Annotated in this window: 43 protein-coding genes and 1 pseudogene (1 of these 44 running past the window's edge); 21 read left to right on the top strand and 23 right to left on the bottom strand. The window is 63.2% G+C overall.

Annotated features, from left to right (window positions below):
- On the bottom strand, positions 1 to 191 hold the 5' portion of the coding sequence (locus BG60_RS14270) for a GMC family oxidoreductase (protein WP_008354005.1). 1405 nt of this gene lie to the left of the window's left edge; only the first 191 of its 1596 coding nucleotides appear in the window; the start codon lies at positions 189 to 191; its stop codon lies beyond the left edge, outside the window.
- Between the two features lie 36 nt (positions 192 to 227).
- Positions 228 to 683, bottom strand: coding sequence for a sorbitol dehydrogenase family protein (locus tag BG60_RS14265; RefSeq protein ID WP_235366202.1), 456 nt, complete (start codon positions 681 to 683; stop codon positions 228 to 230).
- A gap of 98 nt (positions 684 to 781) precedes the next feature.
- Here BG60_RS14265 and BG60_RS14260 point away from each other — a divergent pair, with 98 nt between their 5' ends.
- The 9 genes from BG60_RS14260 to treY all read left to right on the top strand — a co-directional run bounded on the left by BG60_RS14260 (position 782) and on the right by treY (position 22274).
- The gene (locus BG60_RS14260) at positions 782 to 1438 is read left to right on the top strand and encodes a DUF1345 domain-containing protein (protein WP_008354009.1); all 657 of its coding nucleotides are present in this window, start codon (positions 782 to 784) and stop codon (positions 1436 to 1438) included.
- A 307-nt stretch (positions 1439 to 1745) separates the two neighbouring features.
- Complete coding sequence (gene glgA / locus BG60_RS14255; RefSeq protein ID WP_033536079.1) at positions 1746 to 3395, top strand: glycogen synthase GlgA; 1650 nt, start codon at positions 1746 to 1748, stop codon at positions 3393 to 3395.
- Between the two features lie 335 nt (positions 3396 to 3730).
- Positions 3731 to 7132, top strand: a complete 3402-nt coding sequence (locus BG60_RS14250; RefSeq protein WP_008354011.1) for a maltotransferase domain-containing protein — start codon at positions 3731 to 3733, stop codon at positions 7130 to 7132.
- A 31-nt stretch (positions 7133 to 7163) separates the two neighbouring features.
- The gene (treS, locus tag BG60_RS14245; protein ID WP_051079077.1) at positions 7164 to 10574 is read left to right on the top strand and encodes a maltose alpha-D-glucosyltransferase; all 3411 of its coding nucleotides are present in this window, start codon (positions 7164 to 7166) and stop codon (positions 10572 to 10574) included.
- On the top strand, positions 10561 to 12786 hold the full coding sequence (gene glgB / locus BG60_RS14240) for a 1,4-alpha-glucan branching protein GlgB (protein WP_008354013.1): 2226 nt from the start codon (positions 10561 to 10563) through the stop codon (positions 12784 to 12786). The genes treS and glgB overlap by 14 nt, the downstream gene beginning before the upstream one ends.
- Before the next feature lie 171 nt (positions 12787 to 12957).
- The gene (gene glgX / locus BG60_RS14235; protein WP_008354015.1) at positions 12958 to 15183 is read left to right on the top strand and encodes a glycogen debranching protein GlgX; all 2226 of its coding nucleotides are present in this window, start codon (positions 12958 to 12960) and stop codon (positions 15181 to 15183) included.
- 46 nt (positions 15184 to 15229) lie between these two features.
- Positions 15230 to 17128 (top strand): malto-oligosyltrehalose trehalohydrolase, encoded by a 1899-nt coding sequence (gene treZ, locus BG60_RS14230; protein ID WP_008354017.1) that lies wholly within the window; start codon positions 15230 to 15232, stop codon positions 17126 to 17128.
- Positions 17125 to 19332, top strand: coding sequence for a 4-alpha-glucanotransferase (malQ, locus tag BG60_RS14225; protein WP_008354018.1), 2208 nt, complete (start codon positions 17125 to 17127; stop codon positions 19330 to 19332). Before treZ ends, malQ begins: the two co-directional genes overlap by 4 nt.
- Positions 19329 to 22274 carry a malto-oligosyltrehalose synthase gene (treY, locus tag BG60_RS14220; protein WP_008354019.1) on the top strand — a complete coding sequence of 982 codons (2946 nt, stop codon included), beginning with the start codon at positions 19329 to 19331 and terminating at the stop codon, positions 22272 to 22274. Before malQ ends, treY begins: the two co-directional genes overlap by 4 nt.
- A 735-nt stretch (positions 22275 to 23009) precedes the next feature.
- On the opposite strand, the gene BG60_RS14215 is transcribed toward treY, so the two are convergent.
- Positions 23010 to 24374, bottom strand: a complete 1365-nt coding sequence (locus tag BG60_RS14215; protein WP_008354020.1) for a hemolysin family protein — start codon at positions 24372 to 24374, stop codon at positions 23010 to 23012.
- 60 nt (positions 24375 to 24434) lie between these two features.
- Positions 24435 to 25556: a sensor histidine kinase gene (locus BG60_RS14210; protein WP_008354021.1), complete on the bottom strand. Its 1122-nt coding sequence runs from the start codon at positions 25554 to 25556 to the stop codon at positions 24435 to 24437.
- 690 nt (positions 25557 to 26246) lie between these two features.
- Between BG60_RS14210 and BG60_RS14205 the strand changes: the two genes are divergently transcribed.
- The 10 genes from BG60_RS14205 to BG60_RS14165 all read left to right on the top strand — a co-directional run bounded on the left by BG60_RS14205 (position 26247) and on the right by BG60_RS14165 (position 37818).
- On the top strand, positions 26247 to 27530 hold the full coding sequence (locus BG60_RS14205) for a flippase (RefSeq protein WP_033536876.1): 1284 nt from the start codon (positions 26247 to 26249) through the stop codon (positions 27528 to 27530).
- Positions 27531 to 27826: 296 nt separating this feature from the next.
- Positions 27827 to 27988: a hypothetical protein gene (locus BG60_RS38725; protein WP_160172891.1), complete on the top strand. Its 162-nt coding sequence runs from the start codon at positions 27827 to 27829 to the stop codon at positions 27986 to 27988.
- 414 nt (positions 27989 to 28402) lie between these two features.
- The gene (locus BG60_RS14200; protein ID WP_008354025.1) at positions 28403 to 29557 is read left to right on the top strand and encodes a glycosyltransferase; all 1155 of its coding nucleotides are present in this window, start codon (positions 28403 to 28405) and stop codon (positions 29555 to 29557) included.
- 10 nt (positions 29558 to 29567) lie between these two features.
- Positions 29568 to 30647 (top strand): glycosyltransferase family 4 protein, encoded by a 1080-nt coding sequence (locus tag BG60_RS14195; protein WP_008354026.1) that lies wholly within the window; start codon positions 29568 to 29570, stop codon positions 30645 to 30647.
- 66 nt (positions 30648 to 30713) lie between these two features.
- Complete coding sequence (locus tag BG60_RS14190; RefSeq protein WP_008354027.1) at positions 30714 to 31817, top strand: glycosyl hydrolase; 1104 nt, start codon at positions 30714 to 30716, stop codon at positions 31815 to 31817.
- A gap of 506 nt (positions 31818 to 32323) precedes the next feature.
- Positions 32324 to 34675 carry a polysaccharide biosynthesis tyrosine autokinase gene (locus tag BG60_RS14185; protein ID WP_008354028.1) on the top strand — a complete coding sequence of 784 codons (2352 nt, stop codon included), beginning with the start codon at positions 32324 to 32326 and terminating at the stop codon, positions 34673 to 34675.
- 139 nt (positions 34676 to 34814) lie between these two features.
- Complete coding sequence (locus tag BG60_RS14180; RefSeq protein WP_144403777.1) at positions 34815 to 35060, top strand: hypothetical protein; 246 nt, start codon at positions 34815 to 34817, stop codon at positions 35058 to 35060.
- Positions 35061 to 35144: 84 nt separating this feature from the next.
- Complete coding sequence (locus BG60_RS14175) at positions 35145 to 36560, top strand: hypothetical protein (protein ID WP_008354030.1); 1416 nt, start codon at positions 35145 to 35147, stop codon at positions 36558 to 36560.
- Positions 36561 to 36667: 107 nt separating this feature from the next.
- Positions 36668 to 37009 (top strand): FKBP-type peptidyl-prolyl cis-trans isomerase, encoded by a 342-nt coding sequence (locus BG60_RS14170; protein WP_008354031.1) that lies wholly within the window; start codon positions 36668 to 36670, stop codon positions 37007 to 37009.
- An 11-nt stretch (positions 37010 to 37020) separates the two neighbouring features.
- Positions 37021 to 37818, top strand: coding sequence for a helix-turn-helix transcriptional regulator (locus tag BG60_RS14165; RefSeq protein ID WP_008354032.1), 798 nt, complete (start codon positions 37021 to 37023; stop codon positions 37816 to 37818).
- 196 nt (positions 37819 to 38014) lie between these two features.
- Here BG60_RS14165 and purF read toward each other — a convergent pair whose 3' ends face one another.
- From purF to leuC, 16 genes are all read right to left on the bottom strand, one after another.
- Positions 38015 to 39562, bottom strand: a complete 1548-nt coding sequence (purF, locus tag BG60_RS14160; RefSeq protein ID WP_008354035.1) for an amidophosphoribosyltransferase — start codon at positions 39560 to 39562, stop codon at positions 38015 to 38017.
- Between the two features lie 143 nt (positions 39563 to 39705).
- A complete protein-coding gene (locus tag BG60_RS14155) occupies positions 39706 to 40239 on the bottom strand; it encodes a CvpA family protein (RefSeq protein ID WP_008354036.1) in 534 nt (177 codons plus the stop codon).
- A 9-nt stretch (positions 40240 to 40248) separates the two neighbouring features.
- On the bottom strand, positions 40249 to 41112 hold the full coding sequence (locus BG60_RS14150; RefSeq protein ID WP_008354037.1) for an SPOR domain-containing protein: 864 nt from the start codon (positions 41110 to 41112) through the stop codon (positions 40249 to 40251).
- 41 nt (positions 41113 to 41153) lie between these two features.
- Complete coding sequence (gene folC / locus BG60_RS14145) at positions 41154 to 42464, bottom strand: bifunctional tetrahydrofolate synthase/dihydrofolate synthase (protein ID WP_008354038.1); 1311 nt, start codon at positions 42462 to 42464, stop codon at positions 41154 to 41156.
- A 78-nt stretch (positions 42465 to 42542) separates the two neighbouring features.
- Positions 42543 to 43415 carry an acetyl-CoA carboxylase, carboxyltransferase subunit beta gene (accD, locus tag BG60_RS14140; protein WP_008354039.1) on the bottom strand — a complete coding sequence of 291 codons (873 nt, stop codon included), beginning with the start codon at positions 43413 to 43415 and terminating at the stop codon, positions 42543 to 42545.
- Positions 43416 to 43485: 70 nt separating this feature from the next.
- Complete coding sequence (trpA, locus tag BG60_RS14135) at positions 43486 to 44289, bottom strand: tryptophan synthase subunit alpha (RefSeq protein ID WP_008354040.1); 804 nt, start codon at positions 44287 to 44289, stop codon at positions 43486 to 43488.
- A 76-nt stretch (positions 44290 to 44365) separates the two neighbouring features.
- Entirely contained in the window at positions 44366 to 45241 is an 876-nt protein-coding gene (locus tag BG60_RS14130; protein WP_008354042.1) for a DNA-methyltransferase, read from the bottom strand.
- Between the two features lie 11 nt (positions 45242 to 45252).
- Positions 45253 to 46446 (bottom strand): tryptophan synthase subunit beta, encoded by a 1194-nt coding sequence (gene trpB / locus BG60_RS14125; RefSeq protein ID WP_008354043.1) that lies wholly within the window; start codon positions 46444 to 46446, stop codon positions 45253 to 45255.
- 48 nt (positions 46447 to 46494) lie between these two features.
- A complete protein-coding gene (locus tag BG60_RS14120) occupies positions 46495 to 47163 on the bottom strand; it encodes a phosphoribosylanthranilate isomerase (RefSeq protein WP_033536877.1) in 669 nt (222 codons plus the stop codon).
- On the bottom strand, positions 47160 to 47963 hold the full coding sequence (gene truA, locus BG60_RS14115) for a tRNA pseudouridine(38-40) synthase TruA (protein ID WP_008354045.1): 804 nt from the start codon (positions 47961 to 47963) through the stop codon (positions 47160 to 47162). The genes BG60_RS14120 and truA overlap by 4 nt, the downstream gene beginning before the upstream one ends.
- Before the next feature lies 1 nt (position 47964).
- On the bottom strand, positions 47965 to 50037 hold the full coding sequence (locus BG60_RS14110; protein WP_008354046.1) for a motility hub landmark protein FimV: 2073 nt from the start codon (positions 50035 to 50037) through the stop codon (positions 47965 to 47967).
- Between the two features lie 149 nt (positions 50038 to 50186).
- A complete protein-coding gene (gene asd, locus BG60_RS14105) occupies positions 50187 to 51308 on the bottom strand; it encodes an aspartate-semialdehyde dehydrogenase (RefSeq protein WP_008354047.1) in 1122 nt (373 codons plus the stop codon).
- Between the two features lie 82 nt (positions 51309 to 51390).
- Entirely contained in the window at positions 51391 to 51591 is a 201-nt protein-coding gene (locus BG60_RS38205; protein WP_152563205.1) for a hypothetical protein, read from the bottom strand.
- Positions 51592 to 51692: 101 nt separating this feature from the next.
- Positions 51693 to 52760 (bottom strand): 3-isopropylmalate dehydrogenase, encoded by a 1068-nt coding sequence (gene leuB / locus BG60_RS14095; RefSeq protein ID WP_008354048.1) that lies wholly within the window; start codon positions 52758 to 52760, stop codon positions 51693 to 51695.
- A 22-nt stretch (positions 52761 to 52782) separates the two neighbouring features.
- Positions 52783 to 53433, bottom strand: a complete 651-nt coding sequence (gene leuD / locus BG60_RS14090; RefSeq protein ID WP_008354049.1) for a 3-isopropylmalate dehydratase small subunit — start codon at positions 53431 to 53433, stop codon at positions 52783 to 52785.
- A gap of 24 nt (positions 53434 to 53457) precedes the next feature.
- Positions 53458 to 54867: a 3-isopropylmalate dehydratase large subunit gene (gene leuC / locus BG60_RS14085; RefSeq protein ID WP_008354050.1), complete on the bottom strand. Its 1410-nt coding sequence runs from the start codon at positions 54865 to 54867 to the stop codon at positions 53458 to 53460.
- Between the two features lie 344 nt (positions 54868 to 55211).
- Between leuC and BG60_RS14080 the strand changes: the two genes are divergently transcribed.
- Positions 55212 to 55460: an AbrB/MazE/SpoVT family DNA-binding domain-containing protein gene (locus BG60_RS14080; protein WP_008354051.1), complete on the top strand. Its 249-nt coding sequence runs from the start codon at positions 55212 to 55214 to the stop codon at positions 55458 to 55460.
- Complete coding sequence (locus BG60_RS14075; protein WP_008354052.1) at positions 55454 to 55774, top strand: type II toxin-antitoxin system PemK/MazF family toxin; 321 nt, start codon at positions 55454 to 55456, stop codon at positions 55772 to 55774. Before BG60_RS14080 ends, BG60_RS14075 begins: the two co-directional genes overlap by 7 nt.
- Before the next feature lie 91 nt (positions 55775 to 55865).
- Here the strand turns inward: BG60_RS14075 and gltA are convergent, their stop codons facing one another.
- From gltA to sdhB, 3 genes and pseudogenes are all read right to left on the bottom strand, one after another.
- Complete coding sequence (gene gltA, locus BG60_RS14070; RefSeq protein ID WP_008354054.1) at positions 55866 to 57167, bottom strand: citrate synthase; 1302 nt, start codon at positions 57165 to 57167, stop codon at positions 55866 to 55868.
- A 136-nt stretch (positions 57168 to 57303) separates the two neighbouring features.
- Positions 57304 to 57573 carry an FAD assembly factor SdhE gene (locus BG60_RS14065; protein WP_008354055.1) on the bottom strand — a complete coding sequence of 90 codons (270 nt, stop codon included), beginning with the start codon at positions 57571 to 57573 and terminating at the stop codon, positions 57304 to 57306.
- A 1-nt stretch (position 57574) separates the two neighbouring features.
- A pseudogene (gene sdhB / locus BG60_RS36860) lies at positions 57575 to 57671 on the bottom strand (succinate dehydrogenase iron-sulfur subunit); the annotation flags it as partial.

Raw genomic sequence — 57671 nt, 5'->3', positions numbered from 1 at the left:
GGATACGGCGCGCAGAGATCGCGCTTGTCGGCGGCGCGGCGAAAGTTCTCGACGATCTGCCAGCGCGCAAGACGCGGCCCGGCTTCGAGCAGAATCACCGACGCGCCCGCTTTCGCCAGCCGGTACGCGACGAGACTGCCCGCCACGCCCGAGCCGACGACCACGACGTCCGCCGAAGTGGAACCCGCCATGCGCGTGCCCTTGTCTTGAATGGCGATGCGCGGCGCTCAGGGCTTCTTCGCCCAGTCGGCCGGCTCGCCGCGGCAGTATGAGGGAACCGTGAGCATGTCGCCGACGGGATCGAACATCAGTGCGCGTTCGTACGCAACGACTTCGACATGCGGCGGCTCGCCGACGACGCCGAGATACCACGCGCGCATCACGCTGCCGACCGTCTTCGCAAGCTCGGGACGCGTGGCTTCGAGCGCGGCGGTGATGATGTCGGTGGGCGTGCCGCCGTGCGTCGCGATCCACTTGTCGAGCGCGGCGATCTTCGCGGCGAAGTCCGCATCGTGCCGGACGAGCGCCGCGTGCACGCGTTCGGCGAGAAGCGGATCGAAGTGCGTGCGGCCGGTGAGTTTCATCGACACGGCGAGAAACGCGCCGATTCCGCTCGCGGGCGGTTCCTGAGCGCGCGCCGGCACGAGCAGCGCACACGCGCCCGCCATGATTCCCCTTCGCATCGCAAACGACGTCATCTCTGGCACTCAGCTTGTTGAAAGGCGATCGGGCAATAATCGCAGCGTCGGGCGATGCCTGCCTCACATGCGGACAAAACGAAATGAAGCCGATCTTCCCGCCCGTACTGCGCAACCGGCCGCGCGCGCTGATCGGCCTGGCTGTTGGTTGCGTCGCCGCCGCTTTGGTTCCGGCGCACGTGCGGCCGACGGCGCGCGCGCTGATCGGCTGGGACTCGGCCGTGTGGCTCTACCTCGCGCTCATCTGGGTGAAGATGGCGTCCGCGCGCCAGAGCGACGTGCAGGAACTCGCCGAGCGCGAAGACGAAAACGCCGCGACCGTGCTGATGGTCGTGAGCGTCGCGGCGATTGCGAGCATCGTGGCGATCGTCGTCGAGCTGTCGACCGCGAAGCACATGGGCGCCGGCGCGGTGCTGCATTACGTGCTCACCGGCGCGACGATGCTCGGCGCATGGTTCCTGATCCCGACGATGTTCACGCTCCACTACGCGCGGCACTACTATCAGTCGCCGGACAACGATACCGCGCTGAGATTTCCCGACCGTCATCTGAAGCCGGGTTACTGGGACTTCCTCTACTTCTCCTTCACGATCGCGGTCGCGTCGCAGACCGCCGATATCGCGCTTGCATCGACGTCGGCGCGCCGCACGGCGCTCGCGCAATCGGTGCTGTCGTTCTTCTTCAATCTCGCGGTGCTCGGGCTTTCGATCAACATCGCCGCGAGCATGGTCGGCGGCTGAAACGACGCTGTCACGCGCGCGCCATAAGCTCGACGAACGGCTCATCGAACGCGCCGTGTAAAAACGCGGCGCGCGCCGCAGTCAGTTTTACACGCGGCACGTTCGTGCCTTTCTTGCTCTGCGGGACGTGGGCGCCGGCGGTCTCGTCGTGCCATAGGCGGAAATGAACGTGCCGCAGCGCACACACGCCCCCGCCCGGTGGCACAGCGATTGCTGCATTGCGCCAGCCCAATCAGAAGAAACCCGGATCAGCACTCGCTCGCGCGGCCTCGCGCTCGTGCGTTCCGCATGCACAGGAGAGCCCATTTTGCCTTTGAACGTTCTGCTGGTCGCCTCCGAAGCCGTCCCGCTCGCCAAGACCGGCGGACTCGGCGATATGGTCAGCGCCTATGCTGCCGCGCTGCGCGAAGCCGGCGTCGATGCCACCATCCTGCTTCCCGCCTATCCGAACGCCATTGCCCAAGCAGAAGGCCTGAGCAAGATCGGCACGCTCACCGGCCTGCCGGGCGGCAACGCGGCGCTGCTGCGCGGCCGCATGCCCGATACCGGCGTGCCGGTTCTGCTGCTGCGCTGCGACACGCTCTACGCGCGCGACGGGCTTTATCAGGACGAACAGGGCCGCGACTATCAGGACAACGCGCTTCGCTTCGCGACGCTTTCCGCCGCCGCGGTGCGGATCGCGCGAGGCGTGCGCGGCGTGAAGAAGCCGGACATCGTTCATGCACACGACTGGCACACGGGCCTGACGCCGCTTCTGATGAAGCACGCGGACGTGCACGCAAAGAGCGTATTCACGATCCACAATCTCGCATTCCAGGGCAACTACGCGCTCTCGCTTGGTGCGTCGCTCGGCGTGCCGGAAAAGTGGCTCGTGCATGCGTTGAGCGACCCGAAGAGCATCGAGTTCTATGGCGCATTGAGTCTGATGAAAGCGGGCATCGTCCACGCCGATCGCGTAACGACCGTCTCCGAAACTTACGCGCGCGAAATTCTCACGCCGCGCTTCGGTCATCTGATGGAAGGCGTGCTGCAAAGCTGCGCCGACAAGCTGTCGGGCGTCGTGAACGGCATCGACGAAGAAACGTGGAATCCCGCCGCCGATCCGCTCATCGAACGCACCTATTCCTTCGACGATATGCGCGGCAAGCACGCGTGCAAGCGCGCGCTGCAACGCATGTTCGGTTTGCCCGTCGATCCGTTCGCGCCGCTGATGGCGATCGGCAGCCGCATGACCGGTCAGAAACTCGCCGATGTCGTGCTCGATGCGCTGCCGCGTCTGCTCGCGCGACATCCGCGTCTGCAGCTCGCCGTGATCGGCAAGGGCGAGGCGCATATCGAAGCCGGTTTCAGGAAGCTCGCGCAGGAATGGCCGGATCGCGTGGGCGTGCATATCGGATACGACGAACGGCGCGCCCATGCCCTGCACGCGGGCGCGGACATCCTTCTGCACGGCAGCCGCTTCGAGCCGTGCGGCCTCACGCAGATGTATGCGATGCGCTACGGCACGCTGCCGGTCGCATCGCGCGTGGGCGGCCTCGCCGACACGATCGTCGATGCGGCGCAAAACGAACTGCACGGCATGCGCGACGTGCTCCGTCCATCGGCGTGGCTGCGCGACGGCACGCATGATCTGCCTGTCGCGCCGGTCCCCGCGCCGCGCTCCTCGCACGCGCCTACCGGCTTTCTCTTCGATGGCGAACGCGCGGACGATATCGTCTACGCCGCGAGCCGCGCGCTCGACGCCTACATGCGTCCGCAAGTGTGGCGCGCGTTGCAGCGCAACGCGATGTCCTGCGATTTCGGATGGAACGAAGCCGTGACGACGATGGTCGCACTGTACGTCGGCCTGAGCGGCGCGCGTCCGAGCCGCACCGCATTGCGTGCGCGCCGCGTGGCCGATGTCATGCCGACGCCCGCACCGGCACAGGACGCGCATTCGATGGCGCGCACCGCGTGAGCGTGCCGGCGGCAGTTGCTCCATAGTAACGACCAGGGTTCGAACCGGGCGCGGCACGCAACGTGCTGTCCCGCCCGTGCATGAGCCCGAAGGAAATCACTTGGGGACCGTGGCGCCCACCGTGATGCAAGAAGGCATTCGATGCACGGTGCATCGCGACAACGCGGCCAGGCAGGCGTCGAAATCCGGCGCCAAGGTGTAATCTGAGTTCCGCCTGAGAGTTCGCGTGATTCGTGACGCGCGGACCAGCTCTTCAGCCAGTTTGGCCCGTGAGCGTGATCGCGATTGATGCCCGCATCCCCGCCACCGCAGGACGACTCTGGAAAAGACGAACGATGGAAAACCATCAAGCTCCTCATGCGTACGCGCCGCGTATCTACTTCATCGATCCCCTGCTCGTCGGCCCGCTCGCGAACTGGCCCGCCCAGTTCGAGCACGCGGCAGGGCTCGGCTTCGATCACGTCCTGATCGGCTCGCCGTTCACGCCGGGCAGCAACGGACATCGCGAGGCGGTCGCCGATCATCATCGGCTGCATTCCGTCTTCGAATCCGATGCGAGCGCATCGGACGGCCTGCGCCAGCTCGCCGACGCCGCGAAAAAGCACAAGCTCACGCTGCTCGTCGATATCGTGATCGACCGCGTGAGCGCCGAAGGCGGGCTTTATCAGGACAACAAGCACTGGTTTCAGCCGTTCGAAAGCGCGGATGCGCGCCTCGATCCGCGCAAGCCGCCGCGTCAGCGCGACGTCGCGTGGGCGAATTTCGCCGATGGCGAGGCCGCGCATCATCTGACCGAATGGTGGGCGCGCGAGCTGAACCTGCTCGCCGATGCGGGCGTGGGCGGGTTTCGCTTCGATGCGCCGGACGCGGTGCCCGCGCATGTGTGGCGCAGGCTCGGCGCGGCGGTGCGCGAAAAGCATCCGGAGACGCGCTGGCTCGCGTGGACCGTCGGCGTCACGCGGCATGATCTGCACGGTCTCGCCGACGCCGGTTTCGACGCCGTGTTCGCATCGACGCGCTGGTGGGACTTCAAGAGCGCGTGGCTCTTCGACGAGCACGCGGCGCTGTCGCGCATCGCACCGCCCATCGCGTTTCCGGAAGATCCGTTCGGCGCGCGGCTCATCAGCGATCTCGCCGATACGAGCGACACCGCGCTCGTCGAACGCGCCTACACGCGCGCGCTCGACACCGCCGCCGCGCTCGGCACCGGCATCATGGTGCCGATGGGCTTCGAATACGGCGTCGCCCTGCCGATGTCGCCGCAATACGGCATCGCGGCGGAATACGAGCGTGCGAAGAGCGAGAAGCGCATCGATCTCACCGCGCGCATCCGGCGTGCGAACGAGTTGCAGCGCAACGTCGGCACGCTCGCGAGCGTCGGCGAACTGCGCGCGCTGACGGGGGCGGGCACGCCCTACGCGGCGCTGATTCGCGCGGATGGCGGCGATCTGCGCCATAGCAGCGACGCCGTGCTCGCCGTCATCAATCCCGATCTCGTCGCGCCCGTGCACGTCGATACGTTGCATCTGCTCGAATCGGTGCCGGGCAACTACACGCGCTTCGCGCTGATCGACGACACGATGGGCAAGCCCGAGCGCCTCGCGCCCTTCACGCTCAAGGCGGGCGAAGTGCGCCTGTATCGCGCGGAAGCCGAGCCGTTCATCCTGCTCGCGCAGCCGCAAGTGAAGCGCGGCGCGAAGGCCGCCGACAAGAAGTCCGTCGCCGAGGCGATCGCCGCGCCGCGCGTGTCGATCGAGAGCGTGACGCCTTCGGTCGATCACGGACGCTTTCCGGCGAAGCGCATCGTCGGCGAGGCGGTGGAGATTCAGGCAGCGATCTTCGCGGAAGGCCACGACAAAATCGCCGCCGCCGTGCAATGGCGCGCCGCCGATGAAACCGAGTGGCACGAAGCGCCGATGACCGCCGTGCAGCCCGCCGGCCTCGATCTGTGGAGCACGCGCGTTCCGCTCGAACGCGTGGGCCGCCATGAATTCGTCGTGATGGCGTGGCGCGACGATTACGCGTCGCTCGTCGATCACATGCAGAAGAAGCTGAAGGCCGGTCAGACGGTGGAGCTCGAAGTCGAGGAAGCGAAGCATCTGTTCGCGCTGATCCTCGCCGAAGTCAAAACCTCCGACGATGCCGACAGCGACAGCGCGCCGCTCGAAGCGATCGTCAAGGAATTCACGAAGGCCGACGACGCGCGCAAGCTCGAACTCGTGCTCGCGAGCGCGACCGCGAAAGCCGTTGCAGCGGCGCGGCATCGTCCGTTCCTGTCGCGCGATCCGGTCGTGTACCGCATCGATTCGGAACGCGCCGCCGCGCGCTTCGCGAGCTGGTACGAGATCTTCCCGCGTTCCATGAGCGACGACGTGAATCGTCACGGCACGTTCATCGACGTGATCGGCAAGCTGCCGCGCATCCGCGAGATGGGCTTCGACGTGCTGTACTTTCCGCCGATCCATCCGATCGGCGTCGCGAACCGCAAGGGCAAGAACAACTCGCTGACCGCGCAGCCGGGCGATGTCGGCAGCCCATATGCGATCGGCGGCAAGGAAGGCGGCCACGACGCGCTGCATCCCGAACTCGGCAATCTCGACGACTTCAAGCGCATGCTCGAAGCCGCGCACGAACACGGGCTCGAGATCGCGCTCGACTTCGCGGTGCAATGCTCGCCGGATCATCCGTGGCTCAAGGAGCATCCGACGTGGTTCGCATGGCGTCCCGACGGCACGCTGCGTTATGCGGAAAATCCGCCGAAGAAGTATCAGGACATCGTGAATCCGGACTTCTACGCGCAGGACGCGAAACCCGATCTGTGGCTCGCGTTGCGCGACGTGTTCCTGCACTGGATCGCGGCGGGCGTGCGAATCTTCCGCGTCGACAATCCGCATACGAAGCCCTTCCCGTTCTGGGAATGGGTGATCGGCGACGTGCGCGCGCGCCATCCCGATGTCATCTTCCTCGCCGAAGCGTTCACGCGGCCGCGCGTGATGAACCGTCTCGCGAAGCTCGGCTTCTCGCAGTCGTACACGTACTTCACCTGGCGCGAGAGCAAGCGCGATTTTCTCGAGTACATGCACGATCTCACGCAGACCGATGCGAAGGAATTCTTCCGCCCGAACTTCTTCGTGAACACGCCGGATATCAATCCGCGCTTCCTGCAAAGCTCCGGACGGCCGGGTTTCGTGATTCGCGCGGCGCTGGCGGCCACGCTATCCGGATTGTGGGGCGTGTATAGCGGCTTCGAGCTGTGCGAATCGGCGGCGCTGCCGAACAGCGAGGAGTATCTCGACTCCGAGAAGTACGAACTGAAGGCGTGGGACTGGAACCGGCCCGGCAACATCGTCACGGAAATCACCGCGCTCAATCGCATCCGCCGCGCGAATCCCGCGTTGCAGACGCATTTGGGCGTCAACTTCCTGCCCGCGCATAACGATCACATCCTGTTCTTCGAAAAGGCGAACGCATCGCGCGACAACGTCGTGCTCGTCGCGATCAACCTCGATCCGTTCAACGAGCAAGGCGCGGATATCGAACTGCCGTGGCAGACGCTCGAACGCTGGGGCGTGCATGAGTGGGACGCGATCGCGGTCGAGGATCAGGTGACGGGCGAGCAATTCGAATGGCGCGGACGGCGCCAGCATGTGCGGCTCAATCCGCATTCGCTGCCATTCGCGATCTGGCGCATATCGCCGACATGGGGTTTGCCGAAGCCGCAGCCTGACGCAGCGTGATTCATCGACGTACGAAAGCACACCAAGAACATTGGAGCGAAACGTGGATACAAGGGTGAAGCGCAACAAGAAGGCGTCGATTCTCAACGACGATCCGCTTTGGTACAAGGACGCGATCATCTATCAGGTTCACATCAAGTCTTTCTTCGATGCGAACAACGACGGCATCGGCGATTTTCCCGGCCTGCTCGCGAAGCTCGACTACATCGCGGAGCTGGGCGTCGATGCGATCTGGCTGCTGCCGTTCTATCCGTCGCCGCGCCGCGACGACGGCTACGACATCGCAGACTATCGAAACGTGCATCCGGACTACGGCACGATCGCGGACGTCAAGCGCTTCATTCAGGAAGCGCACGCGCGCGGCATACGCGTGATCACCGAACTGGTCATCAATCACACGTCGGATCAGCATCCGTGGTTTCAGCGCGCGCGTCATGCGAAGCCGGGATCGAATCATCGCAACTACTACGTGTGGTCCGACACGGACAAGAAGTACGAAGAGACGCGCATCATCTTCATCGACTCGGAACCTTCGAACTGGACGCACGATCCGGTCGCGGGCCAGTATTACTGGCATCGCTTCTACGCGCATCAGCCCGACCTGAACTTCGATAACCCGGCGGTCATCAAGGAAGTGCTCTCCGTGATGCGCTTCTGGCTCGACATGGGCATCGACGGGCTGCGGCTGGACGCGGTGCCGTATCTCGTCGAGCGCGAAGGCACGAACAACGAGAATCTGCCCGAGACGCACCAGATCCTCAAAAAGATTCGCGCCACCATCGACGCGGAGTATCCGAACCGCATGCTGCTCGCGGAAGCGAACCAGTGGCCGGAAGACGTGAAGGAATACTTCGGCGACGAAGACGAATGCCACATGGCGTTTCACTTCCCGCTGATGCCGCGCATCTATATGTCGATCGCGAGCGAGGATCGCTTTCCGATCACGGACATCATGCGGCAGACGCCGGACCTCGCCGAAACCAATCAATGGGCGATCTTCCTGCGCAATCACGATGAACTCACGCTCGAAATGGTCACCGACTCCGAGCGCGACTACTTGTGGAACACATATGCGAGCGATCGCCGCGCGCGCCTGAACCTCGGCATTCGCCGCCGTCTCGCGCCGCTGATGGAACGCGACCGGCGCCGCATCGAGCTCATCAATTCGCTGCTGCTGTCGATGCCCGGCACGCCCGTGATCTATTACGGCGACGAGCTCGGCATGGGCGACAACATCCACTTGGGCGATCGCGACGGCGTGCGCACGCCGATGCAATGGTCGTCCGACCGCAACGGCGGTTTCTCGCGCGCCGATCCCGAGCAACTCGTGCTGCCGCCCGTGATGGGCTCGCTCTACGGCTATGACGCGGTGAACGTCGAATCGCAAAGCCGCGATCCGCATTCGCTGCTGAACTGGACGCGCAAGATGCTCGCGGTGCGCCGCTCGAAGCATGCGTTCGGCCGCGGCACGATCCGCTTCTTGCGGCCCGCGAATCGCAAGATCCTCGCGTATCTGCGCGAACTCGAAGGCGAGCCGCCGATCCTGTGCGTCGCGAATCTTTCGCGTGCGCCGCAAGCGGTGGAGCTGGATCTGTCGGAATTCGACGGCTCCGTGCCGCTCGAAATGACCGCCGATTCGCCGTTCCCGGCTATCGGCAAGCTCACGTATCTGCTCACGTTCCCGCCCTACGGCTTCCTGTGGTTCCAGCTTTGCCCGGGCAACATGCGGCCCGCGTGGGCGCAGGCGCCGTCCGAGCAATTGCCCGAGTTCGTCACGATGGTGATTCGCGCCGGCCAGACCGGCCCGACGCCGGAAAACGTCCGGCTGCTCGAATCGGAAGTGCTGCCGAACTATCTGAGCAAGCGCCGCTGGTTCGCATCGAAGGATCAGAAGCTGCATGCGGTGCGCCTCGCCGCGCTGACCACGATCGAAGGCGCGGGCTTCGCGTTCACCGAGATCGAAGCCGATGTCGGCGATCATTGCGAGCGCTACGTGTTGCCGCTGTCGATCGCGTGGGGCACGGAGACGACGTCGCCGCTCTACATGCAGCTCGCGCTCGCGCGCGTGCGGCGCAACCGCAACATCGGGCATTTGACCGATGCGTTCTCGGTGCCGCAATTCACCTATGGCGTGATCCGCAAGCTCAAGGAGCGCGCGGTCGTGCCGACGGTGCAAAAGAGCGAGATCCGCTTCATTCCGACCGAGCTCTTCGACACGCTCAATCTCTATCCCGCCGATCCGCCCGAGATCCGCTGGCTCGCCGCCGAACAGAGCAACAGCTCGCTCGTGATCGGCGACAAGATCGTGCTCAAGCTCGTGCGTCGCGTCGTGGGCGGCATTCACCCCGAAGCGGAAATGAGCCGCTATCTGACGCAACTCGGCTACGCGAACACCGGCCCGCTCTACGGCGAAGTCGTGCGCGTCGATCCGCAGGGCGTGCCGCATACGCTCATCATCCTGCAGGGTTACATCGACAATCAGGGCGATGCGTGGAACTACGCGCTCGACTATCTGCGCCGCACCGTCGATGAGCTCGCGGTCGCGGTCGAATCCGAAGAGCACGCGCAGGAACGCGACGCGCAGGCGGAAGGTTTAGCGGGCTACGGCAACATCGCGGGCATCATCGGCAAGCGGCTGGGCGAACTGCACGTCGCGCTCGCATCGCCGACGGAAGACGAAGCGTTCTCGCCGCAGCGCGCATCGGCCGAGGACGTCGAGGGCTGGATCGACGGCACGCTGAAGCTGCTCGAATCGGCGCTCGACATCCTCGCGCAGAAGATCGGCGAATTCAACGAGCACGACCGTTTCCTCGCGCAAAGTCTGCTCGACCGGCGTGAACTGCTCGTCGATACGGTCAAGAAGCTCGTCGCGCCCGATGCCGATGCGTTGTGCATCCGCATCCACGGCGATTTCCACCTGGGCCAGGTGCTGATGGCGCAAGGCGATGCGTATCTCATCGACTTCGAAGGCGAGCCCGCGCGACCGCTCGACGAACGCCGCAAAAAGACGAGTCCGCTGCGCGACGTCGCGGGCCTGTTGCGTTCGCTGTCGTATGCGAGCGCGGCAGCGCAATCGACGACGGAAAACGCGCCCGCGCAGACGGCGGATCGCAAGCGGGCGCTCTTCGAACGCCTGCGCGCGTTCGCCGAGGAGAGCTTTTTGCGGGAGTACACCGGGGCGATCGCCACGTCGCCCGAAACGATCGCGGCCGAAGACGTGTTTCAGCCGTTGCTCGATCTTTTCCTGATCGAGAAGGCCGCTTACGAAATCCGCTACGAAGCAGCGAACCGGCCGACCTGGATCGGCCTTCCGTTGCGGGGTCTCGCGTCGCTCGCGAGCCGCCTGCTGGGAGATACGGGCGAGCCGCCCGCTCCGGGCACGCGACCCGTATTCGGAGCCAACAAGGACAATCCGGATGGAACTCACCATGAACACTCGTAGCGATCCGGCGGATACCAGGAACCCCGCGCACGGCCTCAATCCGCTCGATATCGACGCACTCGTCGAGGCCCGGCATCCCGATGCCTTCTCGATGCTCGGCCTGCACGAAACCGATCTGGGGCACGTCGTGCGCGTGTTCCTGCCGGGCGCATCGTCAGTGAGCGTCGCGGATGCGGGCAACGGCGAGCATCTCGGCTCGCTCGCGCGCATCCACGATGCGGGGCTTTACGCGGGCTTCGTCACGAGGCCGGCGGCGTATCGCCTGAAGATCGACTGGCACGGCACGCCGCAGGAAACGCACGACACGTATTCGTTCGGCCCTGTGCTCAGCGACGAATGGCTCGACCGTCTCTCGCAAGCCGATCCGTATGCGGTGCTCGAATGCCTCGGCTCGCGGCCCATCACGCATGGCGGCGTCGCGGGCGTGCGCTTCGCGGTGTGGGCGCCGAATGCGCGGCGCGTCTCGGTGGTCGGCGACTTCAACACATGGGATGGGCGGCGCCATCCGATGCGCCTGCGTCACAACGCAGGCGTGTGGGAGCTGTTCATTCCGGGCATCGGCGCGGGCACGCGTTACAAGTACGAGATCGTCACGCGCGACGGTCATACGCTGCCGCTCAAGGCCGATCCGTGCGCGATGCAGAGCGAGAAGCCGCCGTCGACGGCATCGGTCGTCGCGGATGCCGATGCGATCGATCATTACGCATGGACCGACGCCGAGTGGATGAACACGCGCGGCGACAAGCAGACGCCGCAATCGCCGATCACCATATACGAGGCGCATGCCGAGTCGTGGCTGCGCGTGCCGGAGGAAGACAATCGCGGCATGAACTGGCACGAGCTGGCCGAGCGTCTGATTCCGTATGCGAAGGGCATGGGCTTCACGCACCTCGAATTCATGCCGATCGCGGAGCATCCGTTCGGCGGTTCGTGGGGTTATCAGCCGCTCGGGCAGTTCGCGCCGTCCGCGCGCTTCGGCACGCCGGAGCAGTTCGCGGAGTTCGTGAATCGCGCGCACGAGGCGGGGCTCGGCGTCATCATCGACTGGGTGCCGGCGCATTTTCCGAACGACGCGCACGGTCTCGTGCAGTTCGACGGCACGCCTTTGTACGAGCACGCGGACCCGCGCGAGGGTTATCACCAGGACTGGAACACGATGATCTACAACCTCGGCCGCAACGAGGTGAGCGCGTTCCTGATCGCATCGGGGCTGGCGTGGCTGAAGCGCTATCACGTCGATGGCTTGCGTGTCGATGCGGTTGCGTCGATGCTGTATCGCGACTATTCGCGCAAGGCCGGCGAGTGGGTGCCGAACATTTACGGCGGGCGAGAGAATCTCGAATCGATTGCGTTCCTGAAGCGGCTGAATCATGAAGTGCGGCAGATTCCGGGCGCGATCACGGTTGCGGAGGAATCGACTGCATGGCCGGGCGTGACGGCGAATGTCGAGAGCGGCGGACTCGGCTTCGACTTCAAGTGGAACATGGGCTGGATGCACGACACGCTGCACTACATGCAGGAAGATCCGGTGTATCGGCAGTATCACCATCATCTGTACACGTTCGGGATGGTGTATGCGTATTCCGAGCGCTTCGTCTTGCCTTTGTCGCACGATGAAGTCGTGCATGGCAAGGGGTCTTTGATCAACAAGATGCCGGGCGACCGATGGCAGAAGTTCGCCAATCTGCGCGCTTACTTTGGCTTCATGTGGACGCATCCGGGCAAGAAGCTGTTGTTCATGGGCGGCGAGTTCGGCCAGTTCGCGGAGTTCAATCACGATGAATCGCCGCATTGGCATCTGCTCGATGATTCGATGCATGGCGGGTTGCAGAAGCTCGTGCGCGATCTGAATCATCTCTATACGAGCGAGCCGGCGTTGCACAAGCTGGATAGCGATTCGCGCGGCTTCGAATGGCTCGTCGGGGATGACAACGCGAATAGCGTTTATGCGTATCGGCGTACGGATGCCGAAGGGCGCGATGTCGTCGTGGTGTGCAATATGACGCCGGTGCCTCGTCTGGCTTATCGGATCGGGTTGCCGCGGCGCGGGCGGTGGAGCGAAGTGTTCAACTCCGATGCTTCCATTTATGGCGGGTCGAATATGGGGAATGGCGGGGTGATTCATACGGATGACTATCCGAGTCATGGGAGGGAGCAGTCGGCGGCGTTGACATTACCGCCGTTGGCGACCATCGTGTTGCGGGCCGATTGATGGTCTTTTTTTTCGCCGGATCCCGTAATCGCGTCGGTCTATCAGCGTTGCCCCGCACAGGGCAGTGCTGATAGACCACTAAGAAACCGGGATTCCATAGAAGCGCAAGCAATACGAAGAACAAGAGCAGGAAACAGAAAAGGCAGAAAAACCCCAAAAGGATGCGCCAACATGGCAAATGCACTCCCCGACAAGTTGCTCCCGGGCGCGCCCTACCCGCTCGGAGCCAACTGGGACGGTCTGGGCGTCAACTTCGCGGTGTTCTCATCGAATGCTCATCGCATCGAGGTATGTCTCTTCGACAGCACCGGCCGCAAGGAACTGATGCGCTTCGACCTGCCCGAGTGCACCGACGAAATCTGGCACGGCTATCTCCCCGGCGCGCACCCCGGCACCGTCTACGGCTTTCGCGCGCATGGCCCGTATCAGCCGCAGCAAGGTCATCGCTTCAATCCCCACAAGCTGCTGCTCGATCCCTACGCGAAAAAGCTCGTCGGCCCCTGGCGATGGTCCGACGCCCTCTTCGGCTATCGCGTGCATTCGAATCGCCTCGACATGTCGATGGATCGCCGCGACTCCGCACCCGCGATGCCCAAATGCATCGTCACCGACGACGCCTTCGACTGGTCGCGCGACGTGCGCCCCGACACGCCCTGGGGCGAAACCATCGTCTACGAAACGCACGTGCGCGGTGCATCGATGATGCGCCACGACATCCGCCAGCACGAACGCGGCACCTTCGCCGCGCTATCGTCGCCTTGGTTCATCGAGCACTTGCAGAAGCTCGGCATCACCGCCGTCGAATTTCTTCCGGTGCACGCGTTTCTCAACGACCGCTTTCTCGTCGAACGCAGTCTCAGGAATTACTGGGGCTACAACACCGCCGCGTTCTTCGCGCCAGAGCCTTCCTATCTGTCGACGCATCGGCTCAACGAAATGCGTATCGCCGTACGTCAACTGCACGCGGCGGGCATCGAAGTGATTCTCGACGTCGTCTATAACCACACTTGCGAAGGCAACGAACTCGGCCCGACCGTCTCGTGGCGCGGCCTCGACAACGCAAGCTACTACCGCCTCATTCCCGGCGACGAACGTCACTACATCAACGAAACCGGCTGCGGCAATACGGTGAATCTGTCGCATCCGCGCGTCTTGCAGATGGTGATGGACTCGCTGCGCTACTGGTGCACGGCGTTCAACATCGACGGCTTCCGCTTCGATCTCGGCGTCACGCTCGGCCGCGAAGGCCACGGCTTCGATCCCGGCTCGGGCTTCTTCGATGCCGTGCGCCAGGATCCCGTTCTCTCCACGCGCAAGCTCATCTCCGAGCCGTGGGATATCGGGCCGGACGGCTATCAGGTCGGCAATCATCCGCCGGGCTTCGCGGAATGGAACGACAAGTATCGCGATGGCGTCCGGCGTTTCTGGCGCGGCGATGCCGGCATGCGCCCCGATCTCGCCGCGCGTCTCACCGGCTCGGCGGAACTTTTCAACCGGCGCTTCAGGAAACCATGGGCGTCGGTGAACTTCGTCGCGTCGCACGACGGCTTCACGCTTGCGGACGTCACCGCGTATTCGCACAAGCACAACGAAGCGAATCAGGAAGGCAACAACGACGGCCACAACGAGAATTGCAGCGCGAACTGGGGCATCGAAGGTCCGACCGACGATCCCGCGATTCTCGAAGTGCGCGCGCGTCTCGCCCGCTCGATGATCGCGACGACGCTGCTCTCGCTCGGCACGCCGATGCTTCTCGGCGGCGACGAATTCGGCCGCACGCAGCAGGGCAACAACAATGCCTATTGCCAGGACAACGAGATTTCGTGGATCGACTGGGACGCGGCGCAAAGGCCCGCCGGCGTCGAGATGACGGAGTTCGTCGCGAAAGTTATTGCACTGCGCAAAAACTACCCGGTGTTGCGCGAAACGCGCTTCCTTTACGGCGACCGCGAAGTGCTGCCGGGACTCTACGATGTCAGTTGGTTCGATGAACGCGGCAACGCGCTCGCGATCGAAGCATGGCAGGATCCGGAAGGCCGCGCGCTCACGCTGCGGCGCGCGGGCCCGGGCGTCGACGGTGAAATCGACGTGCTGCTGCTCATGTTCAATGCATCGTCGCAAAGGCTCGTGTTCACACCGCCCGCGCCGCACTTGGAATGGAACGTGCTCCTGGATAGCGCGGAGCCCGATTCGGTGACGCGGCCTCTCGTCGGCAACGAGTTGGAAGTGGCCGCGCACAGCGTCGTGGTGATGCTGGCCGAGCCGACCGGCGATGCCGACTGGCAAGCGGTCTGGATGGCGGGCGCGCATCAGGGGCCGCGTCTTCTGACGGCATTGCCGCCCGATCCGGGCACGATGCCCTCGCATCGCGATTCCGAGATCGATTCGCCTCACTGACGCACAACCCATACGCAGTCCACCGCAGCATTAGAGGCAGGAAATCATGTCCGAACGTCCGATCGATCCGCACAAGCATCAATATGCGTATTGCCTTCCTTTCGGCGCTCATCTAACGGGCGCCGCACGCGACAATCCGCGCACGCGCTTTCGTTTCTGGGCGCCATCGCGCGATGCCGTGCAAGTGGAAATCCTGCGCGCGGGCGGCACGCCCGAACGCGTCGACATGCAGCCGACCGGCGACGGTTGGTTCGAAGCCGAAGCCGATGGCGGCGCGGGCACGCTGTATCGCTATCGGCTCGACGAGGACCTCGCCGTGCCCGATCCCGCCTCGCGCTATCAGCCGCAGGACGTGCATGGACCGAGCGAAGTCATCGACCCGCGCGCGTATCGATGGACGCACACGAACTGGCACGGCCGGCCGTGGGAAGAAACCGTGCTTTACGAACTGCACGTCGGCGCGATGGGCGGTTTCGCGGGCGTCACCGCGCGCCTGCCCGAACTCGCGCAACTCGGCGTGACGGCCATCGAGCTGATGCCGCTCAACGATTTCTCCGGCACGCGCAACTGGGGCTACGACGGCGTGTTGCCCTACGCGCCTGACTCGGCGTATGGCCGTCCCGAAGATCTGAAGAGGCTCGTCGACACCGCGCACGGTCTCGGCCTGATGGTCTTTCTCGATGTCGTCTACAACCACTTCGGACCGGACGGCAATTATCTGCACGCGTATGCGAAAACCTTCTTCCGCGAAGGCGTGAACACGCCGTGGGGCCCGGCGATCGACTTCGAGCGCCCGCAAGTGCGCGACTTTTTCTTCGACAATGCCCTGTACTGGCTCAACGAATATCGTTTCGATGGCCTGCGCCTCGACGCGGTGCACGCGATCAACGATGACGAATGGCTGCGCGAACTGGCGCATCGCATCCGCAGTTCCGTCGAGGCGGGGCGTCATGTGCATCTCGTGCTCGAGAACGAGCACAACACGGCGAATCTGCTGGAAACGCATTTCGACGCGCAATGGAACGACGACGCGCACAACACGCTGCACGTTCTGCTGACCGGCGAGGACGAGAGCTACTACGGCGCGTATTCCGACAAGCCGATCGAAAAGCTCGCGCGCATTCTCAGCGAAGGTTTCGCGTATCAGGGCGATCCGTCGCCGATTCATGACGGCAAGCCGCGCGGCGAACCGAGCGCGCATCTGCCGCCCACGCGCTTCGTCGCGTTCCTGCAGAACCACGATCAGATCGGCAATCGCGCGATGGGCGATCGCCTGCGCGCATTGACCGACGACGAATCGCTCTTCGCCGCAACCGGCCTTCTGCTGCTTTCGCCGCAGATTCCGCTGCTTTTCATGGAAGAGCAATACGGATCGAGGCAGCCGTTCCTCTTCTTCACCGACTATCACGATCAACTCGCCGATGCGGTGCGCGAAGGCCGTCGCAAGGAATTCGCGAAGTTCTCCGCATTCACCGACGAAAAGCGCCGCGCGCAGATTCCCGATCCGAACGACGAGAAAACGCTCGACATGTCCTCGCCGAAGATCAGCGACAAGCAGGACGAAGAAGACCGGCTCGAATGGCTGCACTTCTATCGATCGGCGTTGACGGTGCGCGCGAAGCTCATCACGCCGCGTCTGAAGGGCGCCAAAGCGCTCGGCGCGGACGTGCTCGGCGACAAGGCGCTCGTCGCGCGCTGGAAGCTCGGCGACGGCGAAACGCTCTCCATCGCGCTCAATCTCGGCGACGCGGCTGTCGCGCTCGACAAGCAGCCGCCGGGCAAGATCATCTTCGAGACCCCGGCGCGCGCGCAGGATCGCGTGCGTAACGGCGAACTCGGCGCCCGCACGTTCATCGCGTGGATCACCGGCGAAGTGAACGAATATGCGATTGCGCACGACGCGCGCCGCTTCGAACCGGCATCCGCGGAAGGAAAAGTCTCGTGAACGCCGCCGCGACGAAAACGACCCAGACGGGCGCCACGCGTTCCGTGAGCAGCATCGAGGCGCTCGCGGAGCGCGCGGGCTTCGAGATCGAATGGCAGGACGCGCACAAGAACACGCAGCGCGTGCCTGAAACGACGCTGCGCATTCTGCTCGAAAAGCTCGGCCTGCCGTGTGGCAACGCCACGCAGATCAAGCAGAGCATGAACGCCGTCGATGCCGAAATGAGCGGCCGCAAGCTGCCGCCGCTCATCACGGCCGAAGTGGATCGCGGCATCGCGCTGCCGGTGTCGGCGGCGAAACAGGGCGCGCGCTATCGCATCGAACTGGAAAGCGGCGAAGTGATCGACGGGCGCTTCACGTCGCCGAAGGGCGAGACCGCGCTGCTCTCGCCGATCGCGGAGCCGGGCTATCACACGCTCGTCATCAACGACCATCGCACGACGCTCGCGGTCGCGCCCGCGCGCTGCTACACCATCGACGATGCGTGGCGCACGCTGCACGAAGATGCGGCGAAGGCGCCGCCGCTGTGGGGCGTCGCGGCGCAAGTGTATGGCTTGCGGCGTGACGGCGACGGCGGCATCGGCGATTTCACCGCGCTCGCATCGCTCGCGACGCAAACTGCGAAGCGCGGCGGACATGCCGTCGCGATCAGCCCGATGCACGCGATGTTCAGCGCCGAGCCGAACAAGTTCAGCCCGTATTCGCCGTCGTCGCGGCTCTTTCTCAACATCGCGCACGTCGATCCTGCCGCGGTGCTCGGTGCGCCTGCCGCGCGCGCCGCGATCGACAAAGCGGGCGTCGCGAAGGAACTCGCCGAACTCGAAGGACTGACGCTGATCGACTGGCCGCGCGCATCGAAAGCGCGCCTCGCGATTCTGCGCGCCCTCTTCGACGCGTTTTCCGAAGATCGCGATTCGCCCTTCGCGAAAGACTTCGCCGCATTCGTCGAGGAAGGCGGACGTCCGCTCGAAGACCATGCGCGCTTCGAAGCGCTGCAGGCCGCGCAGATCGCGCAAAACGGCGAAGGTCACTGGCGCAACTGGCCCGAAGCGTTGCGCGATCCGCGCAGCGACGCGGTGACGGAATTCGCCGATGCGCATCGCCGCGAGGTCGATTTTTATCTCTTCACGCAATGGCTTGCCGCGAAGGGACTCCTGCACGCGCAACACGCCGCGCGCGATGCGGGCATGGCGGTCGGGCTCGTCGCGGATCTCGCCGTCGGTTGCGACAGCGCGGGCAGCCACGCATGGTCGTATCGCGATGAAATGCTCACGGGCGTGTCGGTCGGCGCGCCGCCGGATCTATTCAACCAGGCCGGGCAATCGTGGGGACTCACGACGTTCTCGCCGCGCGCGATGCGTACGCAAGGCTTCGCCGCGTTCATCGACATGCTGCGTTGCGCGTTCAAATGCGCGGGCGGCATCCGCATCGATCACATACTCGGCTTGCGCCGGCTGTGGCTCGTGCCCGAAGGCGAAAGCGCGAAGGACGGCGCGTATCTGCGCTATCCGCTCGAGGACATGCTGCGGCTGATCGCGCTCGAATCGTGGCGGCATCGCGCGATCGTCGTCGGCGAGGATCTCGGCACCGTGCCGCCCGGCTTTACCGAGCGCTTGCAGGAGCACGGCTTGCTTGGCATTCGTGTGCTGTGGTTCGAGCGCGAAGTGGACGGGCCGGGCTTCAAACCGCCGCGCGAATGGGACAGCGGCGTCACCGCGACGACGACGACGCACGATCTGCCGACCGTCACCGGATGGTGGCGCGGCGAGGACATCGTGTGGCGCTCGAAGATCGGCCAGACGATGGCGCGCGCCGATGGTCGCGATGCCGTCGAAGCCGCGCTCGAGGAACGCGGCGAAGATCGCGCGCATCTGTGGCGCGCGTTTCAGGACGCGGGCATCGCACCGGATGACGTGGAGGCGCCCGATATCGACAATGCGCCCGTCGACGAGGCGCTCGCCTTCGTCGCCGCGACGCCCGCGCCGCTCGTCACCTATCCGCTCGAAGATTTGCTCGCGCTCGTGGAGCAGCCGAATCTGCCCGGCTCCATCGACGAGCATCCGAACTGGAGAAGGCGCATCACGCGGCCCGTCGACGAACTGTTTCTCGACGATGCCTTCGCCGATCGCCTGCTCGCCGTCGATGCCGCGCGCAAGCGTTCCGCGCAACCGAACGAACCCAAATCGAAACCCGAATCACCATGACCGTACCGCGTTCCACGCTCAGGCTTCAGCTTCACAAGGGCTTCACTTTCGACGATGCCGCCGCGCTCGTGGACTACTTCGCGCTGCTCGGCGTGAGTCACGCGTACGTCTCGCCGATCACGACCGCGACCGCCGGCTCCACGCACGGCTACGACGTCGTGGACTACACGGCGGTCAATCCCGAACTGGGCGGCGAGGACGGCCTGCGGCGCTTCGTCGAGAAGCTGCGCGCGCACGAGATGGGACTGATCGTCGATATCGTGCCGAATCACATGGGCGTGGGCGGCTCGGAGAACGCGTGGTGGCAGGACATCCTCGAATGGGGACGGCATGCCGCGCATGCGCGCTTCTTCGACGTCGACTGGCATTCGCCCGATCCCGCCTTGCGCGGCAAGGTGCTCGCGCCGTTTCTCGGCGCGTCTTACGGCGACGAGTTGCAGGGCGGCAAGATCAAGCTCGCGTATCGCGCGGATGAAGGGCGCTTCGTCATCGAGTATTACTCGAACGTGTTTCCAGTCTGTCCGGTCGATTACCCCGCCGTGTTCCAGGAAGCGCCCGAGCTCGCGCAACGCTTCGTCGGCCTGACGACGCAGCCCGCCGATCAGCCGCGCGCCGCCGATGCGCGCACCGCGCTCATCACCATCGCGCAGACGGAAGGCGGCCAGGCCGCGATCGAGGCGATTCTCGCGGCGCACTCGCCAGATACGTCGGCGGGTCGCGACCGGCTGCATCGGCTGCTGGAGCGCCAGCATTATCGGCTGGCATGGTGGCGCACCGCCGCGGACGAAGTGAACTGGCGGCGTTTCTTCGATGTGAGCACGCTCGGCGGCGTGCGCGTCGAGCGGCCTGAAGTGTTCGAGGCATCGCATGCGCTCGTGTTCCGGCTCTTCACCGAAGGTCTGATCGATGGTGTGCGCGTCGATCACGTCGATGGTCTCGCCGAACCGCGCGAGTATTGCCAGCGCCTGCGCGCGCGGCTCGAAGAGTTGGCGGCGGAACGGCCCGAGGCGTTGCGGCATGGCAATGGGCGCACGTATTTCGTCGTCGAAAAGATTCTTGCGCGCGGCGAGCCGTTGCGCCGCGACTGGCAGGTCGATGGCACGACCGGTTACGACTTCATGAACGATGTCGGCGCGCTGCTGCACGATCCGGCGGGCGCGGAGCCGCTTGCCGCGCTTTGGGCCGAGATCACGGGCAAGAGCGCATGCTTCGCCGACGAAGCGCTCGCCGCGCGCCGCAAGATACTCGCGGAGAATCTTGCGGCGGAACTGGATCGCGTGACGCGCGCGCTGCATCGCATTGCACGCGATGCGCAGACCACGCGCGATTTCACATTCACGTCGATACGGCGCGCGGTCGCGGAACTCGTCGTGCAGTTTCCGGTGTATCGCATCTATCCCGTGGGCGGCGTGCGCAGCCCCGATGACGAGCACTTTTTCGCGCAGGCGCTCGAAGCCGCGCGCGCGGTGCTCGCGCGTGCGGACCATGTGGTGCTGGATCAGGTCGCGCAATGGCTCGGCGGCAAGCTGCCCGATGAACTGCCGCAGCCCGAGCGTGGCGAACGCAACGACCGTCCCGAACGCGGCCGGGATCGCGCGGCGGAGCGCAATCGCGAACGTGAGCGCGATCGCAATCAGGCGCAGGCGGGGCCGAATCCCCCGTCGTCGAGCGGCTCGCAGCGTCGCGCGGCGCAGACGCTGTTCTCGCAGCTGACATCGCCCGTGGCGGCGAAGGCGGTCGAGGATACGGCGTGTTATCGCTACGGACGGCTGATTTCGCGCAACGAAGTGGGCGCCGATCCGGGCGAGTTCGCGTTGTCCGTCGATGCGTTTCACGCGGGCAATCGCGAACGCCTCGATGCGTTTCCGCACGCGATGCTTTGCACGGCGACGCACGATCACAAGCGTGGCGAGGACGTGCGCGCGCGCATCGCTGCATTGAGCGAAATTCCCGACGAATGGGCCGCGACGCTCAGGCAATGGTCGACGTTGAACACACCATTGCGACGCGGCCCGAGCGGCGGACATGGCGAAACCACCGGTATCGACGACTGGGCGCCGGGGCCGGCGGCGGAAGCGATGCTGTATCAGACGCTCGTCGGATGCTGGCCGACCACACTCGCGCCCGATGACGAAGCGGGCGTTCGCGAACTCGCCGAACGTGTCGCCGGATGGCAACTGAAGGCGCTGCGCGAGTCGAAGACGCGCACGAGCTGGTTTGCACCCGACGAAGCGTATGAGAACGCGTGCAGGGACTTTCTGTTCGATATCGTCGCGCCGCAGCGCCGCGATGGCTTTCTGCGTGAGCTATCGGCGTTCATCACGCGGCTCGGACCGCTCGGCGCGATCAACAGCTTTCAGCAAACGCTTTTGCGGCTCACGTCGCCGGGCGTGCCGGACCTTTATCAGGGCACGGAGTTGTGGGATTTCAGTCTTGTCGATCCGGACAATCGTCGGCCTGTCGATTATGAGTTGCGTCGCAAGTGGCTTCTCGAGATCGAAGAGCAAGGGCCGCCTTCGGAGCAATTGGCGAACTGGCGCGATGGGCGCGTCAAGCTTGCAATGGTGCGGCGGGCTTTGGCATTGCGCAAGCATTGCGAGTCGTTGTTTGCGCAGGGCGAGTATTTGCCGCTCGAGGTCGAGGGCGAGCATGCGGGGCGCGTGATTGCGTATGCGCGGCATGCGGGGAGCGCGTTTGCTGTCGTTGTTGCGACGCGGCTTGCAGCGCCGCTGCTGGACGTCGGGCGCGACGTGCCGCTTGTCGAGGCCGAGCGTTGGGGCGATACCGCCATCGTGTTGCCAGAAGCGCTGCATTCAAGGGCTTTGTTTGACTGGCTCAGTCCTAGTGCGCCTAAAGCCGATGGGGCGAGGTTGTTTTTGCGCGATGCGCTTGGGGTTATGCCGGTGGCTTTGCTTGTTGAGGAAGGGGTGCCTAAGGCTTAGGTTTCTGCTTTTCGCTTTCGCTTGTTGCTTTCGCTTTTTCTTTTGCTTTCGCTCTTGCTTTCGCTTGTCGCCGGATCCCGGTTTCGCGTCGGTCTATTAGCACTGCCCCTGTGCGGGGCGGCACTCACTTTCTTTGCTGCTGCAAAGAAAGTAAGCAAAGAAAGCAGCTCGTTAAGCCCGCGGTCACACGCAATTTGGGTAGTCCTCTCGTCCACGGTGGCACTCGCCTAAAGAGTGCCCTCATCACAATAACGGGGCTTGGATCGCGCGCGGTCCGCCGCCCGAAAACGCTGAGGACACTGGTTCAGCACGAAATGGCTTCGGCACAGCGCTACGCGCTGCCGCCAGGTATGCAAGGGAAACCAACGTGCGGCACTTGCGGTGAGATGGAGACGTTAGTAGACAAGCACATGCATCCCCGATTGACCCATCGGCCGCGAAGCGGGCCGGAGCTATTTGGTGCTGAACCACCTCGTTGTGTGGTGCGATGTGACAGACCGTGCGCGAGCCAAGCCCGATTGTGATGAGGGCACTCTTTAGGCAGCCCACGATGGACGAGAGGACTACCCAAATTGCGTGTGACCGCGGGCGTATCGGGAGCTGCTTTCTTTGGTTACTTTCTTTGCAGCAGCAAAGAAAGTGACTGCCGCCCCGCACAGGGGCAGTGCCAATAGACCACTAAGAAAACGGGATCCGGCGAAATCACTAGCGAAAGCGAAGAAAAACCCAAATAGGTCATTCCGCTTCCTCAAGCGCCTCCTCCCGCGGATACACCCGAACCAGCACAATCCTCGGCCCCTTCATCTTCTTCACCACGATATCGAACCGATCGAACTCCACCCGCTGCCCTTCACTGGGCAAATCGCCCAAAGCATTGATTACGAGCCCGCCAACCGACTCCGCGCGTCCTTCATCGATATCGATCCCCAACGCGCGCTCGAGCGAAACAACCGGCAAGCTGCCCTTGCCCATCAACGTGCCGTCATCCATGCGCGACCAATCGGCATCGCCCTGACGAAACTCGTCGTGAATCTGCCCCACGAGCGCGCCAAGCAGGTTATCGAGCGTGATGAAACCGATTGGCTTCGCGCCCTTGCGCCCAACGATCGCCAGATGCGGCGCGCCCTTGCGAAAGCGCCGAAACAGCTCGAGCGCCGACAGATTCGGCGCCACGTACTGCACCGGCCGCACATGACGCGAAAGCTTGTCGATCTTCCCGACCGCATCCTTCGAAAAGTTGAAGTGGATGCCACGCGCGCCGCCATCGCCTGAAAGCAGAAGGTCCTTCAGATGGATCATGCCGATCACGCGCTCGCCCGACGCATCGGCGAAAAGCGGATAGCGCGAGAAACGATGCCGCGCGATCACGGCGAGGTTGTCGCGCATCGGCAGATCATTGCGCAAGCCGACCAGCTCGTGCGCCGGACGCATCAGATCCGACACCGTCATGCGGCTGAAATCGAGCGAATGCGCGATCGTATTCCACTCGTCCTCGTTATACGAGGAGCCGCCGCCATGACGGCGCCCGCGCAGGATCAGCTTGAGCTCGTCCGTGGAGTAATGCGCGTCGTGACCATGTTCGGCCGAAATGCCGAAAAGACGCAGCACGAAGTTCGCGCTCGTATTCAGCACCCAGATGAACGGATACATCAGCCAGTAAAAGCCATATAGCGGCGTGGCAAGCCACAGGCCCACCTGTTCCGCGCGACGGATGGCCCACGACTTCGGCGCCAGTTCGCCAACGACGATATGCAGGAACGAAATGACGGAGAACGCGAAGAAGAGCGAGATCGAGTCGATCAGCTTCTCCGACTCGACGCCGAGCAGTGCAAAGAGCGGATGAAGCAGCGCCGCGAACGCGGGCTCACCGATCCAGCCGAGTCCGAGCGATGCCAGCGTAATGCCGAGCTGACATGCGGAAAGATAAGCATCGAGCTGCCCGTGCACCTTTGCGAGCAGTCGGCCAGGCAAGCCATTGGTGCGTGCCAACGCCTTGACGCGCGTGGCCCGCAGCTTGACGAGCCCGAACTCCGCCGCGACGAAGAAACCATTCAACGCGACGAGCAACAATGCGCCGATCAGCGCGACAACCTGAGCCAAAGCAACTCTCTTCGAAAGTGGAAAGCGTCAGTATATGGGTGACAGCTGATCGAAAGTCAATTACATGCCCGCGACCGGCACGCGCACCGATAACGTCACTTCGGCGTTGTCGGCGATATCGCTGTGCTCGAACGCGCCGCCATGCGCCTCCGACACGCGCTTGCACAATGCGAGGCCCCATGCGATGCGTCCGCCTTCGCGCGGCTCGAGCGCCTGACGCCGCGCGAACGCTTCGAGCACGTGCGGCGAGGCCGTATCGCCGAGCGCCTGTGCCGATGCCGTGAATTGCACGTCCGTGCGCCACATGCTGCCCTCGACGTTGCTCGACACACGCACCGTCGCGCCCGCGGGACTCGCTTCGGCGGCGAACGCGAGCATGAGCCAGAGCGTCTGCAACAGACGTTCGCCATCGCCTTCGACTTGTTCTTCCGCGAGCGGCGAATCGATGTCGATCGTCACGTCACGCGCGCGCGCGACGCCGGCACGCGCGAGCGCCGCGCTCTTTTCCAGAAGTGGTCGCAACGCGACCGGCGCGAGCGCGACCTGTAGCGCCTTGGTCTCGGCGCGCGTCGTATCGACTGATTGCTCGATGAGCTTCACCTGTTGCTCGACGCCCGAGCGAATGCCCGCGAGCGCGCGCTGCGCGGCGGCATCGTTGGCGTCGACCTTGCGCTCCAGCACATAACCCCAGCTATGAATTGCGTTGAGCGGGCCGCGCAAATCGTGCGATACGACCGACAGCACATGATCGCGCATGAAAAGCGCAGCCTCGGCTCGCAGATGCGCGATGCGATCCTTTGCGCTGGGCTCGCCGTCCGGCGCGTTCGCCGGCGATACGATCAGCGTCACGCAATCCGGGCCCGGCAGCGCGATGATCGAGAAGGCGCGCCGCGCGTCGTCTTCGCCGAAGCTCACATGCGCGCGACGCGTGCCGTTGCCTGCGAGCGCGGCATCGGCAGCCTCGGCGAGCACCGCAGTGAGCGGCCGTGGCAACGGCGTGTCGGCGAGTGCGCGGCCGTTCAGCGCGGCGGGATCAAGATCGAAGAGATGAGCGAGAACGGAGTCGGCGGAGAGGCATCGCTGGGCGGCGTCGAGCACCAGCACGCCGTCGTTTCCTGCGACGGCCGCATCGAAGGACTTGTCGCCTTCGAGTTCGACCGTACTGGAAAAAGACGTTGTCACGGTTGTGGATCCTTGGTGTATCGGTGTTGCGGTTGATGTCGCGGAAGCTGGATGCGAAGTGGCAGTGCGCGTATTGGCCTGACGAACGAGGACGCGCGAGAAACCTTGCAAGTCATTATATGTGAGCGCCTACCACGCCTGCGGCAGCGGTGCGCAACGCGCTCCGCTGCGCCGCTCGCAGCAATTCGCGTGCACGACCGATTCGGCATCATGCGCATGCGTTTTCATTCGACGCTCGCACAAGATGCTATCGGCGAACTATTGCGACACGTCATGTGTCGGAAGGGAAGGCCACGTGGTTCACGCGCCTTTCGCTTACCAGCACTTCGCGAAAATTTCAATCGAACGATCGCATCCGATCATCGTGTTACGTGTGCAAACCCACTGACAAATACGGGTTTTCCTTGTTAAATAGCTTCTGTCGCACAGACAGCGCACTCTCCGGAAGTGTACGACGGTCCGGAACCGGCGCATTTCGTTCAACTTCAGCGCGCTTGATGCCAGGCCAAGGCACAAGTGCGCAGACCTCTTTGGCCCGCGCCGCATTGACGGCAATACGTACGAGCGAAACTAATCGCTTCATGCGTTGTCACGCAATGGCCCGCCCGTAACGGGCGAGCATGCAGGGTTCGTAGCCCTGCGTCATAGTCATAAAATCAAGCTGCGCTAAAGCCGGGGAAAAACCGTTCAATGGCTTCATTTCGAAAGAACTTCACGATATTGATGACGCTGCAGGTATCCACATACCTCGCACCGTTGCTGACGCTGCCATGGCTCGCACGCGTCCTCGGCCCCAGCGAATACGGACGCCTTTCGTTCGGCCTCGCCTTCACCGCATACTTCATCTCAATCACCAATTACAGCTTTTCGCTGACCGCGACGCCGAAGATCTCGATCAATCGTCAGAGCCGCGAAATGCGCTCGAAGCTGTTCTGGGAAACCATCGTCACGCAGGCCGCGCTTGCATTAGCTGGCTTCTTCGTTGTCATCGCGCTGACGTCGGTCGTACCTTATCTGCAAGAGAACCGCGAGTTGCTTCTCATCGGCTATGGTCAGGCAGTCGGTGCAATGTTAATTCCGACGTGGTACTTTCAGGGCATCGAAGATCTCGGCATGTTGAGCCTGTTCGTATTCATCGGACGTGCCCTCAGCATTCCTGCGATGTATCTCTTCGTGCGCGAGCATGACGATGTCCATAAAGCGATGGCCGTCAATGCTCTGGTGCCGCTGCTGTCGGGCATCGCGATTTGCACGTACCTTTATCTGCGGCGCGAGCTCGACTTCGTGCGCGTGTCGCTCCGTACCATCGTCGTTCGTCTGAAGGACGGATGGAGCGTATTCATGGCGACGTCGATCGTCGACATCTATGCATCGAGCAACATCGTGCTCCTGACATTTATTTCGGGTAATGTTGCAGCAGGTTATTTCGCCGCGGCCGACAAGCTGATCCGTGCCGCGTTGAACATGCTTCAGCCGCTCAAGACCGCAGCCTATCCGCGCGTGAGCTTTCTCATGCATCACGCAAAGGATGATGCGTTTGCATTCCTGCGCAAGATGTTCGTCGTGCAAGGCCTGATCGTGTCGCTGATCTCGGTGTGCATCTTCTTCGGCGCGCCGCTTGCAGTAAAACTCTTGTATGGGCCGAAGTTCTTGCCTACCGTAGAGGTGTTGCGCTGGATGGCATTCGTGCCGTTGATGGTCGGCCTGACGGATCTGTTCGGTGTTCAGACGATGCTGCCGCTCGGCATGAAGGCACAGTTCAGCCGCGTGCTGATGGCCTCCGCGGTACTGAATTTCAGCTTGCTTGCCGTGCTGGCGAAGCTCTTCGGCGAGCAAGGCGCGGCGGCTACGGTGCTGATCGTCGAGACGCTGGTTGCTGCGGCCATGGCCTTCACGCTGCATCTGCAAGGCGTGCCGTTGCTCAAGCGTCAGCGCCCGATCGCGGGAGGAAGTGCCGGGTCTGAAACGACGTGAACCCTATGGGGAAATACGTCGTAGCTAATAAGCTTTCCCAGGCTGCATATTCGCTTTTCCATAAATGTGAAACTGGCGTGTTAAAAACAGTAACAAGTGATTCTAATTGGTAACGCATTTATCGAATCACGCGCTTTAACAAAGCTTTGTTTTGCACCCGAAGAGCGCAGCGGATGCTTTCGACTTGCGCTCTACTCCAAAGTTGCATTTAAGTATGTGAGTCAACGAACCGACCTATGCAGGTCGAGTCGTTATCTTAATGGTATGAGCAGCATTTAATTAAGAGAGCCTGCAGAATGGAAACAGAAGAAATGTCGGTCGAGCATGTACAAAGGCTGGCCGATCAGGCCGAGAGCCTGCGCATGCAGTCGGTCGCGGTACCGCTCAAGGATCTGCAGATCCTTCTGCGGATTTGCGAGACGGCGATAGCTCAGCAGAATGCTGCGGCCGCCAAATAAGCTTTATTTTCCGTATTTGTCAGCACGATTTCGCTGACTTCACGATGTTTCCAAAAAAGACCGACATCGGGGCGCCCATCCGACCAAAGCTGATTGGTCCGGGAGCTTGCGGCAGGTAAATCCAGGCTTGTCATCAGGCTTGACGGGGCTCTTGGCATCCCCGTGCGCAAGGAACGAGTAATGCTATGCCGGATCTCGTGTGTGCTTTTCGGACGCGTATTCAAATCGTGCGATTAGTACTCGCCACGCATATCCCGGCTTTTTGACGCGTTCCTCGAAGTGGCCATAAACCGCCGCTTCGGATGCGTTCGCCCTGCGTGAACGTGTCACGTCATTTTCCATAACGACTAGACCATTCCTTCTCATTGCGTATCGCCGCGGGCGCTCGGCGCAACGCCATTCGAAGAGTTGAATATGAAAGAGATCGTCCATATCACCGAAGCCTTCGGCGGCGGTGTACTGTCCATGCTGACGCAGCTTTCCAATCGCGCGGCGGCCGCTGGCGTCGGCGTAACGATCCTTCATTCGATCCGGCAAGAAACACCCAATAATTTCGCCAAGCTCTTCCATCCGGCAGTAAAGCTAACCTACGTCAGCATGTTCCGCGAAGTGAGCGTGAAGAATGACCTGACGAGTCTCTGGAGCCTCGTCCGCAAGTTGAAGGAGTGCGATCCATCGGTGATCCATCTGCATTCGTCGAAGGCGGGCGTTCTCGGACGCGCGGCCGCGCGCATCGCCGCGCCGCGCGCACGCGTGTTCTATTCGCCGCACGGTCTCGCGTTCCTGCGCCGCGACGTGTCGCCCGCGAAGCAGTTTGCTTATCTGAGCTTCGAGCGCATCGCCGCGAAGCTCGGCGGCACCATCGTCGCGTGTTCGAAAAGCGAGCTCTCCGAGATCGAAACGAAGATGCATGCGCGACGTGCCCGCATGATCGAAAACGGCGTGAACGTTCCGGAGATTCCGCCGCGCGTCGACACGAACGCGGGCGGCATCGTCATCGGCATGAGCGGCCGTGCGATGTTTCAAAAGAACCATGAAGCGTTCGTGAAGCTCGCGAGCGAGTTGTCCAACCCTTCGGTGCGCTTCCTGTGGATCGGCGGCAACGAAACCGAATTGCCCGCCGGCACGCCCAAGGATGCCGTCGCGTGCAGCGGCTGGGTCACGCGCGATCGGGCGCTCGAACTCACGGCTGGGCTCGATATCTATGTGCAGACGTCCCGGTGGGAAGGCATGCCTATCGCACTCATCGAGGCGCAGGTCGCGGGCATTCCCGCCGTCGTCACCGATGTGGTCGGCAATCGCGATGTCGTGCAGCACGGCGTGACCGGCTTCGTTGCATCGAACATGGAGGATATGGCGAAGTACATCGCGATGTTGCGCGATGACCCGTCGTTGCGCGCACGCATGGGGGCCGCAGCGAGAGCATCCGCAAGCAAGCGCTTCTCGATGGACGCGATCTTCCGTCAATGGCTTTCGATGTACGAGTTCGGCTCCGACAAGCCCACGCGCGAACCGCTCGGCGCGAACGAGGTTGCATCGTATGAAACCAGCTCCGATTCACAGTTCTGACGCCCTGCACATGGATACGACAATCGCCACGAACAAGCTCGTCTATAACGGCCGCTTCACGAGCCAGAAGACCACCGGTGTGCAACGCGTCGCGCGCGAACTCGTCGCCGCGCTAGGAAAGTTGCCGCAAGGCTCGCATGTGACGCTCGCGGTGCCGCCGCAGGACGGACTCGATCCCGTGCAAGGCGTTCAGACCGTCAAGCTCGGCTTCGGCAAGGGCGTCTTCTGGGAGCAGATCGTCCTGCCGCTCTTCGCGGGGCGCTCGCGTATCGTGAATCTTTCGAACTCGGGTTCCATCTTCCGCCCGAACCAGATCATCTACATGCACGATGCCGCGGTGTTCGATACGCCCGCGCATTTTTCGTGGAAGTTTCGCACCTGGTATCACGTGATGTTCTGGATTCTCGCGCGCACGTCGAGCTGCGTGCTGACGAATTCGAAGTTCTCGCGCGACCGGCTCGCGCATCATGTCGGCGTGCCGGCGGAGCGTATCGGCGTGGTGCCGCTCGCGGCCGATCACCTCGATCAGATCACGCCCGATCTTTCGGTGATCGACGAGCTCGAGCTCACGAAGCGGCGTTACGTGCTCGCCGTGAGCAGCATGAATCCGACGAAGAACTTCAAGCGCCTCGTCGAGGCGTTCATGCGTCTGAGCGATCCGTCGATCGATCTCGTGATCGTCGGCATGAAGAACGCCGCGATCTTCGGCAAGGCGCACGATCTGTCGAGCGCGCCGAACATCAAGCAGGCGGGCTATGTCAGCGACGAAAAACTGCGGGCGCTCTACCAGAATGCGGCGTGCTTCCTCTATCCTTCAATCTACGAAGGCTTTGGCATTCCGCCGCTCGAAGCCATGCGCAACGGTTGCCCGACACTCGTCGGACGCGCGGCCGCATTGCCGGAAACGTGCGGCGATGCATCGATCTATTGCGACCCGTACTCGGTCGAAGACATTTCGAACAAGTTGCGCGAGCTGCTGGATTCGCCTGAACTGAGCGAAGACCTTAGACGTCGCGGCCTCGCGCATGCCGAGCGCTTCCGGTGGACGGAAAGCGCCCGCTTGCTGATGCAGTTCATCGACAAGCCATGATGGCAACGACGTCACATCATTCCCACGCGCCCGCCGAAGCACGGCGCGCGCTTACATGAGGGCCGAATGTCGATGCGAACTCTGGTGGCTGCCGTCTCGCTCTTCGGTGCGCTGTGCTGCGCATCCGTTCTGATCTATGCGCGCAGCGGCACGTCCGACGCCTATTCCAGCAAGCACTCGGCAACGCACAAGGCGGACGCCGCGAGCAGCGCGACGCCCAGGATCGCGTGCGGAAACGGATCGACGGGTGTGTTCTACGGCATCGCGGGACATCTGGAACATCACGGCGCATACGGCACGAGCGATTACGACTTGCAGATTTCACAGCTCCGCGATCTCGGCGTCACGATGTATGCGCAGGATGTATCGAGTGAACGAAGCGCGCATATGGTGGCGGATTTCGCGCGCGCGGCGGCGAAGCAATGCATCGGCGTACTCGCGCTCGTCACGCCCTTCGAGCCGGAAAAGCGCGCGAACGAGCAGGAAACTTTCGAGCGCGGCTATGCGCTCGGCAAGACGGCGGGAAGCGTGCTGAAGGGACTCGTAACGTACTACCAGGTCGGCAACGAATACGACAACTGGTCGATACTCGGCTCGGATCGCAGCGGCGAGCATCCGCAGGACTACGACAACGCGATGTTCATGAAGGCGCGCGGCTCGATCCTCGGTCTGATCAAAGGCATACGTGAGACGAATCCCGACGCGAAGATCCTGCTGACATCGTTCAGCTGGCTGCATTACGGCTTCACGGACATGCTGTATGCGGGCACGCAGCCCGACGGCTCGCGCGGCCATCCGATTCCGCAGTGGGATATCACTGCATGGCATTGGTATTCGAACATGGGTTCGATCACGGCGGCGGGCGACAAGAAGGTCAACGTGCTCGAACGCCTGCGCGACAGTTACGGCAAGCCGATCTGGATCACCGAGTACGGCGTGCGGCCCACGCACGCGGACCCGGGGGGCTATCTCATCGGCAAGGACGCATTGAAGGGATTCGTGTCGCTCGCGAAGACCTACAACATCCAGAACGTGACGTTGTACGAGCTATACGACGATCAGCGCTTTGGCGGCGATGGCAACTACGGCGTGATCCACGATGACGGTAAAACGCGCAAATCGCGCTTCAATACGGTGCGCGACTTCATCAAGGCCAATCCGATGCCATGAAACCGCAATCTATTCGTGTTACGAATGAAGTATGGGCGGAACTTGCGATTATCGCGTGAAAATGGGCTTGCGCAACGGGGGACCCCACCCTTATGACGCCCGCAACGTTCGCTACATAACAGACGCATGCAGTTTGTGTCCGGAAGATAGATTCAGCACCGTTTTTTCCGGACTCAACGTATCGTTTTACAGCAAGCGATTCGTAGGGCTTCGCGAGTTTCATCCGCCGAATCCCGAGACGCGGTTCCGAGGCACGGAGTGTGCTTCCAAGGAATATCGCACTCCGACGAGCCGACGCGCTTCGTCACGCGAACTCGAAGCATCGCGCGCTTCGCCCGCTTTTAAGAGCCTTTCGCGTCTTTAGTCTGTCTGGAAGTTCCGACGGCCCTGCGCCGGATCAAATAACACGTAAGACGTACCGCGGACATGTCGCGCGGGCTTTCTGTTTTTTCTCGGCCCGGGAAACAACGCTCAACTTATCGACTTATCGAACTGAGGACGCGCCATTGAACACCCTCTATGTCAACTCCGGATCCTCGCGCCCTGGCAAGGACGACGGCGAATTCACCGCGGGCGACATGCTCAGGCTCCTGCGCGATCACCTTGGCATGCTGTTCCTGTTCATCGGGATCACGGCCGCGCTCGCGACCGCCTATGCGTTTCTTGCCACGCCCATCTATTCGTCGGATGTCGTGGTGCGGGTCGATCCACCTGATCCGAACGCGCTCGGCATCGCGCCGCAAAACCAGGCGCAGATGCAGCAGGCTCAACCCACGGCCACGCAGCTCGCACCCGCGGAAATCTCCGTGATGCAGAGCCGCTCCGTGCTCGAACCGGTCGTGAAGCAGTTCCACTTCGACATCAAGGTCAAGCCGGACACGTTCCCGGTGCTCGGTCAGATCGCTTCGTTGTTCGCGAAGAAGGGACATCTCTCGCCGGCATGGTTCGGCATGGACTCGTACGGATGGGGCGGCGAGTCGCTGCAGATCGGCCGCCTCGATGTGCCGCCTTCGCTCGAAGACCAGAAGCTCGACTTCGTTCTGCTCGACAACAACCAGTACGAACTCCGCGACCCCGACGGCGCGGTGCTCGTGCGTGGCACGATCGGTCGTCCGGCATCGGCGAACGGCGTGTCCATTCTCGTCAATAGCGCGCTCGGTCATCCGGGCGTGCACTTCGACGTGACGCGCCTCAACACGCTCGACGCGATCGCGATGATGAAGAAGACGATGAAGGTCGCCGAGTCCGCGAAAGACACGGGCGTCGTGCAGATCACGTTCAACGCCGACGATCCCGCGCTGACCGCCGATGTCGCGAACGCGCTCGGCCAGGCGTATCTGACGGCAGCCGTGCACGCGCGTCAGGCCAACGACACGAAGACGCTCGAATTCATTCGCGGAGAATTGCCGCGCCTCGAAAGCGATCTGCGTCGCGCGGAAAGCAACTTGAGCGCGTTCCGTTCGAAGTCGCAATCGGTGACGCCGCTCAACGAAGCGCAGGCCTATCTGCAAGGCAGCATCACGTCGATGCAGCAACTCGCGACGCTCAAGCTGCAACGCACGCAACTCTTGCAGCGTTTCCAGCCCACCAGCCCGCAAGTCGTCAATCTCGATCAGCAGATCGCGGAGCTCGAAGCATCGAACAAGCAGATTCAGCAGCGCTTCGACAGCATGCCCTCGTCCGAGCGCCAGAACGCGACGCTCACGCGCGATGCGCGCGTGGCCGAAACCATCTACATGGGGATGGTGAACAAGGCGCAAGAGCTGTCCGTGCGCCGCGCAAGCACGAGCGGCGGCGCGCATATCGTCGATAACGCGCTGCGTCCGTATCGTCCGGTGAAACCGAACAAGGCGCTCGTGATCGCCGCGGGCACGGGTCTCGGCTTTTTCATCGGCACGTTCTTCATCTTCCTGCGCCGCCACGCGATGATCGGTGTGACCGATCCGATGTTCGTCGAGCGCCGTCTTTCGGTGCCGGTACTGGGCGAAGTGCTGTATAGCCGTCAGCAGGCGATGCTCGATCACGAGATTGCCGTATCGCCCGTGGAGCACGCGCCGCTCACCTACTCCGGCGCGCAGGACGGCGGCGCGCCGAAGGCGTTGCCGCATATTCATCTGCCAGAGCACGACGCGTTCGCGATGCCGCACGTCGCCGACACGGACCGCGACGCCCGCGTGCTGGCGACGCGCTTCCCGCACGATCCGGCCGTCGAGGCGCTGCGTGCGGTGCGTACCGAGCTGTATCGCGATCTCGCCAATGCGCCGAACAATATCGTGATGCTGACGGGCCCGATTCCGTCCGCGGGCAAGAGCTTCGTCGCAGCGAATCTTTCGGTGCTGCTCGCGGAAATCGGCCTGCGCGTGCTGCTGATCGACGGCGACATGCGGCGCGGCCACATCGCATCGTTCTTCAAGCAGTCGAATCCGGGCGGTCTCTCGGAAGTGCTGAAGGGCGAACTCGCGCTCGGCGATGCGATCCGTTATGTCGGCGTGCCGGGACTGTCGTTCATGTCGTGCGGCGGCTATCCGGAGAATCCTTCCGAACTTTTGATGATGCCGGGCTTCCGCAACATGCTCGCGCGCATGAGCGATCAGTTCGACCTCGTGATCGTCGATACGCCGCCGTTCCTCGTCGTCACCGACGCGGCGATCGTGGCGAGCGATGCGGGTTCGACCGTGCTCGTGCTGCGCTCCGGCATCCAGAGCGAGGAAGAGATCGAGGAAACCGTGAAGAAGGTGCAGCGTTCGGGCGGCAGGCTCGTCGGCTCGGTCTTCAACGCGATTCCGCGACGCCCGAGCAATCGCCGCAGTTATGGTTACGCGGCGGCATATACGAGCACGTTCAAGTCGATGACCTAAACCGCGGCGCATAATCGAGCGCAGCGGATGAAGCATCGCGCCGCGTGCCTGTCACGCGGCGCTTCACGTTGTAACGGTGGAATCTGCACGGACTTCCGATGTAAGCACGTCGTCAACCGGGTCGATGAGAGAGACGCATATGAGCGGACATTTTTCATTCGGGCATCGGCTCGTGCACTGCCCGCGTTGCCGCAGGCAAGTGGGCGCGACGTTGAGCGTGTGTCCGCATTGCGATTTTCATCGCGTGCGAAAGGCGCGACCCGAGCGGCAGTTGCCGCCGCCCGTGCAAGAACCGGTCGTCATCCGGCGCGCGCCGCTCGTGTCGCTGCGTTCCGCGCTCGTGATCCTGCTCGCGCTCCTGGCGACGTTCCGGCCCAGAGTGTGAGCGTGCCGACGATCCATCCGGCAGGCGTTTTGCTCCCGATAACGAACGACAGCCCGTCATGAAGCGGGCGCATCCTACCCTTCGATGATGAAAGATAAAGCGTCGCTGACCGACCTCTACTACCGAATCTGGGCCTTCGCGATGCCGGTGACGTCGTTTCTCGTCATGCCATCGATTCAGGGCACGACGATCGGCTATCTGATGTGCTTCCTGTCCGTGCCGCTCGTGCTGCTGTTCGGCGGGCGCGCGCGCAAGAACTGGATGCACTTCGTGATCGCGGCGATCGCGGTCTGGCTGCTGATGGTCTGCACCTCCCAGCTCGCGGACGTCATGGCGCCCTTCGATCCCGACTTCAGCAAGATCTCGCTCGTCGACGACACCGATCCCCTCACGTTCATCATGCGCAAGAGCATGTTCACGCAGTCGCTTTACGTGGCGGCGGTCGTGCTCTATGCGGCGTATGTGTACCACTACTACAAGCCGACCTGGGACCAGTGGATTCTCGCGGCCGTCACGCTGCTCGCGATTTACGGCATTTACGAAGTGGCGTACTTCATCGCGACGGGACAGCCGGGCGACTTCATCTCGAACCGCGCATTCGGCGATCAGTTCGGCAAGGGCATCGTGCGTTCGGACGGCACGGTGAACGGCAGTTCTTTCCAGCAGATCGACATCAAAGGCTTTCCGATCCAGCGCTTGAAAGCGCTGACAGGCGAGCCGTCGATGTACGCCATGTCCATCTTCCCGTTCTGGGTCTACTTCAACGCGACGTCGCGCGTTCGCTGGCCGGTGTGGGTGATCGGACTGTCGCTTCTGATGACCACTTCTTCGACGGTGCTGATCGGCTATGCGGTGTATTCGCTGATCCGCGTGCGCAAGCTCGGCATCAACCCGGTGAAGGCGCTGATCGGACTTTTCGTGCTGTGCGTGATCGGGTATCTGCTGCAGGATTACATCGCCGAGCTCTTCAAGCAGATGGTGACCGACAAGCTCGAAGCGAAGACCGAGTCGGGTTCCGACCGCAGTCTGCTGTTCCTTCACTCGATGCAACTGTGGCTCGATCTCGCGCCGCTCAATAAGCTCTTCGGCATCGGCTTCGGCTATGTGCGCTCGACCGATCTCTTCTCGACGCTGCTCGTCAATACCGGCATCATCGGCACGGTCTTCATCAGCGCGTTGATGCTGTACCCCGCGTTCAAGCTCGACTGGGATCCGCGCGGCATGGCGCTGCGCCAGTGCTGCGCCGCGACCTGGACGATGATGATGGTGTCCGTGCCCGAGTTCGCCTATCTCGCGCCGTGGACGCTCGTCGCGATGGCCTATGTCCGCGTGCGCGCGCTGAAGATCGCGAGGCAGCAGATCGGCGATCAGGCCGCCGCCGCCGCGATGCATGATTCGCAAGACGGCGCGTCGATCGGCACCGCGATCGGCCGGCACGTAAGGCCGGAAATCGGCACACGCATCGGTTCGCGCTTCGGGCCGCACAGCCGTCATCTGTAATCGACGCGGCGCTTCCGGGCGCCGCCCGCTTCCCTGCGACGTTCTACAATGTCGGTTTCGACCACCGGTTCATCCATCGCCGATGACCGGGCAACCAGGGAGCAACCATGTCGACTGTCACGACCGATTCCGGTCTCAAATACGAAGACGTCACCGTTGGCGAAGGCACTGAAGCCGTCGCCGGCAAGACCGTCAGCGTGCATTACACGGGCTGGCTCACGGACGGCCAGAAGTTCGATTCGAGCAAGGACCGCAACGACCCCTTCGCCTTCGTGCTGGGCGGCGGCATGGTCATCAAGGGCTGGGACGAAGGCGTGCAGGGCATGAAAGTGGGCGGCGTGCGCCGTCTCACGATTCCGCCGCAACTCGGCTACGGCGCGCGCGGCGCGGGCGGCGTGATTCCGCCCAACGCCACGCTCGTGTTCGAAGTGGAACTGCTCGACGTCTGAGCGTTTTCCGCATGAGCGCGCCGCTTCATCGTCCTGCCGTGTCGTTGCGCCGCTATGAGGCGGCGCAGGCGTCGGACGTGCACGACTTTCATCAGATCGTGCTCGGCCTCGACGGGTCGATGGAGATGGCCGTCGACGGCAACGGCGCACGCATCGATTGCAGGGGTGCGTGGATCATCCCGGCGGGCGCGCGCCACGATTACTGGGCCGAGGGCGACAATCGCCAGCTCGTGCTCGATCTGCCCGCCACGTCCGTCGCGGTGCCCGAGCGCTACTTCGAACGGGCGCGCGCGATCGTCATCGATCCGCGCATCACGCAAGCCGTCGCCGATGTCGCCCGTCGCGCGCATCTCGCGGATGCGCATCTCGCGGACCGCTTCGCATGGCAAGCGGCTGCGCATCTGTGCGGCGCGCTGATGCACGACACCGACGATTCCATCGACGCGATGCGCGGCCTCGATTTCGCGCGCATCGACCAATGGTTGCGCTCGCAACTATCGGCGCCGCTGCGTATCGCCGATCTCGCCGCGCATTGCGGCTTCGGCATGCGGCGCTTTCATCAGCTCTTCAACGAAGCGTTCGGCGAGACGCCGCATCGCTATCTGCATCGGCTGCGGCTCGACACCGCGTTGACGTTGCTCGCCGACTCGCGCGCGTCGCTCACCGATATCGCGCTCGATGTCGGTTTCGCCGATCAAAGCGCGTTCACGCATGCGTTCTCGAAACGCTTCGGCATCTCGCCGGGGCAATGGCGCAACGGCGGTTCATCCGATTCACGCGACAGACCGGCGCGTATGACGGATGCGTGACAGCGCGCGATTTCGAGCGCATTCGCCGATTGCTTCTCGACGCGCAACACGAGCGTCTCCATGCCATTCAACAGCACCCACGCAAGCGCTTGGCCGCTTCCGCCGCGCTCGAAAAGCAGAAGCTCGAAGGCTCGAGACGCAAAAAAGCCCGCTTGGTCCTTGCAGACGAAGCGGGCTCGTTCGAAGCGCCGAAAACTTACTCGACCGATAGTTGCAAATGCAACTGTGAGCGCGCCATGCCGCCCTCTTGCGCGTCGCTCGCAGCATCGCGATCCGACTGCGATTGCGGCGCAAGACGTGCGGACTCGATGCGATCGAGATAATCGGTCGTCACGTCGCCAGTGATGTAGTTGCCGTCGAAGCACGACGCTTCGAATTCCTTCAACGCCGGATTGATGTCGCGGATCGCGTTCTTCAGGTCTTCCACGTCCTGATAGACGAGATAATCCGCGCCGATCATGCGTGCGACTTCCTCATCGCTGCGGCCGTGCGCAACGAGTTCGCCGCGCGTCGGCATGTCGATGCCGTACACGTTCGGGAACTTCACCGGCGGCGCGGCGGACGCGAAGATCACTTTGTTCGCGCCGGCATCGCGGGCCATCTGCACGATTTCATGCGAGGTCGTGCCGCGCACGATGGAATCGTCGACGATCAGCACGTTCTTGCCCTTGAACTCGATGCCCATCGCGTTGAGCTTCTGACGCACCGATTTCTTGCGCACCGCCTGACCCGGCATGATGAAGGTGCGGCCCACGTAGCGGTTCTTGAAGAAGCCTTCGCGATACTCCACGCCGAGCTTCGCGGCGACCTGCATCGCGGCGGGGCGCGACGAGTCGGGAATCGGCATGACGACGTCGATCGGCACATCCGGCAGCACGCGCTTGATTTTCTCGGCGAGGTAATCGCCCATGCGCAGACGCGCGTTGTAGACCGGCACGCCGTCGAGGCACGAATCCGGACGCGCGAGATACACGAGCTCGAAAATGCACGGATTGAGCTCGGGCTTCTCGGCGCATTGGTGGCTGTGCAGATTGCCTTCCGCGTCGATGAAAATCGCTTCGCCCGGTTCGACATCGCGCACGAATTCGAAGCCGATGCCTTCGATCGCCACCGATTCCGACGCGACCATCCACTCGACGCCCGTCGACGTTTCGAGCTTGCCGAGCACAAGCGGACGAATGCCGAACGGATCGCGGAACGCGACGAGACCGTAGCCTGCGATCAGCGAGACGATCGCGTACGAGCCCTTCACACGGCGATGCACGCCCGCGACGGCTTTCCACAGCGCGGTCGCATCGAGTTGCAGACCCGAGCTCGCGAGCTGCAGTTCGTGCGCGAAGACGTTGAGCAGCACTTCGGTGTCGGATGCGGTGTTGATGTGCCGGCGGTCGATGCGGAACATCTCGTCCTTCAGCTGCATCCAGTTCGTCAGATTGCCGTTATGCGCGAGGATGATGCCGAACGGCGCATTCACGTAGAACGGTTGCGCTTCTTCCTCGCTCGATGCGGACCCGGCGGTCGGATACCGCACCTGGCCGATGCCGACGTTGCCCGGCAGACTGCGCATGTTGCGCGTGCGGAACACGTCGCGCACCATGCCGTTGGCTTTGTGCATGTGGAAGTTATTGCCGTTCGCCGTGGCGATGCCCGCCGCGTCCTGTCCGCGATGCTGGAGCAGGAGCAAGCTGTCATAGATCAGCTGATTGACGGGACTTTGGGAAACTACACCTACGATGCCGCACATGGCATGGTCCTTCAAAGAGTCGAAACGGGTAGACAAGGCGTTGCCCGGATCTCTTCGACGCTTCTCTCAAAAACTGGCCGTGACGTGGCCGGGGCGAAGCGTCTTCGAGCCGTCGCGCGTTCCTCGTGTAGCCGGCCGTTCGTCTATTGTGCGGCGTTGGGCGCCAGGCCGCCCGGTTCGGGAGCGACGTGCACATACGCGGCGAGCGTATCGGGGAGCAGCGGTTTCAATTCGCGCACGCCTTGCTCGGCCATCGGCCGCAGCAGCGCATTGCGCCAAAAATCTTTCTGAGGCAGTTCGGTCAGGCCAGCCAGGGCGACCAGAATAACTACCAATATAGCCCCTCTGACGAGGCCGAACAGCAAGCCCAACGAGCGGTCCACGCCGCGCAGGCCGGTGACTTCCGTGATGCGCGTCAATAGCGCCGACAGCACGCTCGATACGAGCAGCACCGCCCCGACCACCAGCACGAACGCCACGAGCCACTGCGTAAGCGCGCCGCCGGGCCACGTCGACGGGATATACGGCACGACAAGCCCGACGAACCGTCCCGCGATCAGAATGGCGGCGACCCAGCCGACCAGACCGAACGCTTCGGCCAACAGGCCGCGCCACATGCCGCGCAGCGCGGACAGGCCGATCACGGCCATCACGGCGTAGTCGAAAGCGGTGAACATCGAGCCGGCTTAGTTCGATGCCCGGGTGCCGCCGCCCAGGCCGGCCTGCCGCACCTTCACGAGCGCGGCCTGCGCCGACGCGCGATCCGGGAACGGCCCCGCGCGCAACAGCGACTTGGTCGCGCCGTCCGACTGCTTGCGATGTTCGAGATATGCGGGCACACCCGCGGACTTCAACTTGTTGACCCAATTCTGCGCGGCGGTTTCGTCGTCGAACTGGCCGATCTGCAGCACGAAGCGGCTGCCCGCCGGCGACGACGGCGTGTTGGCCGCGCCTGCTGCGGCGTTCGCCGCGGTGTTTGCGTTGGCTTGTTCGGAAGGCTCGGCCGCTTGCGGCTTCGCGTTCTGGCTCGCCACGGCTGCGGGCTTCGACGGCTTCGCTTCCGGCTTGGCTTCGGCTTTCGCGTCAGGCTTCGCTTCCGGCTTCGGCTCGGGCTTTGCCGTCGCGGCAGGTGCCGCGGCTTGCGGCTGCGTCACGCCGGCGGAAGCACTGCCCGACGCACCCGACGGCGCGTCGTGCGCGACACCGGCTTGCGTGTCGGCGTCGTTGGCGTCGCGCGACTGCTTCGCGGCGGGCGCCGGGCGGTTGGGAATATCAATGGAAATGTCGTCGGTGACGGGCTTCGGACGCGAATCGAGCACCATCGGCAGGACGATGACGGCGGCGAGCACCAGCGCGATCGCCCCGACGAGCCTGCGGCGCGCGCGCTGCTTCTCGGGCAGGGTGGGATCGAGCATCATCGCGTCGGCGTCGGTGCGCTCGGATCTGCGCGTGCGGCGTTCCGTGCGGACGGTGTGACGCGAGCCGCGCGATGAATCGGAATATGCGTCGCGACCGGAGTCGTCTTTCTTGCCGAACGAAAAGAGTCCCATGTATCGCTTGGTGCTGACGGCCGACCGTCTCAATGATGCTGCTAGTTATGCTGCATTCGACGGTAGGCCATGACGCCGGCTACCGTGTAGAAACTGCCGAAAACCAAAATTCTATCATTTTCAGACGCCCGGCTTAACGCATCTTGAAAAGCCGCCGCAGGTGTTTCAAAGCGAGAAACGCTGCTGTCGGCGCTGTCGTTGACACCAGCGTCGCGCAATGCGTGTTCCAGTTGCTCCGCCGACGCGGCGCGCGGCGTGGGCAGCGCGGTCACGTTCCAGTGATCGATCTCGCCCTTGAGTTGCTTCACGACGCCTTCGATGTCCTTGTCGCCCATCGCGCCGAACACCGCGTAAGTGTACGGAAAATAGCCCATGTTGCCGAGATTTTGCGACAACACGGCGGCTGCGTGAGGATTGTGCGCAACGTCGAGAATGATTTGCGGCTTGCCCGGCAGCACCTGGAAGCGCCCCGGCAACTCGACGTTCGCCAGGCCAAGGCGAATGTCCTGCGCCGAAACCGGCAGACGGCCGCGCAGCGCTTCGAGCGCGGCCAGCGCCGCCGACGTGTTGATGAGCTGATTCGCGCCGCGCAGCGCCGGATAGGCCAGCGCCGAGCGCCGCTGCTCGCGCCCGATATAACTCCATTGCTGGCGCTCGTTGCCGGGCTGGGCTTCGTAGCGGAAATCGCGTCCGACGAGCCACAGATCCGCGCCGATCGCCTCGGCATGTTCGATGAGAGTCTGCGGCGGCGACGGATCTCCGCACACTGCCGGCTTGCCCGTCCGAAATATGCCCGCTTTCTCGAAGCCAATTTTTTCGCGCGTGTCGCCGAGATAGTCCGTATGGTCGATGTCGATGCTCGTGATCACAGCACAATCCGTATCGACGATATTCACCGCGTCGAGACGCCCGCCGAGCCCGACCTCGAGAATCACCGCGTCGAGCTTGCGCGACGCGAAGAGATGCAGGATCGCAAGCGTTGTGAACTCGAAGTACGTCAGCGAAACCGGCTCGGGCAGGCTGGCGCGCGCCTTTTCCACGGCCGCGAAATGTTCGAGCAGATCGGCGTCGCTCGCCTCCGCGCCGTCGATGCGGGCGCGCTCGTTGAACGTCAGCAGATGCGGCGACGTATGGCAACCGACGCGATACCCCGCGCGCAGCAAGATCGTTTCGATGATCGCGCAGGTCGAGCCCTTGCCGTTCGTGCCGCCGACGGTGATGACCGGGCAGTCGAAACGCAGGCCGAGCGCATCCTTCACCTTGCCGATGCGCGCGAGGCCCATGTCGATGCCGACCGGATGCGCCGCTTCCAGATGGGCGAGCCAGGCGTCGAGAGTCGGGAATGTGTTCATTTTCGAGATCGCAAAAACAAAAGCGCCGCGCGGAACCTCGCGGGGTTCACGCGCGGCGCGGCGCTACGTACATTCGGGTCAGGCGACGGAATCGGCGGGTTGCCGCGTCATCAGCGCCATCAATTGGGCGATTTCTTCGCGCATCTTGCGGCGATCCACGATCATGTCGACCGCGCCCTTCGTCAGCAGGAACTCGGCGCGCTGGAAACCTTCCGGGAGCTTCTCGCGCACGGTCTGCTCGATCACGCGCGGGCCGGCAAAGCCGATCAGCGCCTTCGGCTCGGCAATCACGACATCGCCCAGGAACGCGAACGATGCGGACACACCGCCCATCGTCGGGTCGGTCAGCACGGAAATGAACGGCAGCTTCGCGTCCGCGAGTTTGGTCAGAAGCGCAGTGGTTTTGGCCATCTGCATGAGCGAAAGCAGGCTTTCCTGCATGCGCGCGCCGCCCGAGGCCGTGAAGCAGATGAACGGCACGTTCTGCTCCAGCGCGTTGCGCGCGCCGCGCACGAAGCGCTCGCCGACCACCGAGCCCATCGATCCGCCCATGAACGAGAATTCGAAGCACGCGACGACACACGGAATCGTGTGGATCGCGCCGCCCATGACGACCATGGCGTCGGTCTCGTCCGTATCTTCCATCGCTTCCTTGATGCGATCCGGATACTTGCGGCTGTCCTTGAACTTCAGCGCGTCGACCGGGACGACTTCCTGGCCGATTTCGTAGCGGCCTTCCGGGTCGAGCAGGCGGTCGAGCCGCTCGCGCGCGCCGATTCGCATGTGATGGCTGCACTTCGGGCATACGTGCAGATTCGCCTCGACGTCGTTGCGATACAGCACCGCTTCGCACGACGGACACTTCACCCAAAGGCCCTCGGGAATGCCCTTGCGGCTTTTGGGATCGGTTTGCTTGATCTTCGGCGGCAGCAGTTTGTCGAGCCAGCTCATCGTTTTTCCTTGACTGATCGGTTGCCGCGCGGCGCACGCCCGAATCGGGCGGCCCGCGGCGGCGCGTATTTTACTGTGCGGCGTCGAGCGCCTGACGAATTTCGGCGATGAAGCTCGTCAGCGACGCGGCCGCGGTGTCCGGCTTCGCGTCTTCGAGCAGCTGCACGAGGCGGCTGCCGATGACGACGGCGTCCGCGACATCGGCGACGGCGCGCGCGGTCTGGGCGTCGCGAATGCCGAAACCGACACCGACCGGCAGGGGCACACGCGACTTGATGGCCGGGATTTTACTCGCGATGCTGGAAACGTCCAGATTTGCCGCGCCGGTCACGCCTTTCAGCGATACGTAGTAGACATAGCCGCTCGCGATCTTGCCGACCGCCGCGACGCGCTCGTCCGTCGATGTCGGCGCGAGCAGGAAGATCGGATCGATGCCGGCGGCGCGCATCGACGCGCCGAAGCTCTCCGCTTCCTCGGGCGGGTAATCGACCACCAGTACGCCGTCGACGCCCGCTTCCTTCGCAGCTTTCGCGAACGCGTCGGCGCCCATGCGCTCGATCGGATTCGCGTAACCCATCAGCACGACGGGCGTTTTGTCGTCGGTTTCGCGGAAACGCGCGACGTCGGCGAGCACGCGCTTGAGCGTCACGCCGCGCGCGAGCGCCCGCTCCGACGAACGCTGGATGACGGGGCCGTCGGCCATCGGATCGGAGAACGGCACGCCCAGTTCGATGACGTCCGCGCCGGCCTTCGCCAGCGCGTGCATGAACTCGACGGTTTGTTCCGGATTCGGGTCGCCCGCGGTGATGAACGGAATCAGCCCTTTCTTGCCCTGTGCGGCGAGCGCCGCAAAAGTATTCTTGATGCGGGACATGAGATTTCTCTTAGTCGTATTCGTTGGCGTCGGACGCATTTGAATGCATTTGACGCGATCAGCAGCGAAAAAGACGCTATTCGGCTTGGGCGGCGGTGCCGGTCGCGACGAGTGTCTTGCGTCGAACGCGGGCGGGCTCTGCCGGCTCGAGCCGTGCAGCGCGCGCTTCGGCAATGCGGCTTTCGGCGATCGCGCAGTAATCCGCGTTGATCTCGTAGCCCGTGAATTGCCGGCCATGACGTGCGCACGCGACCGCCGTCGTGCCGCTGCCCATGAACGGATCGAGCACGCGCCCACCCGGCGGACAGCTCGCGAGCACCATGCGCTCGACGATCTCCAGCGGCTTTTGCGTCGGATGATCCACCCGCTCCGCGTGCTGCCGATGCAGACGCGACACGGACCAGACATCCTTCGGGTTGTAGCCCAGTTCGAGCCACTTGCTGCCTTCGAAAATCTTCCGCGACCGCGCCTTTTTCGTTTCTGCGTCGTAAGGGATGCGCACCGGATCGAGATCGAAGTAGTAGTCCTTCGATACCGCGAAATAGCCGATGTTGTCGTGCACTGACGTGAATTTCCGCGTCGTTCCGCCCATGCTCGGCACGCGACGGTCCCAGACGATCTCGTTGATCATCAAAAGGCGGCGCTTGAGGAACACGAACAGTTCGGGCGAATACTGCCAGGTGCAAAAGATATACAGCGAACCGCTCGGCTTGAGCTTCGGAATCGCGAGATCGAGCCAGCGATAAGTCCACTCGAGAAAAGCGTCGCCGGACAACATGTCCGAGTCGTTCCCGTAGTCCTTGCCCAGACCATAAGGCGGATCCGCGACGATCAGATCGATCGACGCGTCGGGAATATTCTCGGCATCGGCCAGGAAGTCGCGGTTGCGGATGTCGCTGCCGGCGCCCTGCAAGGCGCCGACGGACAACGGCTCGTCGATGACGTTGCGCATCTATCTGAGGCTCAGAACTGAATGCCCGATCGCTCGGCGACCGTATGCATGTCCTTGTCGCCCCGGCCGGACAGATTGACGAGCAACACCTTGTCGCGCGGCAACGTCTTCGCGAGCTTCGCGCCATAGGCGAGCGCGTGGCTCGATTCCAGCGCGGGGATGATGCCCTCGATCCGGCAGCAGTCGTGGAAGGCCTTGAGCGCTTCGTCATCGGTGATGCCGACGTATTCCGCGCGTCCCGCGTCCTTCAGCCACGCGTGTTCCGGACCGACGCCCGGATAGTCGAGCCCCGCCGACACCGAATGCGTTTCGATGATCTGCCCGTTTTCGTCCTGCAGCAGATACGTGCGATTGCCGTGCAGCACCCCCGGGCTGCCGCCCATCAGCGACGCCGCGTGGCGCCCGGTGTCGATGCCGTCGCCCGCCGCTTCGACGCCGATCAATCTGACGTCTTTATCGTCGATGTACGGATAAAAGATGCCCATCGCGTTCGACCCGCCGCCGACGCACGCGATCACGGCATCAGGCTGGCGACCGGCCATTTCGGGCATCTGCACGCGACATTCGTCGCCGATCACGCGCTGGAAGTCGCGCACCATCATCGGGTAAGGATGCGGCCCCGCCACCGTGCCGATGATGTAGAACGTGTTTTCGACGTTCGTCACCCAGTCACGCATGGCTTCGTTGAGCGCGTCCTTGAGCGTCTTCGACCCGGATTCGACCGGCACGACCGTTGCGCCGAGCAGCTTCATCCGATAGACGTTCGCCGCCTGACGACGCACGTCTTCCGCGCCCATGTAGACCACGCACTCCATGCCGAATCGCGCGGCAATGGTCGCCGTCGCCACGCCGTGCTGGCCCGCGCCGGTTTCGGCAATCACGCGCGGCTTGCCCATCTTGCGGGCGAGCAGCGCCTGGCCGATCACGTTATTCACCTTGTGCGCGCCCGTGTGATTCAGGTCTTCGCGCTTCAGATAGAGCTGCGCGCCGCCAAGCATCTCGCTCCAGCGCTTCGCGTGATAAATCGGCGACGGCCGACCCACGTAATGCTTGAGCTCGTACTCGTACTCGGCGATGAATTCGGGATCCTGACGTGCCGCGTCATACGCGACGCGCAATTCGTCAAGTGCATGGATGAGGGTTTCGGAGACGAACACGCCTCCATATTGGCCGAAATGGCCTCTTTCGTCTGGCAAGTTGTACATTGCGTCACTCTCTCGGTTACGTAGCCGGCAGCGCGGCCCACGTTCGATTCACCCGGCGTCCGCCTCGCGCACCGCGCGCACGAACGCCGCCATTCGGGCGGGATCCTTCACGCCCTTGGCGCCCGGCACTTCGATGCCGCTCGAGACATCGACCGCGTATGGGCGCACACGCCGAATGGCGTCACTGACGTTTTGCGTGTTCAACCCACCACTCAAAACGGCCCGATGCCCGAGATCTGTTGGGATAAGTGACCAATCGAATACCTTTCCACCGCCGCCGAAGCCCTCGACGAGCGCGTCGAGTAAAAGGCCGCCTGCGGCTTTGAACTTGAGAGACGATTCTATCAAATGGCTTGTGGACGCATCAGACCCAATTCGCAATGCGCGCCAATAGGATAAACCCGCAATCGATGCCAGCGCCTCGCATTGTTCCGGCGTTTCGTCGCCGTGAAACTGCAGCAGCGAGAGCGGCACGTTCGACGTGACTTCGCGAATCCATTCGGGCGTCGCATTGACGAAAAGCCCGACCGCCGACACGAGCGGCGGCACGTGCCGCGCCAGTTCGACGGCCTGTGCGACGCTCACCGAACGCGGGCTCGGCGGATAGAACACGAAACCCACGGCGTCCGCGCCCAGCGCGACGGCGTGCTGCACGTCCTCGACGCGCGAAAGTCCGCATAGCTTGATGCGGGTGCGATGCAAATCTCGGTCTGTCATTTCGGCTCTGCCCAAATGGCGCTCCAGGGCATGCTGGCGATATGCGGCGGCGGCACCGCGAAGTGTTCAGGATAGCCGACCTCGGCCAGATACAGCCCGTCGGGCATGAAAGTCGGCGCGGCAGCGCGGCGGTCGCGGGCGGCGAGCACGTCCGCCATCCACGACGATGGATGACGGCCCCGTCCGATCGCGACGAGGCATCCCATCAGATTGCGCACCATGTGATGCAAAAACGCGTTGGCGCGAAAGCGAAAGTGGACGAAGTCGCCCTGCTCGCGTACATCGATCTGATAAAGATGCTTGACTGGCGTTTTCGACTGGCAATCGGCGGCGCGGAACGACGAAAAATCGTGCTCGCCGATCAGGCACGCCACCGAATCGCGCATCGCTGCCACGTCGAGCGGCGTGTGCACCCAGCCCGCGCGTTTCGCGAGCATGGGCGAACGCACCGGATTGACGTAAAGAACGTAGAAATAAGTGCGCTCGAAAGCCGCGAAGCGCGCGTGGAAATCGTCGGGCATCGGCTTCGCCCATTGCACCGCGACGGTGTCGGGCAGGAACGCATTCGTGCCGCGCACCCACGAAAACGCGGCGCGATCCAGAGCGGTATCGAAATGCACGACCTGACCGAGACCGTGCACGCCCGTATCGGTGCGCCCGGCGACGACGGTCGGAAGCGGCGTCTGCGCGAATTGCGCGAGCGCGCGCTCCAGTTCGTTCTGGACCGTCTTCCCGTGCGGCTGCGACTGCCAACCGCAAAACGCCGCGCCGTCGTACTGAATCCCTAAAGCGATACGCATCTCAGGAATGCGGTGCGAGCGTCGACAAGAGCGTGGCGGCCCGCTGGCGCGTCGCCGGATCGTTCGATTCGATCACTTCCTGGAGCAACGTGCGCGCGCCCGAAAGGTCGCCCAGTTCGATGTATTCGGCTGCCAATTCGAGCTTATTGCGCGCGATGGTCGCCAGTTGGCCCGGCGTCAGGGCAGGCAAAGCCTCCGTCGCGTTCGACGTCGGCCCGAGATCGAAATCGAGACTGAGCGGGCCGAATTTTGTCGCGCCCAGGCCAGCGACCGATGCCGCGCCCGCCGTACCCGCTTCGATTTGAGACGCAACGGACTGGGCTTGCGACTGGCCTTGCCGCGCTGCTTCGAAATGCGCCACCGGCTGCGGCATGAACGGCGCCTGCTGGATTGGCTGCGTGCCGCCAGGCGGCTGTTCCAGCGCTGCGGGAGGCGTCTCGAGCGGCGGATTTTTCAGCGACGATGCAGCCGTCTCCGGTCCGGTCGCGCCGGGCGGCTTGATCGTCAGTTCCAGACGCGGCGGCAGTTCCATTTCGAGCGAACCGAGCGCCTGGATTGCGTCCTGGGGGAACTTCGGCATTGGGAAGCGATGCGCGAGCACCGGCTCTTCGTCCGGCGCGATGCCGGATTTTTCCGCCTCGCGCGCTGCCAGTTCTTCGATGTCGCGCTGCTCGGCGGCGCGTTGCTCTGCGGCTTGCTCTTCGGCGGCGCGCGCCTGAAGTTCGCGCAGTTCCGCCTCGCGCGCGATGATCTCGCGTGCCGCGTTCTCACGCGCCAGCTCTTCGCGTTCGGTGACCTGACGCAATTCGGCCTCGCGATCCGCGCCGGCATGACCGGCCTGCTCGCGTGCGAGTGCTTCCCGCGCGGCGGCTTCGCGCGCCCGGATTTCACGCTCCTCGGCCTCGCGCGCGGCGGCCTGGCGTGCCGCGGCTTCGCGCTCTTCGACTTCCCATTTCTCGGCTTCCCGGCGCGCCGCTTCGCGCGCTTCGATCTCGCGCGCATGCTGCTCACGCTGTTCGTGGGTGTCCGGTTCGCTGGCTGGCGGTACGAAATCGGGATGACGTGCAGCCGGCGCAACCGGAACGAACGGCTCTTCCGGTTGCGAGCGGTTCGCCTCGACGAGTGCTTCATCCGCCGCGGTCGACGGCTTTGCCTCGGTCGCCGGCGGCAACGCATCTTCGGACGGAGCGACGGGCGTCTGGGCTACTTCAGCGTTGCCGATGCTCGCGGCGGCCGCAGCCAGTCCGGACTGATCGCGCGCCGGCGACTTGCCTTGAGCACCGGCCGCCGCCTCGCGCGCCTTGCGCAGCGCTTCGTTGCGGGCGTCGGCGTCGGCCTGGGCTTCTTCCAGACTTGCGAACGTACGGGGCGCGCGATCGACGTCGTTGTCGTTCGTCGCGACTGCTCGCTTCTTGCGCCGCATTCTGAGCAGCAGGACGCCGATCACGACGATCACGATCGCGATGATGAAGGGCGACAGACCGATGGTCGCCGCTGCCACGCCGCTGCGGCTGGCCGGTTCCGGTGCGGCCGTGGCGGGCGCGCTTGCGGGCGCGGCGATTGCCGATGCGGCCTCCGGCGTCGCACGCTCCGGCGCCGCCGTCGCGCTGGCTTGCGGCTCCACAGCCGATGCGGGCGCCGCGCTCTCCGGCGCCGGTGTGGCGGTATCCGCCGACGAAGACGCAGGCGCGGACGTTTCGGCGGGCGCGGTCTGCTGCGCCTCGGGCGCCGACGCTGCGGCCGGCGGCGCGCCGCTCAGATCGGCGGGCACGTTCAGCACCGCGCCGAGTTTCAGCTTGTTGATGTCGTGGCTGCTGAAGGCGCTCGGATTGGCGTCGAACAGGGCACGCGCGGCTTTCGCGCGGACGTCGCGATCTTTGGATCCGGTGAGTTCGCCGGCGACATCGCTCAACGATTGTCCCGGCTTGACCGCGTAGGTTTGCCCGGTGGCGGCGGAGGCCTGCGCGAGCGCATCGCCGGGATTCGCCCAGAACATCGCGCATGCGGCGAGACTTGCCGCGGCGAGCGCCGCACGCGATGACGAAACGAAAGACCGGCGAGTTCGATGGATCATTGAGGCTCCGGGTGCGGCAAAAATTGAAACATAAAGCGAAGACCGCTCGATAAACACGGCGTTGCAACAAAGCTCCACAAAAACAAAAAAGCGCCGCGTGAAACGCGACGCTTTCGAGCAAGACACGCGCTTCAGGCGCGTAGTTTACTTTACTTGTCGAGCAGAATGCGCAGCATGCGGCGCAGCGGCTCGGCGGCGCCCCACAAGAGCTGATCGCCGACCGTGAACGCCGACAGATATTCGCCGCCCATCGCGAGCTTGCGCAGACGGCCAACCGGCACCGTCAGCGTGCCCGTGACGACCGCGGGCGACAGATCGCGAATCGATGCTTCGCGCTCGTTCGGCACGACCTTCACCCAGTCATTCGCCGACGCGAGAATGCCGTGCACTTCGTCGAGCGGCACGTCCTTCGTCAGCTTGATGGTGAGCGCCTGCGAGTGGCAGCGCATCGCGCCGATACGCACGCAGAGGCCGTCGACGGGAATCGAGCCCGGCGTACCCATTGCCGGCTTGCCGAGGATCTTGTTGGTTTCCGCGCCGCCCTTCCACTCTTCCTTCGACATGCCGTTGCCGAGATCCTTGTCGATCCACGGAATCAGCGAGCCCGCGAGCGGCACGCCGAAGTTGTCGACGGGCATGCGCTCGCCGTTCATCGCGGCGAGCACGCGGCGGTCGATGTCGAGAATCGCCGACGACGGATCCGCCAGGTCTTCCTTCGCCGAACCGTAGAGCACGCCCATTTGCTGAAGCAGCTCGCGCATGTTCTGCGCGCCCGCGCCCGACGCGGCCTGATAGGTCATCGCCGTCGTCCATTCGACGAGGTTCTCGCGGAACAGGCCACCGAGCGCCATCAGCATGAGGCTGACCGTGCAGTTGCCGCCGATGAAGTCGCGGCCGCCCTTCACGAGCGAATCCTTGATGACGTCCAGGTTGACCGGATCGAGAATGATGACCGCGTCGTCCTTCATGCGCAGCGCCGACGCCGCGTCGATCCAGTAGCCCTTCCAGCCCGCCGCGCGCAGCTTCGGATACACCTCGTTGGTGTAGTCGCCGCCCTGGCACGTGATGATGGCGTCGCACTTTTTCAGGTCGTCGATGCTCGTTGCGTCTTTGAGCTTCGTCTCGTTTTTGGCGAACGACGGCGCGTTGCCGCCCGCATTGCTGGTGCTGAAAAACACCGGTTCGATCAAGTCGAAATCGCCTTCCTGCTGCATGCGCTGCATCAGGACGCTGCCGACCATACCGCGCCAACCAACGAGACCTACGTTCATGACTAACCTTTAACTGTGGACGCTTCCCCGCATCTTTACCCGGCGTGGCCGCGCGGGGAAGACGCTCGGACACGAGGGACGATCAGCGAATCGTGATCGCTTTGATGGAGATTTTCGTAATGCGCGTTTTAGCCGTGGCTCGAGTGGCCACGATGCGCGTGCTGATGGCGAGTTCCGTCGCGAGCGACTTTGAGCCGCGTCCGATGGAATCCAGAGAGAATTGAGAGTTCTTCGCCATAGCAAAGCAATATACACGATAACCGGACGTTTTCGACGGCGTCATGCTGCAGATGCGTGAAAATCGGGCGGATCGTGCGCGAACATCGGTAAAAAGAGACGATCGGCCGCTGCAATGCTTCAGCGCGCCGATCGTCTTTCTCGCGATTACAGCGCCTTCAGCACCGCGTCGCCCATTTCCTTCGTGCCGACAACCTTGCCGTCCGCCGTCGCGATATCGCCGGTGCGGTAGCCCTGCTCGAGCACTTTCTTCACCGCGCTTTCGATGCGATCCGCCTGCTCCGTCTTGCCGAGCGAGTAGCGCAGCATCATGGCCGCCGAAAGAATGGTCGCGAGCGGATTCGCCACGCCCTTGCCCGCGATGTCCGGCGCCGAACCGTGCGACGGCTCGTACAGGCCCTTGTTGTTCTTGTCGAGCGACGCGGACGGCAGCATGCCGATGGAGCCGGTGAGCATCGCCGCTTCGTCCGACAGAATGTCGCCGAACATGTTGCCGGTCACGACGACGTCGAACGCTTTCGGCGCCTTCACGAGCTGCATCGCGGCGTTGTCGACGTACATGTGCGACAGCTCGACATCCGGATATTCCTTCGCGACGTCGATCATCGTGTCGCGCCACAGCTGCGACGTTTCGAGCACGTTCGCCTTGTCGACGCTCGTCAGCTTCTTCTGGCGCTTTTGCGCGGCGGCAAACGCGACGTGCGCGATGCGCCGCACTTCGGGCTCGGAATAGCGCATCGTGTCGAAGCCTTCCTTCGCGCCCGCGAACGGGCCGTCCGGGGCTTCTCGCAAGCCGCGCGGCGCGCCGAAATAGATGTCGCCGTTCAATTCGCGGACGATCAGGATGTCGAGACCCGACACGATCTCCGGCTTCAACGACGACGCGCCCGTCAATTGCGGATAGCAGATCGCCGGACGGAAGTTCGCGAACAGTTGCAGATGCTTGCGCAGGCCGAGAATCGCCTGCTCGGGACGCAGCGCGCGTTCGAGCTTGTCGTACTTCCAGTCGCCGACGGCGCCGAACAGGATCGCATCGGCTTCCTTCGCGAGCGCCAGCGTGGAATCGGGCAGCGGGTGCCCCTTCGCCTCGTAGCCCGCGCCGCCGACCGGCGCCTCTTCCAGCTCGAACTTCTCGCCGAGCGCGTTCAGGACTTTGACCGCTTCGGCGGTGATTTCGGGACCGATGCCGTCGCCGGGGAGAACTGCAATTTTCATCTTTCGCTTCCTTTATGCGCGGTTATCCAACGAGCCGGTTATTCAGCCACGGCTGCTTCGCGAGGCGTTCGGCCTCATATTGCTTGATCTTGTCCGCATGACGCAGCGTGAGACCGATGTCGTCGAAGCCGTTCAGCAAGCAATACTTGCGAAAGCCCGGCACTTCGAACGCATACTCGGTGCCGTCGCCGGTACGCACGACTTGCGCTTCGAGATCGATCGTCAACTGGAAACCAACGAACGCGTAGGTCTCGTTAAACAGCTTGTCGACCTGCTGCTCCGTCAGCACGACCGGCAGGAGACCGTTCTTGAAACAGTTGTTGTAGAAGATGTCCGCGAAGCTCGGCGCGATGATCGCGCGAAAGCCGTATTGATCGAGCGCCCACGGCGCGTGTTCGCGTGAGCTGCCGCAGCCGAAATTCTTGCGCGTGAGCAGAATCGACGCGCCTTGATAACGCGGCTGATTCAGCACGAAATCCGGGTTGAGCGGACGCTTGCTGTTGTCCTGTCCGGGCTCACCGACGTCGAGATAACGCCATTCATCGAACGCGTTCGGACCGAAGCCGGTGCGCTTGATCGACTTCAGGAACTGCTTCGGGATGATCGCGTCCGTGTCGACGTTCTCGCGATCGAGCGGCGCGACGAGGCCGCTGTGCACAATGAATTTTTCCATGATCTTTCTCAGTGTCCCGATCGATTAAGCGAGCTTGCGTACGTCGACGAAATGGCCTTCGATCGCGGCGGCGGCGGCCATCGCGGGGCTCACGAGATGCGTGCGTCCGCCCGCGCCCTGACGGCCTTCGAAGTTGCGGTTCGACGTCGATGCGCAGCGCTCCCCCGCTTCCAGGCGGTCGGCGTTCATCGCGAGGCACATCGAGCAGCCCGGCTCGCGCCATTCGAAGCCGGCGTTCGTGAAGATCTTGTCGAGGCCTTCGCGTTCGGCTTGCGCCTTCACGAGACCCGATCCCGGCACGACCATCGCGAGGCGAATGTTCGACGCGACGCGCTTGCCCAGCGACTTCACGACGTACGCGGCGGCGCGCAAGTCTTCGATGCGCGCATTCGTGCACGAGCCGATGAAAATCTTGTCCGGCTTGATCGATTCGATCGGCGTGTTCGGCTGCAATGCCATATAACTCAGCGCGCGTTCCATCGCGTCGCGCTTGACGGGATCTTTTTCCTTGTCGGGATCGGGCACGCGGCCGTCGATCGACGTCACCATTTCCGGCGACGTGCCCCACGTCACTTGCGGCACGATCTCGGCGGCATTCAGCTCGACGACGCGATCGAAGTGCGCGCCGTCATCGGATTTGAACTGACGCCAGTATTCGACCGCCTGATTCCACTCGACGCCCTGCGGCGAGTACGGACGGTCCTTCAGATAGTTGATGGTCGTGTCGTCGACCGCGACCATGCCGGCGCGCGCGCCCGCTTCGATCGCCATGTTGCAGACGGTCATGCGGCCTTCCATCGTGAGCGCGCGGATGGTCGAGCCGCCGAATTCCATCGCGTAGCCCGTGCCGCCCGCCGTGCCGATCTTGCCGATGATCGCGAGCACGATGTCCTTCGCCGTGCATCCGCGCGGCAATTGGCCTTCGACCTTCACGAGCATGTTCTTGCTCTTCTTCTGCAACAGCGTTTGCGTCGCGAGCACGTGCTCAACCTCCGACGTGCCGATGCCGTGCGCCAGCGCGCCGAACGCGCCGTGCGTGGACGTGTGCGAATCGCCGCAGACGATGGTCATGCCCGGCAGCGTCGCGCCCTGCTCCGGCCCGATGATGTGCACGATGCCCTGACGCAGGTCGTTCATCTTGAACTGCGTGATGCCGAAGGCGTCGCAGTTCTGGTCGAGCGTATCGACTTGCAGCTTCGAAACCGGATCGGCGATGCCGTGCGAGCGGTCGGTCGTCGGCACGTTGTGATCGGACACCGCGAGATTCGCGCTGATGCGCCACACCGGGCGCTCGGCCAGCTTCAGGCCCTCGAAGGCCTGCGGGCTCGTCACTTCGTGCAGCAGGTGACGGTCGATGTAGAGGATCGAGGTGCCGTCCTCTTCCGTGTGGACAACGTGCGTATTCCACAGTTTGTCGTAGAGAGTCTGTGCCATGGTGAGCGCTTTCGTGTGTGACTGCGGGGATTTATCGGTGTACGGCTCGTGAATCGATTATGCCACCACCCGATGAGAATTGGATACTAGGATACGGAAAAAACCCATTAAAAACAGATAGTTATTGTAGTGGTTCCAGTACCCGGATGACGACTACCCGGCTGAACCTCGAGCGCATCGCGACGCTGTCCTTAGATCCTATGCCATTTGGCCGAATGTTCGCCGCACGATACGCGCAATAGGCTGTCGTCAGCGCTCACGATCCGCGCAGTAATAACATTGTATTGACGGCTCTTTCGACAGGTAATAACATCGTGCTTCCATACTCTTCAGTAGTCGACGACATGCGAACCACCATCAGAAAAATGGGCAACTCCCAGGGCATCCTGATTCCCAAGCCGCTGCTCGCGCAATTGGGCTTGGAGAACGAGGTCGACATGGAGGTCGAGAACGACGCGATCGTCCTGCGTCGGCCTCGCGACAAAGCGCGTCAAGGGTGGGCCGAGGCCAGCAAGCTGATTGCGCAAAGCGGCGAGGACGGACTCGTCATGGGCGAATTCGGCAACGACGACGACGGGGAGCTCGAATGGTAGTGCGTGGAGAAGTCTGGTCGGTCGCGCTCGATCCCACCTTGGGCAGCGAAATTCAGAAAACGCGTCCGTGCGTAGTGGTGTCGCCGCCGGAGATGCACGACCATCTGCGCACGGTCATCGTCGCGCCGATGTCGTCGAAGGGAAAGCCTGCGCCTTTCCGCATTCCCATTGCTTTCAAGCGGAAGCAGGGATTGATTCTTCTGGATCAGATTCGCACGGTGGACAAGCTGCGGCTCATCAAGCGGGAAGGCAGCATCGCGGACAACACGCTGACCGACGCGCTTCATACCTTGCAGGAGGTGTTCGCGGATTGAATCCGGCGCCGTCTCTGCGCGCGGCGAGCAAAAAAGCAAAAGCCCCGGCGATTTCTCGCCGGGGCTTCGATACAACTAAAACTCGAGCAGCTTAGCGCTTTGCCAGCGGCTTCGCTTCACGCGGCGTCTGGCCGATGAACAGCTGACGCGGACGACCGATCTTCTGCTCAGGATCGGCGATCATCTCGTTCCACTGCGCGATCCAGCCGACCGTACGAGCCATCGCGAAGATGCAGGTGAACATCGACGTCGGAATGCCCAGCGCGCGCTGCACGATGCCCGAGTAGAAGTCGACGTTCGGATACAGCTTGCGCGACACGAAGTATTCGTCTTCCAGCGCGATCTTTTCAAGTTCCATCGCGAGCTTGAAGAGCGGGTCGTCGTGCAGGCCGAGTTCGTTCAGCACTTCGTGGCACGTCTCGCGCATCAGCTTCGCGCGCGGGTCGTAGTTCTTGTACACGCGGTGTCCGAAGCCCATCAGCTTCACGCCCGAGTTCTTGTCCTTCACCTGCTTGATGAACTCAGGAATGTTGTCGACCGAGCCGATCTCTTCGAGCATGTTCAGCGCGGCTTCGTTCGCGCCGCCGTGCGCCGGACCCCACAGACATGCGATACCGGCTGCGATACACGCGAACGGATTCGCACCCGACGAACCCGCGAGACGCACCGTCGACGTCGACGCGTTCTGCTCGTGGTCCGCGTGCAGGATCAGAATACGGTCGAGAGCGCGCACGAGCACGTCGTTGACCTTGTACTCTTCGCACGGGTTCGAGAACATCATGTGCATGAAGTTAGCGCTGTACGACAGTTCGTTCTTCGGATACACGAACGGCTGACCGATGCTGAACTTGTACGCCATCGCGACGAGCGTCGGCAGCTTCGCGATCATGCGGATCGCGGAGACTTCACGGTGACGCGGATCGTTGATGTTCAGCGAGTCGTGATAGAACGCCGACAGCGCGCCGACCGCAGCCGTCAGCACGGCCATCGGGTGTGCGTCGCGACGGAAGCCGCGGAAGAAGAAGTGCATCTGCTCGTGCACCATCGTGTGACGCGTGACGGTGTCCACGAATTCCTTGTTCTGCGCCTCGTTCGGCAGTTCGCCCTTCAGCAGCAGATAGCACGTTTCGAGGAAGTCCGCGTTCACGGCCAGTTGCTCGATCGGGTAGCCGCGATACAGCAGTTCGCCCTTGTCGCCGTCGATATACGTGATCGCCGAATTGCACGCCGCCGTCGACATGAAGCCCGGGTCATACGTGAACTTGCCGGTCTGACCGTACAACTTGCGGATGTCGATCACGTCCGGGCCCATCGTGCCCTTGTAGATCGGCATTTCGACGCTCGGCGAGTTGTCGCTGAACGATAGCGTGGCTTTAACATCTGACGGGGTCATAGCACATCCTCAATCGAAGTATGGATACAGGTTTTCGATAATTTGCACGACGGAAGCTGCGCGGCAAAACTGTTTTATCGGCCTGTGTGCAGTGCAACAGGCCTATTTTGCAAAACTCCGCGAATTCCTGCTGGAATCACACGGTGCGCAGCATTTCCAGCAAGCGGGTTACGTCCGGCGTCGCCAGGTCGCCTTCAGGCTCCGTGCGCGCCAGCAGCAAGTCCATCAGTTCGTTGTCGCTCAGCTCCAGCAGGCGGGTCAATGCGGCCACGTCGGCGTCGCTGAGGTCATGCTCATATCGGCTGAAGAAACGATCGAAGATCAGATCGTTTTCCAGCAGGCCGCGCCTTGCGCGCCAACGAAGGCGCGCGCGGCGAAGAGGGTCGGACTGGTGAGATTCGTCCATTTCAAACCGCCCGTCGCACCATCAATTCCTTGATCTTGCCGATCGCCTTGGTCGGGTTGAGCCCCTTCGGGCACACGTCGACGCAATTCATGATCGTA

Source organism: Caballeronia zhejiangensis (genome assembly GCF_000698575.1).
Lineage (GTDB): Bacteria > Pseudomonadota > Gammaproteobacteria > Burkholderiales > Burkholderiaceae > Caballeronia > Caballeronia zhejiangensis.
Note: the sequence above shows the minus strand (reverse complement) of the source record. Positions and strands in the feature narration are given on the sequence as shown.

Excerpts from the sequence above, each read along its gene's own strand:
- purF (WP_008354035.1), bottom strand. The coding sequence starts at position 39,562 with ATGTGCGGCATCGTAGGTGTAGTTTCCCAAAGTCCCGTCAATCAGCTG.
- BG60_RS14265 (WP_235366202.1), bottom strand. The coding sequence starts at position 683 with ATGCGAAGGGGAATCATGGCGGGCGCGTGTGCGCTGCTCGTGCCGGCG.
- leuC (WP_008354050.1), bottom strand. The coding sequence starts at position 54,867 with ATGGCACAGACTCTCTACGACAAACTGTGGAATACGCACGTTGTCCAC.
- BG60_RS14260 (WP_008354009.1), top strand. The coding sequence starts at position 782 with ATGAAGCCGATCTTCCCGCCCGTACTGCGCAACCGGCCGCGCGCGCTG.
- BG60_RS14155 (WP_008354036.1), bottom strand. The coding sequence starts at position 40,239 with ATGTTCACCGCTTTCGACTACGCCGTGATGGCCGTGATCGGCCTGTCC.
- BG60_RS14175 (WP_008354030.1), top strand. The coding sequence starts at position 35,145 with ATGATGAAAGATAAAGCGTCGCTGACCGACCTCTACTACCGAATCTGG.
- leuB (WP_008354048.1), bottom strand. The coding sequence starts at position 52,760 with ATGAAAATTGCAGTTCTCCCCGGCGACGGCATCGGTCCCGAAATCACC.
- trpA (WP_008354040.1), bottom strand. The coding sequence starts at position 44,289 with ATGTCCCGCATCAAGAATACTTTTGCGGCGCTCGCCGCACAGGGCAAG.
- leuD (WP_008354049.1), bottom strand. The coding sequence starts at position 53,433 with ATGGAAAAATTCATTGTGCACAGCGGCCTCGTCGCGCCGCTCGATCGC.
- treY (WP_008354019.1), top strand. The coding sequence starts at position 19,329 with ATGACCGTACCGCGTTCCACGCTCAGGCTTCAGCTTCACAAGGGCTTC.
- BG60_RS14195 (WP_008354026.1), top strand. The coding sequence starts at position 29,568 with ATGGATACGACAATCGCCACGAACAAGCTCGTCTATAACGGCCGCTTC.
- BG60_RS14200 (WP_008354025.1), top strand. The coding sequence starts at position 28,403 with ATGAAAGAGATCGTCCATATCACCGAAGCCTTCGGCGGCGGTGTACTG.
- BG60_RS14080 (WP_008354051.1), top strand. The coding sequence starts at position 55,212 with ATGCGAACCACCATCAGAAAAATGGGCAACTCCCAGGGCATCCTGATT.
- BG60_RS14130 (WP_008354042.1), bottom strand. The coding sequence starts at position 45,241 with ATGCGCAACGTCATCGACGAGCCGTTGTCCGTCGGCGCCTTGCAGGGC.
- BG60_RS14120 (WP_033536877.1), bottom strand. The coding sequence starts at position 47,163 with ATGACAGACCGAGATTTGCATCGCACCCGCATCAAGCTATGCGGACTT.
- gltA (WP_008354054.1), bottom strand. The coding sequence starts at position 57,167 with ATGACCCCGTCAGATGTTAAAGCCACGCTATCGTTCAGCGACAACTCG.
- asd (WP_008354047.1), bottom strand. The coding sequence starts at position 51,308 with ATGAACGTAGGTCTCGTTGGTTGGCGCGGTATGGTCGGCAGCGTCCTG.
- folC (WP_008354038.1), bottom strand. The coding sequence starts at position 42,464 with ATGAACACATTCCCGACTCTCGACGCCTGGCTCGCCCATCTGGAAGCG.
- BG60_RS14065 (WP_008354055.1), bottom strand. The coding sequence starts at position 57,573 with ATGGACGAATCTCACCAGTCCGACCCTCTTCGCCGCGCGCGCCTTCGT.
- treZ (WP_008354017.1), top strand. The coding sequence starts at position 15,230 with ATGTCCGAACGTCCGATCGATCCGCACAAGCATCAATATGCGTATTGC.
- BG60_RS14170 (WP_008354031.1), top strand. The coding sequence starts at position 36,668 with ATGTCGACTGTCACGACCGATTCCGGTCTCAAATACGAAGACGTCACC.
- truA (WP_008354045.1), bottom strand. The coding sequence starts at position 47,963 with ATGCGTATCGCTTTAGGGATTCAGTACGACGGCGCGGCGTTTTGCGGT.
- BG60_RS14250 (WP_008354011.1), top strand. The coding sequence starts at position 3,731 with ATGGAAAACCATCAAGCTCCTCATGCGTACGCGCCGCGTATCTACTTC.
- BG60_RS38205 (WP_152563205.1), bottom strand. The coding sequence starts at position 51,591 with ATGACGCCGTCGAAAACGTCCGGTTATCGTGTATATTGCTTTGCTATG.
- BG60_RS14180 (WP_144403777.1), top strand. The coding sequence starts at position 34,815 with ATGAGCGGACATTTTTCATTCGGGCATCGGCTCGTGCACTGCCCGCGT.
- glgX (WP_008354015.1), top strand. The coding sequence starts at position 12,958 with ATGGCAAATGCACTCCCCGACAAGTTGCTCCCGGGCGCGCCCTACCCG.
- BG60_RS14165 (WP_008354032.1), top strand. The coding sequence starts at position 37,021 with ATGAGCGCGCCGCTTCATCGTCCTGCCGTGTCGTTGCGCCGCTATGAG.
- BG60_RS14205 (WP_033536876.1), top strand. The coding sequence starts at position 26,247 with ATGGCTTCATTTCGAAAGAACTTCACGATATTGATGACGCTGCAGGTA.
- BG60_RS38725 (WP_160172891.1), top strand. The coding sequence starts at position 27,827 with ATGGAAACAGAAGAAATGTCGGTCGAGCATGTACAAAGGCTGGCCGAT.
- BG60_RS14150 (WP_008354037.1), bottom strand. The coding sequence starts at position 41,112 with ATGGGACTCTTTTCGTTCGGCAAGAAAGACGACTCCGGTCGCGACGCA.
- glgB (WP_008354013.1), top strand. The coding sequence starts at position 10,561 with ATGAACACTCGTAGCGATCCGGCGGATACCAGGAACCCCGCGCACGGC.
- accD (WP_008354039.1), bottom strand. The coding sequence starts at position 43,415 with ATGAGCTGGCTCGACAAACTGCTGCCGCCGAAGATCAAGCAAACCGAT.
- BG60_RS14190 (WP_008354027.1), top strand. The coding sequence starts at position 30,714 with ATGTCGATGCGAACTCTGGTGGCTGCCGTCTCGCTCTTCGGTGCGCTG.
- BG60_RS14110 (WP_008354046.1), bottom strand. The coding sequence starts at position 50,037 with ATGATCCATCGAACTCGCCGGTCTTTCGTTTCGTCATCGCGTGCGGCG.
- BG60_RS14075 (WP_008354052.1), top strand. The coding sequence starts at position 55,454 with ATGGTAGTGCGTGGAGAAGTCTGGTCGGTCGCGCTCGATCCCACCTTG.
- trpB (WP_008354043.1), bottom strand. The coding sequence starts at position 46,446 with ATGTACAACTTGCCAGACGAAAGAGGCCATTTCGGCCAATATGGAGGC.